This is a genomic window from bacterium (genome assembly GCA_024742285.1).
GTDB lineage: Bacteria > Myxococcota_A > UBA9160 > UBA9160 > UBA4427 > UBA4427.
Window position 1 is genome coordinate 57,672 of the sequence record JANSYR010000005.1, and the last position, 56,367, is coordinate 114,038.

Annotated in this window: 54 protein-coding genes (2 of these 54 running past the window's edge); 25 read left to right on the forward strand and 29 right to left on the reverse strand. The window is 68.7% G+C overall.

All coding sequences use genetic code 11. The features are described from left to right. Nucleotides 1–87: the 3' portion of a DOPA 4,5-dioxygenase family protein gene (locus tag NXI30_11140; protein ID MCR9094761.1), read on the forward strand. Its footprint begins 312 nt before the window's first position; only the last 87 of its 399 coding nucleotides appear in the window; the start codon falls outside the window, past its left edge; the stop codon is at nt 85–87. Between the two features lie 7 nt (nt 88–94). Here the strand turns inward: NXI30_11140 and NXI30_11145 are convergent, their stop codons facing one another. Then, nucleotides 95–682, reverse strand: coding sequence for a nitroreductase (locus tag NXI30_11145; GenBank protein MCR9094762.1), 588 nt, complete (start codon nt 680–682; stop codon nt 95–97). 184 nt (nt 683–866) lie between these two features. Between NXI30_11145 and nrtS the strand changes: the two genes are divergently transcribed. The 3 genes from nrtS (at nt 867) to bfr (ending at nt 3,381) form a co-directional block, all read left to right on the forward strand. Next, the gene (gene nrtS / locus NXI30_11150; protein ID MCR9094763.1) at nt 867–1,163 is read left to right on the forward strand and encodes a nitrate/nitrite transporter NrtS; all 297 of its coding nucleotides are present in this window, start codon (nt 867–869) and stop codon (nt 1,161–1,163) included. A 142-nt stretch (nt 1,164–1,305) separates the two neighbouring features. After that, nucleotides 1,306–2,775: an FAD-binding protein gene (locus NXI30_11155; GenBank protein MCR9094764.1), complete on the forward strand. Its 1,470-nt coding sequence runs from the start codon at nt 1,306–1,308 to the stop codon at nt 2,773–2,775. Nucleotides 2,776–2,904: 129 nt separating this feature from the next. Beyond that, nucleotides 2,905–3,381 carry a bacterioferritin gene (gene bfr, locus NXI30_11160; protein MCR9094765.1) on the forward strand — a complete coding sequence of 159 codons (477 nt, stop codon included), beginning with the start codon at nt 2,905–2,907 and terminating at the stop codon, nt 3,379–3,381. Between the two features lie 5 nt (nt 3,382–3,386). Here the strand turns inward: bfr and NXI30_11165 are convergent, their stop codons facing one another. Continuing rightward, complete coding sequence (locus tag NXI30_11165) at nt 3,387–4,202, reverse strand: enoyl-CoA hydratase/isomerase family protein (GenBank protein ID MCR9094766.1); 816 nt, start codon at nt 4,200–4,202, stop codon at nt 3,387–3,389. 100 nt (nt 4,203–4,302) lie between these two features. Between NXI30_11165 and NXI30_11170 the strand changes: the two genes are divergently transcribed. The 3 genes from NXI30_11170 to NXI30_11180 all read left to right on the forward strand — a co-directional run bounded on the left by NXI30_11170 (nt 4,303) and on the right by NXI30_11180 (nt 8,194). Further along, entirely contained in the window at nt 4,303–5,178 is an 876-nt protein-coding gene (locus NXI30_11170; protein ID MCR9094767.1) for a class I SAM-dependent methyltransferase, read from the forward strand. A 338-nt stretch (nt 5,179–5,516) separates the two neighbouring features. After that, nucleotides 5,517–6,734: a hypothetical protein gene (locus NXI30_11175; protein ID MCR9094768.1), complete on the forward strand. Its 1,218-nt coding sequence runs from the start codon at nt 5,517–5,519 to the stop codon at nt 6,732–6,734. Then, the gene (locus tag NXI30_11180; protein ID MCR9094769.1) at nt 6,731–8,194 is read left to right on the forward strand and encodes an APC family permease; all 1,464 of its coding nucleotides are present in this window, start codon (nt 6,731–6,733) and stop codon (nt 8,192–8,194) included. The genes NXI30_11175 and NXI30_11180 overlap by 4 nt, the downstream gene beginning before the upstream one ends. Here the strand turns inward: NXI30_11180 and NXI30_11185 are convergent. Beyond that, nucleotides 8,151–9,323: an amidohydrolase gene (locus NXI30_11185; GenBank protein ID MCR9094770.1), complete on the reverse strand. Its 1,173-nt coding sequence runs from the start codon at nt 9,321–9,323 to the stop codon at nt 8,151–8,153. The genes NXI30_11180 and NXI30_11185 overlap by 44 nt on opposite strands. Before the next feature lie 10 nt (nt 9,324–9,333). Then, a complete protein-coding gene (locus NXI30_11190; GenBank protein MCR9094771.1) occupies nt 9,334–10,647 on the reverse strand; it encodes a CoA transferase in 1,314 nt (437 codons plus the stop codon). Between the two features lie 124 nt (nt 10,648–10,771). Between NXI30_11190 and NXI30_11195 the strand changes: the two genes are divergently transcribed. Next, nucleotides 10,772–11,419 (forward strand): phospholipid scramblase family protein, encoded by a 648-nt coding sequence (locus NXI30_11195; GenBank protein ID MCR9094772.1) that lies wholly within the window; start codon nt 10,772–10,774, stop codon nt 11,417–11,419. Nucleotides 11,420–11,499: 80 nt separating this feature from the next. Here NXI30_11195 and NXI30_11200 read toward each other — a convergent pair whose 3' ends face one another. Genes NXI30_11200 through NXI30_11210 form a run of 3 tightly spaced genes read right to left on the reverse strand, consistent with a single transcriptional unit; the run spans nt 11,500 to nt 14,203 of the window. Continuing rightward, the gene (locus NXI30_11200; protein MCR9094773.1) at nt 11,500–12,651 is read right to left on the reverse strand and encodes a lipid-transfer protein; all 1,152 of its coding nucleotides are present in this window, start codon (nt 12,649–12,651) and stop codon (nt 11,500–11,502) included. Then, nucleotides 12,648–13,079 (reverse strand): OB-fold domain-containing protein, encoded by a 432-nt coding sequence (locus NXI30_11205; protein ID MCR9094774.1) that lies wholly within the window; start codon nt 13,077–13,079, stop codon nt 12,648–12,650. The genes NXI30_11200 and NXI30_11205 overlap by 4 nt, the downstream gene beginning before the upstream one ends. A gap of 2 nt (nt 13,080–13,081) precedes the next feature. After that, nucleotides 13,082–14,203 carry an amidohydrolase gene (locus NXI30_11210; protein ID MCR9094775.1) on the reverse strand — a complete coding sequence of 374 codons (1,122 nt, stop codon included), beginning with the start codon at nt 14,201–14,203 and terminating at the stop codon, nt 13,082–13,084. A gap of 174 nt (nt 14,204–14,377) precedes the next feature. On the opposite strand from NXI30_11210, the gene NXI30_11215 reads away from it, so the two are divergent. Both NXI30_11215 and NXI30_11220 read left to right on the forward strand, forming a co-directional pair. Next, on the forward strand, nt 14,378–14,857 hold the full coding sequence (locus NXI30_11215; GenBank protein MCR9094776.1) for a MarR family transcriptional regulator: 480 nt from the start codon (nt 14,378–14,380) through the stop codon (nt 14,855–14,857). A 42-nt stretch (nt 14,858–14,899) separates the two neighbouring features. Then, nucleotides 14,900–15,250: a hypothetical protein gene (locus NXI30_11220; GenBank protein MCR9094777.1), complete on the forward strand. Its 351-nt coding sequence runs from the start codon at nt 14,900–14,902 to the stop codon at nt 15,248–15,250. A 13-nt stretch (nt 15,251–15,263) separates the two neighbouring features. Here the strand turns inward: NXI30_11220 and NXI30_11225 are convergent, their stop codons facing one another. Then, the gene (locus NXI30_11225; protein MCR9094778.1) at nt 15,264–15,428 is read right to left on the reverse strand and encodes a hypothetical protein; all 165 of its coding nucleotides are present in this window, start codon (nt 15,426–15,428) and stop codon (nt 15,264–15,266) included. Between the two features lie 36 nt (nt 15,429–15,464). Next, nucleotides 15,465–17,384 carry an ABC transporter transmembrane domain-containing protein gene (locus NXI30_11230; protein ID MCR9094779.1) on the reverse strand — a complete coding sequence of 640 codons (1,920 nt, stop codon included), beginning with the start codon at nt 17,382–17,384 and terminating at the stop codon, nt 15,465–15,467. Between the two features lie 115 nt (nt 17,385–17,499). Between NXI30_11230 and NXI30_11235 the strand changes: the two genes are divergently transcribed. Genes NXI30_11235 through NXI30_11245 form a run of 3 tightly spaced genes read left to right on the forward strand, consistent with a single transcriptional unit; the run spans nt 17,500 to nt 20,196 of the window. Beyond that, complete coding sequence (locus NXI30_11235) at nt 17,500–18,288, forward strand: SDR family oxidoreductase (GenBank protein MCR9094780.1); 789 nt, start codon at nt 17,500–17,502, stop codon at nt 18,286–18,288. 55 nt (nt 18,289–18,343) lie between these two features. Next, nucleotides 18,344–19,123, forward strand: a complete 780-nt coding sequence (locus tag NXI30_11240; protein MCR9094781.1) for an enoyl-CoA hydratase-related protein — start codon at nt 18,344–18,346, stop codon at nt 19,121–19,123. Next, a complete protein-coding gene (locus NXI30_11245) occupies nt 19,120–20,196 on the forward strand; it encodes an ecdysteroid 22-kinase family protein (GenBank protein MCR9094782.1) in 1,077 nt (358 codons plus the stop codon). The genes NXI30_11240 and NXI30_11245 overlap by 4 nt, the downstream gene beginning before the upstream one ends. A gap of 27 nt (nt 20,197–20,223) precedes the next feature. On the opposite strand, the gene NXI30_11250 is transcribed toward NXI30_11245, so the two are convergent. The 3 genes from NXI30_11250 to NXI30_11260 all read right to left on the reverse strand — a co-directional run bounded on the left by NXI30_11250 (nt 20,224) and on the right by NXI30_11260 (nt 22,846). After that, entirely contained in the window at nt 20,224–21,261 is a 1,038-nt protein-coding gene (locus NXI30_11250; protein ID MCR9094783.1) for a TIGR03617 family F420-dependent LLM class oxidoreductase, read from the reverse strand. Between the two features lie 62 nt (nt 21,262–21,323). Continuing rightward, complete coding sequence (locus tag NXI30_11255) at nt 21,324–22,265, reverse strand: IS481 family transposase (GenBank protein ID MCR9094784.1); 942 nt, start codon at nt 22,263–22,265, stop codon at nt 21,324–21,326. A 92-nt stretch (nt 22,266–22,357) separates the two neighbouring features. Continuing rightward, the gene (locus tag NXI30_11260; GenBank protein MCR9094785.1) at nt 22,358–22,846 is read right to left on the reverse strand and encodes a nuclear transport factor 2 family protein; all 489 of its coding nucleotides are present in this window, start codon (nt 22,844–22,846) and stop codon (nt 22,358–22,360) included. 235 nt (nt 22,847–23,081) lie between these two features. Between NXI30_11260 and NXI30_11265 the strand changes: the two genes are divergently transcribed. Then, a complete protein-coding gene (locus tag NXI30_11265; GenBank protein MCR9094786.1) occupies nt 23,082–24,266 on the forward strand; it encodes an amidohydrolase in 1,185 nt (394 codons plus the stop codon). A 79-nt stretch (nt 24,267–24,345) separates the two neighbouring features. On the opposite strand, the gene NXI30_11270 is transcribed toward NXI30_11265, so the two are convergent. From NXI30_11270 to NXI30_11290, 5 genes are read right to left on the reverse strand one after another with little or no spacing between them, the layout of a single operon-like run. Beyond that, nucleotides 24,346–25,632, reverse strand: coding sequence for a sulfotransferase (locus tag NXI30_11270; GenBank protein ID MCR9094787.1), 1,287 nt, complete (start codon nt 25,630–25,632; stop codon nt 24,346–24,348). Nucleotides 25,633–25,635: 3 nt separating this feature from the next. Then, nucleotides 25,636–26,817, reverse strand: coding sequence for a hypothetical protein (locus NXI30_11275; protein ID MCR9094788.1), 1,182 nt, complete (start codon nt 26,815–26,817; stop codon nt 25,636–25,638). 29 nt (nt 26,818–26,846) lie between these two features. After that, nucleotides 26,847–27,635, reverse strand: coding sequence for an SDR family oxidoreductase (locus tag NXI30_11280; protein MCR9094789.1), 789 nt, complete (start codon nt 27,633–27,635; stop codon nt 26,847–26,849). A gap of 57 nt (nt 27,636–27,692) precedes the next feature. Continuing rightward, nucleotides 27,693–28,478, reverse strand: a complete 786-nt coding sequence (locus NXI30_11285; GenBank protein ID MCR9094790.1) for a hypothetical protein — start codon at nt 28,476–28,478, stop codon at nt 27,693–27,695. A gap of 6 nt (nt 28,479–28,484) precedes the next feature. Further along, a complete protein-coding gene (locus tag NXI30_11290; protein ID MCR9094791.1) occupies nt 28,485–29,756 on the reverse strand; it encodes a glycerophosphodiester phosphodiesterase in 1,272 nt (423 codons plus the stop codon). 146 nt (nt 29,757–29,902) lie between these two features. Between NXI30_11290 and NXI30_11295 the strand changes: the two genes are divergently transcribed. Then, nucleotides 29,903–30,952 (forward strand): LLM class F420-dependent oxidoreductase, encoded by a 1,050-nt coding sequence (locus NXI30_11295; protein ID MCR9094792.1) that lies wholly within the window; start codon nt 29,903–29,905, stop codon nt 30,950–30,952. Between the two features lie 395 nt (nt 30,953–31,347). Here NXI30_11295 and NXI30_11300 read toward each other — a convergent pair whose 3' ends face one another. The 9 genes from NXI30_11300 to NXI30_11340 form a co-directional block, all read right to left on the reverse strand. Continuing rightward, nucleotides 31,348–32,496, reverse strand: coding sequence for a hypothetical protein (locus NXI30_11300; GenBank protein MCR9094793.1), 1,149 nt, complete (start codon nt 32,494–32,496; stop codon nt 31,348–31,350). Nucleotides 32,497–32,503: 7 nt separating this feature from the next. Beyond that, on the reverse strand, nt 32,504–33,322 hold the full coding sequence (locus NXI30_11305) for a crotonase/enoyl-CoA hydratase family protein (protein MCR9094794.1): 819 nt from the start codon (nt 33,320–33,322) through the stop codon (nt 32,504–32,506). Between the two features lie 216 nt (nt 33,323–33,538). Beyond that, on the reverse strand, nt 33,539–33,919 hold the full coding sequence (locus NXI30_11310; GenBank protein ID MCR9094795.1) for a carboxymuconolactone decarboxylase family protein: 381 nt from the start codon (nt 33,917–33,919) through the stop codon (nt 33,539–33,541). A 21-nt stretch (nt 33,920–33,940) separates the two neighbouring features. Beyond that, the gene (locus NXI30_11315) at nt 33,941–34,354 is read right to left on the reverse strand and encodes a nuclear transport factor 2 family protein (protein ID MCR9094796.1); all 414 of its coding nucleotides are present in this window, start codon (nt 34,352–34,354) and stop codon (nt 33,941–33,943) included. Between the two features lie 31 nt (nt 34,355–34,385). Then, entirely contained in the window at nt 34,386–35,645 is a 1,260-nt protein-coding gene (locus NXI30_11320; GenBank protein MCR9094797.1) for a DegT/DnrJ/EryC1/StrS family aminotransferase, read from the reverse strand. A 76-nt stretch (nt 35,646–35,721) separates the two neighbouring features. Continuing rightward, nucleotides 35,722–35,898: a hypothetical protein gene (locus NXI30_11325; protein ID MCR9094798.1), complete on the reverse strand. Its 177-nt coding sequence runs from the start codon at nt 35,896–35,898 to the stop codon at nt 35,722–35,724. Between the two features lie 165 nt (nt 35,899–36,063). Further along, entirely contained in the window at nt 36,064–36,306 is a 243-nt protein-coding gene (locus NXI30_11330) for a hypothetical protein (GenBank protein ID MCR9094799.1), read from the reverse strand. Continuing rightward, nucleotides 36,306–36,764, reverse strand: a complete 459-nt coding sequence (locus NXI30_11335) for a hypothetical protein (protein MCR9094800.1) — start codon at nt 36,762–36,764, stop codon at nt 36,306–36,308. Before NXI30_11335 ends, NXI30_11330 begins: the two co-directional genes overlap by 1 nt. Nucleotides 36,765–36,879: 115 nt before the next feature. Next, nucleotides 36,880–37,920, reverse strand: a complete 1,041-nt coding sequence (locus tag NXI30_11340; protein MCR9094801.1) for an NAD-dependent epimerase/dehydratase family protein — start codon at nt 37,918–37,920, stop codon at nt 36,880–36,882. 170 nt (nt 37,921–38,090) lie between these two features. Between NXI30_11340 and NXI30_11345 the strand changes: the two genes are divergently transcribed. Further along, nucleotides 38,091–39,329, forward strand: coding sequence for a beta-lactamase family protein (locus NXI30_11345; GenBank protein ID MCR9094802.1), 1,239 nt, complete (start codon nt 38,091–38,093; stop codon nt 39,327–39,329). Between the two features lie 472 nt (nt 39,330–39,801). Here NXI30_11345 and NXI30_11350 read toward each other — a convergent pair whose 3' ends face one another. Continuing rightward, the gene (locus NXI30_11350) at nt 39,802–40,827 is read right to left on the reverse strand and encodes a glutamine synthetase beta-grasp domain-containing protein (protein ID MCR9094803.1); all 1,026 of its coding nucleotides are present in this window, start codon (nt 40,825–40,827) and stop codon (nt 39,802–39,804) included. A 568-nt stretch (nt 40,828–41,395) separates the two neighbouring features. Between NXI30_11350 and NXI30_11355 the strand changes: the two genes are divergently transcribed. From NXI30_11355 to NXI30_11390, 8 genes are all read left to right on the forward strand, one after another. Continuing rightward, nucleotides 41,396–42,703 carry an aromatic ring-hydroxylating dioxygenase subunit alpha gene (locus NXI30_11355; protein ID MCR9094804.1) on the forward strand — a complete coding sequence of 436 codons (1,308 nt, stop codon included), beginning with the start codon at nt 41,396–41,398 and terminating at the stop codon, nt 42,701–42,703. Then, nucleotides 42,696–43,031, forward strand: a complete 336-nt coding sequence (locus NXI30_11360; protein MCR9094805.1) for a Rieske 2Fe-2S domain-containing protein — start codon at nt 42,696–42,698, stop codon at nt 43,029–43,031. Before NXI30_11355 ends, NXI30_11360 begins: the two co-directional genes overlap by 8 nt. Before the next feature lie 50 nt (nt 43,032–43,081). Continuing rightward, nucleotides 43,082–44,818, forward strand: coding sequence for an amidohydrolase family protein (locus NXI30_11365; protein ID MCR9094806.1), 1,737 nt, complete (start codon nt 43,082–43,084; stop codon nt 44,816–44,818). A 46-nt stretch (nt 44,819–44,864) separates the two neighbouring features. Next, nucleotides 44,865–45,404: a VOC family protein gene (locus NXI30_11370; protein MCR9094807.1), complete on the forward strand. Its 540-nt coding sequence runs from the start codon at nt 44,865–44,867 to the stop codon at nt 45,402–45,404. A 139-nt stretch (nt 45,405–45,543) separates the two neighbouring features. Further along, nucleotides 45,544–47,100 (forward strand): UUP1 family membrane protein, encoded by a 1,557-nt coding sequence (locus NXI30_11375; GenBank protein MCR9094808.1) that lies wholly within the window; start codon nt 45,544–45,546, stop codon nt 47,098–47,100. An 11-nt stretch (nt 47,101–47,111) separates the two neighbouring features. After that, nucleotides 47,112–48,086, forward strand: coding sequence for an alpha-L-glutamate ligase-like protein (locus NXI30_11380; protein MCR9094809.1), 975 nt, complete (start codon nt 47,112–47,114; stop codon nt 48,084–48,086). After that, on the forward strand, nt 48,029–49,288 hold the full coding sequence (locus NXI30_11385) for a hypothetical protein (protein ID MCR9094810.1): 1,260 nt from the start codon (nt 48,029–48,031) through the stop codon (nt 49,286–49,288). Before NXI30_11380 ends, NXI30_11385 begins: the two co-directional genes overlap by 58 nt. A gap of 278 nt (nt 49,289–49,566) precedes the next feature. Further along, entirely contained in the window at nt 49,567–49,788 is a 222-nt protein-coding gene (locus NXI30_11390; GenBank protein ID MCR9094811.1) for a hypothetical protein, read from the forward strand. A gap of 75 nt (nt 49,789–49,863) precedes the next feature. On the opposite strand, the gene NXI30_11395 is transcribed toward NXI30_11390, so the two are convergent. After that, complete coding sequence (locus NXI30_11395; protein MCR9094812.1) at nt 49,864–53,169, reverse strand: carbamoyl-phosphate synthase large subunit; 3,306 nt, start codon at nt 53,167–53,169, stop codon at nt 49,864–49,866. Between the two features lies 1 nt (nt 53,170). Further along, complete coding sequence (locus NXI30_11400) at nt 53,171–55,591, reverse strand: CoA transferase (protein MCR9094813.1); 2,421 nt, start codon at nt 55,589–55,591, stop codon at nt 53,171–53,173. Nucleotides 55,592–55,729: 138 nt separating this feature from the next. On the opposite strand from NXI30_11400, the gene NXI30_11405 reads away from it, so the two are divergent. Beyond that, nucleotides 55,730–56,367: the 5' portion of a nitroreductase family protein gene (locus NXI30_11405; GenBank protein MCR9094814.1), read on the forward strand. 1 nt of this gene lie beyond the right edge of the window; 638 of the gene's 639 nt are visible here — the first part of the coding sequence; it begins with the start codon at nt 55,730–55,732; the stop codon is cut by the window's right edge — 2 of its three bases fall inside, at nt 56,366–56,367.

Here is a 56,367-nt window from a genome sequence, read left to right on the forward strand (position 1 = left end):
CTGGGATCGCCGATCCCGCTTCGACTGGAAGTGTTCGAGGCGCTCGCCGGCAAGGCTGCGCCCGCGGAAGGCGGCGAAGGGAAGTGAGGCGCCGTCAGGCGTCGATGTACTCGACGCGATCGTCGATCGACTGCCGGCGTCCCTTCGGCCAGATGCCGGCCTCGGCCGGATGGCCCAGGTAGAAGATGCCCAGGCAGCGATCCTTCTCTCCGAGGCCGAGGTAGGCGTTCATCTCGGGCTTGTAGAGGAAGGGCGGCGTCGACCAGAAGGCGCCGAGGCCGCGGGCGGTCGCGGTCAGGTGCATGTTCTGCACCGCGCAGGCGACGGCCTCGATCTCCTCGAGCTCCCGGATCTTCTCGATCTTCTGGCGCTCCATGCAGACGAGGATCACGACGGGCGCGCGCTTCGGCATCTCGCGCAGCTTGTCCGCCTTCCCCTCCTTCTGGTCCTCGGGCGGGATCGCCGTCAGGTAGAGGTTCGCGAGATCCTCCGCGAGCTGGCTCCGGGCCTCGCCGCGGTAGACGCGGAAACGCCAGGGCTGGGTCATGCCGTGGGTCGGCGCCCAGTTCGCGTTCTCGAGGATCGCCTGCAGGTCTTCTTGGGCGACCGGCGCGTCGCTCATCATCGGAGGCTTGATCGTACGGCGGGAGCGAATGATCTCGTCGAGGGCGGTCGGTTCCACGGTCGGCCTTTCCAGTCGGTCGCGTCGGGGGAAGAGTGCGGTCGGTACGCGGGACCGGAGTCTAGCGGGGAATCCGGCGGGGACGGCGCCGAAGCGTCGAAGGCGCGGTCCGATCGGTCTTGCGCCGCGGGCCCGATCGGGCACCGTTTCGCGGCGACCGAGGCGGACGGAGAGGGGCGCGGCGATGTCGACCGATGGCGACGAGAAGACGGCGGGGATCCCGGGCTGGCTCGAGGTCGCGTGCTCGCGTGCGGTGGTCCGACGCGCTCTCGTGTTCTTCTTCTTCGTGGGCGGCATCCTGATCGCGATCAACCACGGGGACGCGCTCGTCCGAGGCGACGTCGATGGAAATCGCGTCGTCAAGATGGTGCTCACGCCGCTCGTCCCGTACATGGTCTCCACGATCTCGAGCGTCGGAGCGATCCGGAACGGCGCGCGCGAACGTCTCCAGCACGACCGCCGCTTCCACGCCGACGACTGAGCCGAGGCCGTCGGGCACGTCGGAGGGGGGCGCCCGGGGGCGTCTCCAGGCGCCCCGCATGCGCCGCGAGCCGACCCCGGGAGCCCGTCCCTGGGTTAGACTCCGGGGCCCATCATCCGGACCCGAGAGCCGAGGGAGCCCCATGAGCAAGACGGAATACGACGTCATCGAAGCGGACGACGTCTCGAACTGGTCGACGGAAGCCGCCGCCGCCGATGTCGTGATCATCGGCCTCGGCTGCGCCGGTGTCTGCGCCGCGATCGAGGCACGCGAAGCCGGGGCGGACGTGCTGGTCTTCGAGCGCGCGAGTGGCGGCGGCGGGGTGACGTCCATGGCGGCGGGCCACGTCTATCTCGGTGGCGGCACGCGGGTCCAGAAGGCGGTCGGCGTCGAGGACACCGTCGAGGACATGTTCACCTACCTGATGATGAACACCCCGGAGCCCGACGAGGAGAAGATCCGGCTCTACTGCGAGGAGTCCGTCGATCACTTCGACTGGCTGGTCGATCGCGGCGTGCCCTTCAACGACACCATGTACAAGGGCAAGCACGTCATGCAGATGACGGACGAGTGCCTGATCTGGTCGGGAAACGAAGAGGTCTATCCGTTTCGCGAGAAGGCGAAGCCCGCGCCCCGCGGCCACAAGGTCGCGCAGGTGGGCGAGGGCGGCGGCGCCCTCATGATGGAGAAGCTGGTCGCGAAGGCGGGCGACCTCGGCGTGCGCTTCGTCTACGACGCGCACGTCCACCAGCTGGTTCGCGAGAACGGGAAGATCGCCGGCGTGACCTACCGCGTCTTCGGCGAGGACAAGGGCAGCGTCCGGGCGGACAAGGCCGTGATCCTCGCGGCGGGCCAGTTCACCGAGAACGACGAGATGCTCGAGGAATACCTGCCGGAGCTGCTCGTCGATGGCTACACGCGACAATTCACGCCGAACGACGACGGGGCCGGGCATCAGCTCGGCAAGGCCGCCGGCGGCGTCCTCAAGCACATGGACGGTGCCCTGGTGACCGCCGCGTTCTACCCGCCGGAGAGCCACATCAAGGGCATCCTGGTGAACCAGGAGGGCCAGCGGTACTGCGCCGAGGACTCCTACCACTCCCGCTCCAGTCTCATCACGACCCAGCAGACCGACCGCAAGGGCTGGTTGATCCTGGACGAGGCGACCTATCAGCCCGATCCGCCGGCGTGGGGCGCCTATCCGCTCGTCGATGCCTTCGAGTCGATCGAGGAAATGGAGCAGGCGCTCGGCATGCCCGAGGGCGCGCTCCAGAAGACGGTCGCGAGCTACAACGAGCATGCAGCGAAGGGCGAAGACCCTGACTTCCACAAGAAGGACAAGTGGCTTCAGCCCCTGGACCAGGCGCCCTATGCCGCGCTCGACGCGTCGGTCGGTGCGGCGACCTACATGAGCTTCACGCTCGGCGGACTCGACGTGACGATCGACGGCGAAGTCAGGACCGCGGACGGCGCGACCGTCCCCGGGCTCTTCGCGATCGGCGGATGCGCGTCGAACATCGCCCAGGACGGGACGGGGTACTCGAGCGGCACGTGCATCGGAGAAAGTACTTTCTTCGGAAGACGCGCCGGCAGAGCCGCCGCGTCTTCGTGAGCTGAAGGCTCTCTTCGGAAGACGTACCGGCAGAGCCGCCGCGCGGGGCTGAAATCGATTTTCGATTCCGGTTCGTTCGACTTTCGGTTCGAGATCTCTATGCTTCGCGCACCAAGGGGAGACGAATCCATGCAGGGCGATCCGGAAGTCATCGAAGCACTCAACGACGTGTTGACCGCCGAGCTCACGGCGATCAATCAGTACTTCATCCATCACAAGATGTGCGAGAACTGGGGCTACAAGGTCCTCTCGGCGAAGAAGTACGAGGAATCGATCGAAGAGATGAAGCACGCCGACAAGGTGATCGCGCGGATTCTCTTCTACGACGGCGTTCCCAACATGCAGCGGATGAACCCGGTCCGTGTCGGGGAGACGGCGATCGAGCAACACGAGCTCGATCTCGCCCTCGAGCTCGAGGCGATCAAGCGTCTGAACGACGGGATCGCCCTCTGTCGCGACAAGGGCGACAACGGAACCCGCGAGCTCCTCGACCACATCCTCCAGGAAGAGGAGGAGTCGGTCGACTGGCACGAAGCCCAGCTCCACCTCGTCAAGGAGATCGGCAAGGAGCGCTACCTCGCCGAGATGATCCACGACGAAGGCTAGGGGACTCAGTCCTCGAACGGGTCGACCAGAACGCGCGGGGGAATGACGCCCGCGTCGTACTGGGCCTGGATCTCGTCCATCATCGCCATCGCTTCGGGAGTGGCGGCGATCTTCTGGAAGTTCCGCTGCTCGTTGGCCAGCGCTTCGGTCAGCGGAAGGTCCTCCGACTCGGAGAGGACCTGCTTCGCCAGGGCGAGGGCGGCGGCGGGCCGCTCGGCGAGGCGCTTCGCCCAGGCGACGGCGACCTCGGTCGCGCGTCCTTCCGGGACGACGCGGTTGATCGCGCCGAGCGCATAGAGGCGAGACGCCGAGACCACCGCGCCGTCGAGGACGATCTCCGACGTCGCCGTGCGTCCGATCAGCTTCGACAGCCGGGCGATTCCGCCCAGTCCCGGGATCAGCCCGGCCAGGATCTCCATCTGGGTGAACCGCGCCTGAGGCTCGGCGACGCGCAGGTCACAGGCCCATCCGAGCTCGCAGCCTCCGCCACCGCAGTCCCCGGAGATCGCCGCGATCGAGACCAGCTCGCTCTTCGAGAGCAGATCCGAGGCGCGAAAGAACCCGGCGCCGCTCCCGCTCGTCGGTGCGCCGCGGAACATCGCCGTCAGGTCGGCGAGGGAAGCGTGGCCCAGCCAGTGCCCCGGGACGTCGGAGGCGAGCACGACGACCCGCGCGCCGGCGTCGCGCGCCTGCTCGAGCTGATCGGCCAGCTGGTCGACGCACGCGAAGGTGCAGGGATTGGGCGGCGGCCCGGTGACCGTGAGGAGGGCGACGCCGTCGGCCTCGAAGCTCGTCCGTACCCGCTCCTCCCTCGCGCTCATTGGGCGACTCCTCGTCTCGGATCGCCGGGACGGGCGACCTCCCCGGAATGATATGCTCGAGGCAGCCGGCGAGCACGCGGCGGACGGAGGAGACCCGAGCATGAGCGACGAGCAGACGCAGCGCGGTGGATTCGACATGCGATCCCTCGCCGGGGACCGCTACCCGCCGCCGGATTGGCACCTCGAGAAGATCCAGGAGGAGATGAGCTGCCCCGAGCCCAAGCATCGGATGATGCGCGTGATCAAGCGCATGGGTGAGCAGGTCGTCCCGGACTTCTCGGACATCGACTGGGACGTCGAGCTCGCCGCGTTCGGAGACATCGACTACCCGACCTACTACCGCCAGCCCTTCCACAGCGTGCCGGGCGGCTACCTCTCCGAAGCGGCGGCGGTCGGGGATCGCGGCGCGATGGAGGCGATCTACGAGGAGGCCCACCCGCGCAAGTCGCTCGGCGTGCGCGACGAGCTCGCGGCCCTGGTTCCGCAGGACGCTCGGCTGGTCGTCGATCTCGGCGGTGGGACCGGTGACCTCGGCGCGGCGATCGCGCGGCGCCTTCCGGACGCGGCGGTCCGCTCGATCGATGCCTCGCCCTTCATGGTGATCGCCGGGCGCGTCCAGAACGCGGACGTCGGCAACCTGCGCCTGGATCAGGGATTCGCGGAAGCGACCGGCCTCGAGGACGGGAGCGTCGACGCCGTCGTCATCACCCTCGTCTTCCACGAGTGCCCGGACAAGATCAAGCGCACGATCCTCGACGAAGTGAAGCGGATCCTCCGACCCGGCGGGACCCTCGTTCTCACGGACACGCCCCACGACGACCTCCACGACTACCGCGGTTTCTACGAGCCCTACAAGGAGCAGTGGCTGGTCTGGGACGAGACGGTCGTGCTCGGCGAGGCGGGCTTCGTCGGGATGGAGCGCCGCGACGTCGCACCGCCCCTCTGGAGCGTCGTCTGCACGAAGCCCGCTGATTGATCGCCTGCGGGCGCTCGGCGACGGGGGCGCGCGAGCGGTGGGCTGCTGCCGAGTCCAGCGCTATTCGGTGATGCAGTAGAAGACCGTGCCTACGCACGTGTCCCCCCTCGACGGTTTCGACGGCGACGCCGAGGCTCGCCACGCAGGGCGTGTCCTCGAGCGTGCGTTCGAGGGCGGTGGGATCGATCGCGGGGCCGGTTCGGCGGAGAGCAGGACGGGGCTCCTGGCAGCGAATCCGGGAGGGCATCGCGAATCCGAGGCCGCCAGCACGGAGCGCCCGGCTTCTCTATCGTGACCCCGCCCCGACGAGGTCGGGCGTCGCTGAGGAGATCGGATCGATGACGGACCGCGCGCGTGATCGACTCGTCTCGGGAGAGGCCTGGGACGACTTCTGCGAGACGCTCAAGGTGGCGGGTCGCGTGATCGAAGGTTTCGGCGACGAGCCCTCCGATCTCGAGCGCGCCGAGTGGTATCGCTTTCTCTCCCGCCTCACGCGCAACGGCTTCGAGCGCATGGTGGAGAACTGCGAGCCGGAGCGACCGCGGCTGCGGGACGCGCCGTGGCGCCAGAGCATCAACGTCCAGAGCCCCGATCAGGATCACCTGATGTGCGAGTTCGTCGACGGAAGCCACGAGTACCGGATCCGCGGCAACCGCGGGACGCTGCCGTACTTCGTGGTCGCGACCTGGGCGGCGCCTCAACCCGCCGACCTCGGTGCCCGCGACTGGGCGGGGGCCGGCGTCGCGTCGCTTCCCGAGTTCGACCCGACGAATCTCACGACGACGTCCTTCCTCTCGAGTCGGGAGCTCGAGTTCGACGCGAACGGGAACTTCGAGCTGATCCTCTCGCAGTCGCCGCCCGAGAAGAACGGGCTCGCGCTCCAGCCGGAGACGACGGGCCTGCTGATCCGGACCGTCTACAACGACCGCAGCACGGTCGTCCCCCCGACCTTCGAGATCGAACGTCTCGACCAGCCGGCACCGCGACCGATCCGGGCGGCCGAGATGAGCGAAGGCCTCGCGAAGACCGCGCAGATCGTGCTCGGCTACGCGGAACTCGTTCGCGCCTGGTGGTTCGACAACCTCTCCCAGCGTCCGAACACGATCGACTTCTCCGAGGCGACCTACCTGAGCAACGGCGGCGTGCTCGATCGGCTCCACGGCTTCGGCTGTTGGCGCAAGCCGAAGGAGACGGCGCTCGTCGTCCGCTTCACGCCCGCCGAGTGCGAGCACTGGATCCTCCAGGTCTGCAATCGATGGCAGGAGAACCTCGACGTCTACGAGGACGGCCAGGGCTACATCACGAAATTCAAGGCGGCGTTCGAGGAAGACGGGTCGATCCTCGCGGTGATGGCCGACCGCGACCCCGGGATCGGCGGCAACTGGATCGACACCTTCGACCACGAGGCAGGGGTGTTCAGTCTCCGGCTGATCCAGACCGAGGGCGCGCCCGCAGTCACGATCCAGGAGGTCCCGCTCGCGGCGCTCGAGGAGAAGGGGATCGCGGCCCTCGACGCCGTCGAACCGATCCTGAGCGGCGGGCCCTCGGCGACTTGAGCACGCAGGCTGCGCGAGCCGGGCAGTCCGGCGATCGAACGGGCCCGGAGCTCGCACGGGTCCTCGGTTTCCGGGACCTGCTCTTCATCGCGATGGGCCAGATCATCGGCGCCGGCGTCGTCGCCCTGACGGGCGTCGCCATCGGCATGACCGGTCCCGCCGTCGTGCTCGCCTATCCGGCGGCGGCGCTCTTCTCGATCGTGGTGGCGCTTCCGATCGTGATCGCCGGCGGCGCGCTCCCGACCGTCGGCGGATTCTACGTGTGGACCTCGCGACTGGGCGGGGCGTGGATGGGGTCCGGGGTCCTGATGCTGATCCTGCTGGCCAGCATCAGCCTGGGCCTCTACGGAACCTCTTTCGGCCTCTACTTGAATCCGATCCTGCCCATCCTCTCGGTGAACGGCTGGGGGATCGTGGTGCTCGTCGTGCTCTTCGGGGCGAACCTCCTGGGGCTCCGGATGGCCGCGGGGGTCCAGTCGGTGCTCGTTCTCGTGCTGCTCTCGGCGCTCGCGATCTATGCGGGCTTCGCTCTCCCCGAGGTCGATCCGGCGCGGCTCGATCCGATGATGCCCCACGGTGTCGGCGGGTTCCTTTCCGCGATCTTCCTGCTCAAGTTCGCGACCGGGGGCGCGCACCTCGTGGTCGGCCTCGGGGGGGAGGTCGAGAACGCCGAGCACACCCTGCCGCGTGTGATGGTCCTCGCGACGTTGATCGTCGCGGTCTTCTACGCTGGGATCGCGCTGGCGGCGGTCGGCGTCGTGCCCTGGCGCGAGATGGTCGACCAGCCGCTGACCGTGGCAGGCCGGGCCTTCCTTCCGGGCTGGGCGCTGACCTATTTCCTGGTCGGCGGCGCGGGCATCGCGATCGTGACGACCCTCAACGCCCAGTTCATCCAGCTCCCACGCAACTTCCTGGTCGCCGCCTGGGACGGCTTGCTCCCCGAGTCGCTCGGGCGGCTCAACCGGTTCGGTGCGCCCTGGGTGATCCTGTCGATCATGGCCGTGATCGGGCTCGTTCCCCTCGTCGCGGGTCTCGACATCAGCGCGATCGCGCGGGCGACGACGATCGCGGCGACCCTTCCCGCGCTCTTCGTCTACTGGGCCGTCCTGCGGATCCCGAAGGCCCACCCGGAGCGCTTCGCGCGCTCGATCCTGCGGCCCGGGCCGCTCGGGATGGGGGCGCTCTTCGTCTTCTCGGAGATCTCGGCGATCCTGGGCGTGATCCTGCTCGGGCGCGATCTGCCCGTGGGCGTGGTCCTGGGGCTCGCGGGAGGTGCCGTCCTCGCGTTCGCCTGGTACCCGATCCGTCGTCGATTGCTCGCGCGGAGAGGTGTCGATCTCGAGGCCCGGATGCGCGACCCGGCCATCCTGGTCGGCGAGGCCGACTCGCGCGACGTCGTCGGGCAGGACGGTCAGTTCAGACGCGGGCCTCCGGCCAGAGCCGAAGGAAGTTCTCGCTGAAGAACTTCGTCTGCGCTTCGGCGGAGACGCTCGCGACGGACCGCTCGAACTTCCCGATCGGATCGCGGCCGCCTTCGACGTGGGGATAGTCGCTCGAGAAGAGGTAGAGCTCTTCGTTCGAGTCGGCGATCAGCTGCGCCACGTCTTCGTGAGGGAAGGGCGTGAAGCCCATTTGCGCCGTGAGCTGCTCCGAGGGCTTGCGTTCGAAGCGAACGCTCTTGTCCACGCGCCCATAGATGCTCGTGACCGAGTCGAGTCGTCGCAGCATCTCGGGAACCCAGCCCGCACCGAGCTCGACGGCCGCGCCGCGCAGCGTAGGATGCCGTTCGAAGACCCCGTCGAGGAGCAGCACGGAGAGGAAGGCTTCCGGCGTCTGGTGCATGAGTGCGGCGTCCTTCGTCCGGACGTTCTCGCCGCCCCCGAAGAAGTCCTTGACCTTGCTGCGGCCGTTGTTGCTCCAGGCCTTGAGCGAATGGAGCGGGGAACCCCCGACGTGGAGTACGAAGGGGACGCCGGCTTCCGCGAGTCGCGCCCAGAAGGGCTCGAGGTCGACGTGGCCGGGAGAGATGTCGATCGGAGCGCGGTGGGGCACCCAGATCGCTTCGAGACCCGCCTCGATCGCGAAGTCGAGCTCCGCGATCGCGGCGGCGGGATCGTCGAGGGCGCAGACACCGACGCCCATCAGGCGATCGTCGTCCCCGCAGAACGCGGCCATGTGCCGATTGTGGGCCCGCGCGGCGCCGTATTTCCATCGGGTCGACTTCTTCGAGCTCGGGTGGAAGGGCGAGACGACGCTGTGGGTCGCGAAGACGAGCTGCTTCTTGAACCCGAGCAGATCCATCGCCTGGGTCCGCTGCGCGCCGTCGAAGGCGCCGAGTGCGTGGATCTCCTTCGACTTCGCGATCAGCTCGTCGCCGTAGGCGAGGTGCTCGGCGACGTGTTCGGCGCTGTGTCCGCCGTCCCGCAGGTAGGCGTCCACGTCCTCCTGCTTGTTCATCGACGCCGTGTAGTCGATCAGCGGCAGCTCGTCGCGGAGGTCCGGGTCCGCGTAGACGCGCAGGAAATCCGGCAGCTCCATGATGTGGCTGTCGGCATCGTAGTAGGGGCGGGCATCGGGGGCGTAGACCATGGGGTTCTCCTCACTCGTCGTAGCGACCGACCACGCCGGCCGCGCGCCAATTCGCCACCTGCTCGGCGCTCGCGCCGATCTCGCCGAGGACCTCGTCGGTATGGGCACCGAGGGGCGGGGAGGGCAGCCGCGCGCCGAGCGGCGTCGCGTCCATCTTGAGCGGCGTCGTCGCTGCGCGATAGCGGCCGAGGGCGTGGTGTTCGAACTCGCGGATATAGCCGTTCGCGACCGCCTGCTCGTCGTCGAAGATCTCGTGGGGGAAGTTCATCTGGGCGCAGGGGACGCCGTGCTCGCGCAGGTGGGAGAGCCACTCTTCGGTGTCGCGGGTGGCGAAGAGCGCTTCGGCTTCTTCCTGCAGGAGCTCGAGGGCCCTCCGGCCGCGAGCGTCGGACGGGTCGAACCCGTGCAGGCCGCGTGGATCGACCAGCCCGGTGGCCTTCCGGAAGCGCTCGTTCAGGCGCGGGGAGAGGCAGCCCACGGAGAGGAACCCGTCCCGGGTGCGGTAGTGCCGGAAGTAGATGTTCCCGGCCGGCCAGCCGCCGAAGTGATCGCGAAACTCGGTCTGTTGGGCGTCGAACCCGGCGCCGGTCGCCCGCAGCTCGGCCAGCCGCTCGGCGAACGCGTCCATGTGGTCCCCATCGAGGTCCTCAAAGCGGAAGATCATGTTGGAGATGAGGCCGAGCGCGGTGTGGAAGAGGGAGGTCTCGACGCGCTGGCCCGCCCCGGTGCGGTCGCGGTGGCGGACGGCGGTCACGACGGCGAGGGAGGAGAGCATGCCGGTCACGATGTCGGCGAGGGCGGGGCGAACGAAACGCGGCGTCGTGCCGCTCTCGTCCGGTGACGCCAGCAGGGCCGACAGGCCCGAGAGCCCCATGGCGACGACGTCGTAGCCGCCGTCCATCGCGAGCGGTCCCTGCGAGCCGTAGGGGGAGTTCTCCAGATAGACGAGGCGCGGGTTCACTTCCCGGAGGCGCGCGTAGTCGAGGCCGTAGCGCGCGACGTCCGACCCCTTCATGGAGACGAGGACGATGTCGGCCTCCGTGACGAGCCGGTCGATCACGTCGCGGCTCTCCGGGTGGGTGAGGTCGAGGCAAAGGCTCCGCTTGCCGCGGTTGCACATCGCGAAGTCGCGACCCTCGTGCTTCACGTGGGTCCGGTTCTGCAGACGGTAGGTGTCCCCACGTCGCGGCTCGACCTTGACCACGTCCGCGCCCATGTCCGCGAGGACCTTGCCGCAGTAGGGAATCGCCAGCGCTTGCGCGAACTCGATCACGCGGAGGTCGTGGAGAGCGCCCTGCGGCGCGTTCGTCGACTCGCAGCCCATCGCGGGATGCTACCGCGCCGGATTCGGCCCGCCGCCGGTGAATCCCGACTCGGCGTCGCGGTCGAACGGGTATGTTTGGTCCGGGGTCCGTGCGGCGTCTGCCGTGCCGGGCCGGGAGGGAGCCATGCTGCGCGACCTGGTCGAGAACGCGAACCAGTACTTCATCCGCCAGAAGAAGGAGTGGACGGAGATCCTGGTCGACTTCGAGACCCGCAATCAGTATCAGATCCTGTCGGAGGACCAGACGGAGGTCGGAACGATCTCGGAGATCTCGAGCGGGATCGGCGGCTTCATGAAGCGGAACTTCTTCGGCTCCCACCGCTCTCTCGACGTCCGCGTGCACGACGCCGATGGTTCCCCGGTCCTCCGTCTGGAACGGCCCTTCTTCTTTCTGTTCTCGTCGCTCGAGGTCCTCGCCGAGGGCGGGGCGCGACTCGGTCGCGTCGAGCGCCGCTTCGGAATCCTGTACAAGAAATACGACCTGCTCGACGAGCACGGCCACTGCTTCGCCCGGGTCGCGAGCCCGCTCTGGCGGCTGTGGACCTTCCCCGTGGACCACGAGCGGGAAGGCGGGAAGGCAGAGGTCTCGAAGAAGTGGGGCGGGGCGCTGCGTGAGATCTTCGCGGACGCGGACACGTTCCGGGTGGTGATCGAGAGCGGGACCTGGACGGGGCCCGAGCGCTGGGTCCTCTTCGCCGCGGCGATCTCGATCGACTTCGACTTCTTCGAGAACAACCAGGGCTCGGACGGATTGCTGTCCTTCGGCGACTAGTCCATCGGCGCTTCGCGCCTCTCGAAGCGCCCCTTGGAGGGCGCTCCTTGCGCTGAAGGCTCGGGGAGGTGGCTCGGGACTCAGGCCTTGCCGAGGACCATGCCGCCGCGGCCGCCGGCGACGAGGGCGTGCTCGGCGCCTTCGACCTGGTTGGCGGCTTCGCCGCGGATCTGGCGGACGCCTTCGAGGATGTTGTTGACGCCGTGGATGTAGGCCTCGCCGAGGAGGCCGCCGTGGGGGTTCACGGGGATCGTACCGCCGAGCTCGATGTGGCCGTTCTTGACGAAGTCGACGCTCTCGCCGGCCTTGCAGAAGCCGTAGCCCTCGAGCTGCATGAAGACGATCGGGCTGAAGTTCTCGTACATCGTGGCGACGTCCATGTCCGAAGGGCCGAGCCCCGTCATCTCCCAGAGCCGGCTCGCCGCGCGGTAGTTCTCCTCGTAGCGGGAGAGGTCGTCCTGGTAGTAGTTGAACATGACGTGGCCATGGATCAGCTGGGCGTCGACGATTCCGCGGATCGAGACCGCGGGCTTCGCCAGGTCCTTGGCGCGTTCGGGCGTCGTGATCACCAGCGCGACGCCGCCGTCGCTCTCCTGGCAGCAGTCGAGCAGGCGCAGGATCGGCTCGACGATCCAGCGCGAGCTCTGGTGGTCTTCCAGGGTGATCGGCCGCTCGTAGAACCAGGCGGCGGGGTTCGTCGCCGCGTGCTTGCGCGCGACGACGGGGTAGTGGCCGAAGTCCTCGTTGGTGAATCCGTATCGATCCATGTAGCGCTGGAACGTGAGCGAGTAGATCTTGGCCGGGGTGTCGAGGCCGAAGGGCAGGTACCAGTTCCAGCCGACGGTCGTCCCGGGATCCTGGGGCTGGCCGAACCGGTGGCCCGAGCGCTCGTTGAAGGCGCGCCACACGAGCATGTGCTTCGCCGCGCCGCTCGCGACTGCGGCGGCAGCCTGCATGATCGTCGTGTTCGCGCCGGCGCCGCCGAAGGGGGCCCGCGACCAGTAGTTGACTTCCTGGATCCCGAGGGCCCGCATCAGCAGGAGCTCGTCGCTCGAGTCGAGGGTGAACGTCGCCATCCCGTCGATGTCGGCCGGCTCGAGTCCGGCATCGCGAATCGCGGCGAGGCTGGCCTCGGCGGCGAGCTGGAGCTCGCTCCGGCCGGAGTTCTTCGAGAACTCGGTCTGGCCGATCCCGACGATCGCGGCCTGGTCGCGGAGGGTACGCTCCGTCATCCGCCGTCTCCGGTGGGGCGGAACTGCGGAAGGATCTGGGGGGCCTCGCGGTTCATACTCGGGAACTCGACCCAGGTGAGCTCGACCGGGAGGCCGAAGCGGACGTCGTCGAGCGTGCACTCGACGAGGTTCGCCACGAACCGCACGCCTTCTTCGAGGTCGAGGACGACGATGATCCGCGGCGCGGCGTCGGGCTCGGTCGGGTGATGGGAGACGAGCCAGCTGTAGACCGTGGCGCGCCCGCTCGCTTCCTGTGTGTCCCACTCGAGGGCGTTGCACTCGGCGCACATCGGCGCTGGGGGCTGCCGGAGCGCGCCGCAGGCGGTGCATTTCTGGAGCAGGAACCGCTTTTGCGCGACCCCGTCCCAGAAGAACTGGTCGACGCCGTCGGGCGTCGGCGCGATCACACTCGGGGTGGAGTCCGCCACGCCTAGAGGTTCCAGACCCGCGTCGCGTTGCCGTGGACGATCTTCGCGCGGTCCTCGGCGGGAATCCCGTCGAACATGTTGTTCACGATCTCCCGCGAGCGCGGCCAGCTCGTGACCGGGTGGGGATAGTCCGAGGACCACATAATGTTGTCGACGCCGAGACGCTCGGTCGCGAGGCGATAGGCGTTCGGCTCGTCGATGAAGGTCAGGAACACGTTCTGGTGGAAATAGTGGCTCGGCGGCTTCGAGATCGCCGGGAATTCGTAGCCCTGTCGCGCCTTCAGGTCGTCGACGATGTAGAGCCACCAATCGACCCAGCCGAGCCCGGGCTCGACGAAGACGACCTTGAGCTTCGGGAAACGCTCGAAGACGCCGCCCATGATGAACATGCCGAGGGGCTCGGCGGTCGTGAGGGCGACGGCGCCGACGAAGATGCCCTTCTGCGGGGTCGGGTCGCGCTGGGCGAGGCTCTCGAGCTGGGTGTTCAGCCCGATGTGGAGACAGACCGGGAGACCGGTCTCGCTGATGACCTGCCAGAGCGGGTCATAGCGGGTATCCCAGTAGTCGGGGAGGCCGAGCTCCGCCGGGTAGACCGGAAGCTGGAGGGACTTGCCGCCGGTTTCGGCGACCCACTTCACCTCGGCGACGGCGGCCTCGATGTCGTGGATCGGAATCTGGTACGACACGACCATGCGTTCGCGATCGATCTCGGCGAAGTCGTGCATCGTCGTGTTGAAGGCGCGGGTCGCCTCGCGGTTGCCCTCCTTCAGCAGGTAGAGGTAGCGGAAGGCGCTCACCTCGCAGTACATGACCGACTTCTCGATCCCGTCCGCGTCGAGATCCTCGAGGCGGGCCTTCGCGTCCGTGTGGCCCGGCCGCCCGGCGGCGGGGTAGTTGCGACCCTCGAGCGAGTCCATCCGCCGGACCTCGGCGTCGGGCAGGTCCTGCTGCTTCCGCCAGAGCGCGTTCGCCTCGGAGCTCATGGTCTTCGCCATGCCCATGCCGAACTCCATCAGCGCGGCGTCGTAGGCGCCGTGGTACTTCGAGGCGAGGTTCGCCTTGATGGCGTCGTGGGCGAGGTCGACGTGGTCGTCGGACGAGATCAGGCGTTCGGCTGCGGCCATCGGGAGGGCCCTCCAGCGGCGGATGCCCACGCGCGGTGGGCGGTCCGGATCGGGTTCGCCCCACCTTGATACCCGCCTGGCGGAAAATAGACAAGGGCCTTTCGTATTTTTCGCGGACGGTCTAGCCTTGGTGCCGCACGCCGGACGAGGGCCGGCGAGGCGGAGGAGAGACGTGTGAGCGGCGACGGCCCGCAGAAGACGACGCCGACGGCGAACGGACTGCTGCGCCACCTGATCGGTGCGGCGAACGCGATCCGGGGAGAGATCGGCGCCGAGATCGAGGGGCTGGGCCACGAGTATTCTCCCGCCGCCTCGCATCTGATCGTGAACCTCCCCTCCGAGGGGCTCGGGATGTCCGAGCTCGCGGATCGCCTCCGGCTCACGCCTCAGCGGACCGGGCAGCTGGTCCAGAATCTCGAGTCTTTCGGCTACGTGGAGCGGATCCCGGAGCCCGAGGACGGGCGGGCCCGTCGCGTCGTCTTCACCGACCGCGGCCGGGAGCTCCTCGCCGACATCGATCGGATCGACGAGCGATATACGAAGCTCGTGGCCGAACGGCTCGGCCCCGAGCGATTCGCGCGGCTCTGTGAGGACGCCGAGTTCCTGGACCGCGCATTCCGCGACGACGATGAGTTGATCGACCTGCGACGCTGATCACGAACGCCGACCGCCACGACGCGGCGGCGGGGAGTTCGAATGGTTCTGCTCAGCCTCGACATCGACGGAACGCTCGAGGTCGGGGACCCGCCCGGCTGGATCCCGCTCAGCTGGATCCATCGCGCGCAGGCCCTGGGCTACGTCGTCGGCTCGGCCTCCGATCGGACCAAGAGCGACCAGCGCCTGCTCTGGGAGCGCCACGGGATCGTCCTCGACTTCATCGACCACAAGCACAAGCTCGACGAAGTGAAGGCACGCTTCCCGCACACGACGCGCTGGATCCACATCGGCGACGGCGAGGCGGACTCGCTCTACGCGCGGATGCACGGCTTCGAGTTCCACTTCGTGGACGCCGTCCCGGAAGAGGGCTCGCCGGGCTGGATCTTCTAGCGCCAGGGGATCGCTAGCGACCGGGGCGCGCCGGCGGCGCCGCCGACATCGGCGGCGCGGGCTCCAGGTCCGAGCAGGACTCGAAGTAGCCGCAGCGCGGACAGCGGATCTTGCACTTGAGGCCGTCCATGGGCCCCGTGCAGTTCGGACAGACGTAGCGGCTCGCGTCTTCGCTCATGATCCCCCCTGTCGAGGCCGGAGCGTAGCTGCTCGATCAGGCCGCGTCGCCGCGCGCGGGGTCTCCCGGCGCACCGGTGAGCTGCATGCGCGCGAGATCCGCATAGAGCCCGCCCTCGGCAACGAGCGCTTCGTGGCGTCCGCTGGACACGACCCGCCCGCCGTCGACGACCAGGATGCGGTCGGCGCCGCGAACCGTCGCGAGCCGGTGGGCGATCACGATCGTCGTGCGGCCCTTCATCAATCGCTCGAGGGCCTGCTGGACGAGTCGCTCGCTCTGGGAGTCGAGGCTGCTCGTCGCTTCGTCGAGGAGCAGGATCGGCGCGTCCTTCAAGACCGCGCGGGCGATCGCGACGCGCTGACGCTGGCCTCCGGAGAGGGTCATGCCGTTCTCGCCGAGCATCGTGTCGTAGCCCCGCGGCAGGTCGCGCACGAACTCGTCGACGAGCGCGACGGCCGCCGCGGCCTCGACTTCCGCATCGGTGGCCTCCGGCCTGCCATAGCGGATGTTCTCCCTCAGGTTCTCCGTGAAGATCGCCGTTTCCTGGGGAACGATCGACATCCGTGCGCGGACGTCGCGCGGATCGGCGTCGCGCACGTCGACGCCGTCGACGCGGATCGCGCCGGCCTGGGGGTCGTAGAAGCGGAGCAGCAGGCGGAGGACGGTGCTCTTGCCGGCGCCGGAGGGGCCGACGATCGCGACGGTCTCGCCGGGATCGGCTCGGAAGCCGAGGCTCGAGAGGGCTGCGACTTCGGGCCGGGTCGGGTAGCGGAAGTCGACGCCCGCGAACTCGACGAGGCCGACCGGCGGCTCCGGGAGGGCGACGGGGTTCGCGGCGATCTCGATCTCGGGCTCGACCCCGAGCAGCTCGAAGAGCCGCTCGGCGGCACCTGCGGCGAGCTGCACGTCGCCCCAGACCTCGGCCACCGCGGCGAGGGCGACCGCGCTCATCAGCGCGTACATCACGAAGGAACTCAGGTCGCCGCCGGTCATCGAACCTTCCAGCACGTCGCGGGCGCCGATCCAGACGATCGCGATCACGAAGGCGAGGACGAGGGACATCACGAGGGCGGTCAGGCCGGCGCGCGCGATCATCCGCGCCCGGGCCGCGTCGAAGGCGACTTCGACGACGTTCCGGTAGCGGCTTCGATCGGCCGCCTCGTGGGTGAAGGCCTGGACCGTCTGGATGAACGAGAGCGCTTCGCTCGCGAACACGTTCGTGTCGGCGAGCGTGTCCTGACTGCGGCGACTGAGTCGCCGCACGAGCCGACCGAAGAGCAGGAGCGGCGCGAGAATCAGCGGGATCGCGATCAGCACGAGGCCGGCGAGGCGCGGGCTCGTCCAGAAGAGGAGGGCGGTCGCGCCCACGAGCATGAAGGCGTTGCGGAGGGCGATCGAGACCGTGGAACCGACGACGGTCTTGATCAGCGTCGTGTCCGTCGTGAGCCGCGCCTGGATCTCGCCCGTGTGGTTCTTCTCGAAGAACGCGGGGCTCTGGCCGACGATGTGGTCGAAGACCGCGGCGCGCAGGTCGGTCACGACGCGCTCGCCGATCCACGAGACCAGATAGAACCGGATCGAGCTGGTCAGGCCGGCCAGCAGACCCACGCCGATCAGGACGAGGAAGGTCCGGTCGATGGCGCCGGCATTTTCCTGTCCGAAGCCCGTGTCGATCACGGCGCTAAAAGCCATCGGGAAGGAGAGGGTGACCGCGGTCGACGCGACGAGTGCGATCAGCGCCAGGATCGCCGTGCCCTTGTAGCGCGCCACGAAGGGAAGCAGCCCGCGAAGGGGCTTCAGGTCCTTGCCCTTCGGGCGGCGGCGCGCCGTCTCGTCGTCCGACGCGGTCGCCGGGTCGACGGGGGCAGCGGCAGCGCCCTCGGTCTGGGCGATCTCCTCGACCGGGTCGGCGTCGACGGGCGGGATCGCGTCGGGTGTGGAGGCGGAGCTGCTCAAGTCGGGTCCAATCGGGGCGCGGGCGCGCGGGCGGAGTCTAACGCCTGCGTCGCTCCGGCGTCGGATCCCTGGGCTAGGCTCGAACGCTCGCGCGAAGCAGGGGGACGGGACCGAGATGGATCGAACGTTGAAGGGCAGGGTGGCGCTCGTGACCGGGGCCGGACCGGGGATCGGTCGTTCGACCGCGATCGCCTGCGCCCGGGACGGGGCGGACGTCGTCGTGGCCGCGCGGCGGCGGGAACCACTCGACGAGCTGGCGAAGGAGATCGCCGAGGAGACGGGCAGGCGAACGCTTGCGATCCCCTCCGACCTGACGGACCTCGAGGCGAGTGCAGCGCTCGTCGAGCGGACGATCGACGAATTCGGCCGCCTCGACGTGCTGGTGAACGTCGCGACGGCGAGCTTCTTCCGCGGGAAGCTCGTCGACAACGACTGGTCGACCTACTCGGACTCGGTCCAGATGAACGTGATCGGGACGATGAAGCTCTGCGCCGATGCCGCCCGGAAGATGGCCGAAGCGGGCGGCGGCTCGATCATCAACATCGGGACCCTCGCGACGACCGCGCTCCAGGCCCAGAACGGCGAGTACTCGTCGACGAAGCTCGCGATGGTCGGCTTGTCGAAGACCCTCGCGCGGGAGATGGGCGGGAAGAACGTTCGCGTCAACGTGGTCACGCCCGGGTACACGACCGGAGAAGGCCTCACGCGGCTCTTCGAAGAGATGGGCGCCCACGCCGGGGTCTCGGGAGACGAGATGAGCGCGCAGGTCGCGCGCGGCGTCGCGCTGAAGCGCCACGTCGATCCCGACGACATCGCCGAGGCGTGCGTCTACCTCGGCTCCGATCGGGCCCGCAACGTCACCGGGGTCGAGCTCCACGTGACCGCGGGCGCGATGATCGTCTGACCCCGGCCCACCTTCGTTCGGCGTCGTAGCGTCCGCTCGTCGCCCAGGAGTCTCCATGTCTGAGTCCGCCCACGTCACCATCGACGACCCCACCGAGGGGGTGCGTCGCTTCACGCTGAACCGACCCGAGAAGCGCAACGCGATGGACAATCGGCTGCGGCGTGAGCTGCTCGACGGGTTGCGCGCCGCGGACGAGGACGCCGCGATCAAGGTCTCGATCATCCGCGGGGCCGGGAAGTGCTTCTCGTCGGGCTACGACCTGGGCAGCGACCTCGGGAGCGACCAGCCCTACTGGACCTCCGAGGTCGGCATGAAGTGGGCGCGTCACGTGACCGCCGGCTGGACCTCGCTCTGGGATCTCTACAAGCCGGTGATCGCACAGGTCCACGGCTATGCGATGGCCGGGGGACTCGAGCTCGTCGGGGCCTGCGATCTCGCGTACGGAGCCGAGGATGCGAAGTTCTCGCATCCGGTCACGCGCTTCGCGTTGCCGGACTTCGACTGGTTCCCGACCCATCTCCCGCCGCGGGTCGCGATGGAGCTGCAGGTCGCCGGGCGCGTCTTCCTGGGGACCGAGGCGGCGCAGGCTGGAATCATCAACCAGGCATTCCCGGCCGAGGAGCTCGAGGCGAAGGTGCTCGAGATCGCGAGCCATATGGCGGCGACCCCGTCGGCGGTTCTCGCGGTCAACAAGCGCGCGGTCCACACGGCGATCGAGGCGCGCGGGGGGCGCTCGGTCATCCGAACCCTCGGTGATCTCCAGGCGGGGCCGCATCTCCAGTCCCTCGGCGGCGACGCGATCCTCGAGCAGGTGAAGAGCGGGAACAAACGATGAGCCACGTGCCCGCGCACAGTGGCGAGATCGATGCGGCGTGGCTGACCGATGCGCTCCAGCCGCGTCACCCGGGCGTCCGCGTGGCGTCGGTCGACCTCGCCGACAGCGCGGAGGTCACGAACTCGCACGCCTGGCTGGGTGTCCGCTACGCGCCGGATTCGAAGCCCGGCCCGACCTCGCTCTTCGGGAAGCTGCTGCCGAACGACCCGATGCGGCGGGTCGCGATCGCCCAGACCCGCATGGGGCTCCGCGAAGCGAAGTTCTACGACACCCTCGCGCCGAAGCTCTCGCTTCGCGTGCCCGAGGCCCACGTCGTCCGCTACGAGGAGGACGAGGGCGGCGCCTTCGTGATCCTCCTCGAAGACTTGAACGCGAGCGGGTGCACCGTGTCGAGCGGTCCCGAGAGCCCGACGCCGGACCAGGCCGCCCGGGCCCTCGAAGACCTGGCGGCGATGCACGTCCGCTTCGAGGATCCGGCCGTTCGCGAGAAGGAGGCGGGCTGGGTCACGCCGCCGGATCCGCCCAGCGACTACGGGGCCGTCCGGCTCCAGGAGGGCCTCGATCATCACCGCGACAAGCTGACCGACGCCTTCGCAGAGATGTCCGAGGTCTACATCGCGAAGCAGGACGCGCTTCATGCCGTCTGGGCGGCGGGGCCTCGAACCGTGATCCACGGCGATACCCACATCGGCAACGTCTTCTTCGACGGTGACACGGTCGGCTTCCTCGACTGGGGGATCATCACGCTCGCGAACCCGCTCCGGGACGTCAGCTACTTCCTCAACATGTGCCTGTCGGTCGAGGATCGCCGGGCCCGCGAAGGCGATCTGATCCGGCACTACCTGGGCGCGAGGAAGGCCCTCGGTGGACAGGAGATCGGCTTCGACGAAGCCTGGAAGACCCACCGCCTGCAGGCGAGCTATCTCGCCGTGGCCTCCTGTCAGATCGTGACGTTCCCGGAGGACGTCACGCCACGACGCAGGCAGTTCGCCGCGGCGTTCCTCGAACGGGCCAGCGCGGCCCTCGAGGATCTCGAGAGCCGCGCGGCGCTCCGGGAGTTCGCCGGGATCTGAGCTTCTGCACCGCGCGGGTGGCCGGGATCAGCCCGCGTCGCGCATTGCCTTCGTCACGTGCGACCACTTCTCGCGCATCGCCGGGTCGTCGAAATGGTCCGCCGCCGTGTAGGACGTGATCCGCACGTTCGGTGCGACGTCGCGGTAGGTCTCGACCAGCTTCGGCCCGAGATCGTTCCAGCTCGCCTCGACCACGTAGTGCGAGAGCACGTCGTCGGACATCAGGGCCTGCATGCCTGCAATGTCGCCCTTCCTCTGGAGGGCGCTCAGCTCCTGTCCCATGCCCTCGTAGCCGTGGTGCTCCATGATCGACTCGTAGCCCGGCGTCGAGCCGTAGAACGCGCACATCATGCGCGCGTGGTTGCGGGTCTTCTCGAGCTCTTCGTCCGTGTCGCCGACGGCGGTCATCACCGGGATCGAGAACGTGATCTCGTCGAGAGAGCGTCCGCTCCGCGCGCAGCCTTCCTCGATCGCGGTCCGCTGGGCCTCCTTCACGAACGACGGCGAGTGGAAGGGGTGGACGTGGATCCCGTCGGCGACCTCGCCCACGAGCCGGCTCATGTAGGGGCGGACGGCGGAGACGTAGATCGGCGGGGCGGGGACCTCGATCGGGCCCGGGCTCCACATGTCGGGCAGGAGCGAGAGGTTGTAGTACTCGCCCTCGTAGGAGAGCTTCTCTTCCTTGTTGAAGGCGCGGAAGATCGCCTTGACGCTTTCGACGTACTCCTTGAGGCGCGGTCCGGGGGGCGAGAACTCGGTGCTGTAGCGGCGCTCGATGTGTGCCTTGACCTGGGAGCCGAGGCCGAGGATGAAACGTCCGCCGGTCGACGCCGCGAGCTCCCAGGCGATCCCGGCGGTCACCATGGGGCTGCGCGGAAAGGCGACGGCGATGCCCGTGCCGATGATGAGGGACTCGGTCGAGAGGGCCGAGGCGGTGGCGGCGAGATAGGCGGAGCGACCGCCGTCGGTCCACCAGATCGCCCCGAAGCCCGCTTCCTCGACGTGTCGGGCGTGGGCGTAGCTGTCCTGGATCTTGCCCGGGTGGGCGATGATGTCGAGTTCCATCGGGTCGGATTCTCCTGCGACGCGGGTGGGTCGCGCCGATTCGGGTCGCCTAGCTGTGGGACCTACGCGGCTCGTTGACGGTATTCCCTGAGTCGCTGCATGGGCGTCTTCTTGCCGAGCGAGCGATGGGGTCGCTGGTGATTGTAGTGCTTGACCCAGGGTCGCAAGCTCTCGGCTCGCATCGCTGAGCTGCGGAACACGTAGCGGTAGGCCCACCGGCGCTTCATCGTCTGGATGAAGCGCTCGGCCTTCCCATTCGTACGCGGCGTATAGGGCCGTGTGAAGCTCTGTCGGATGCCCACGCTCTGGCAGAGCGCCGTGAAGGCGTTCGAGCTGTAGCACTTGGCGTTGTCGCTCAGAACGCGCCGAGGCTCGATCCCGAGACTTTGGAACCACCTGATCGCTCGCTGGAAGAACAGCGTCGCGTACCTCGCGTTCTCCGATGGATGGATCTCCGCATAGGCCAGGCGCGTGTGGTCGTCGACGCAGACGAAGACGACTTCGTAGCCGATGCCTCGGTTCTTCCGCTTTCGGTTTCCGTGGATGGCGTGGCCTACGCCCTGGATCTTCGCGTAGCGCTTCGCATCGATGTGCAGAAGCCCGCCCGGCACGTCGTGCTCGTAGCGCTTCGGCGGATCGAGCGCCTCCTGAAGCCGCCAGATCTTCCCGACGCCTTCCGCCTTCAAGCGCTTGGAGACGGTCGACACGGGGACACCGAGCTCCTGAGCGATCTCCCAGGCCGCTCGGCCGCGACGACGGAGCTTGACCATCCTCTGGACGAGCTTGGCGGGTGTCTTCGAGGGCTGTCGCTTCGCCGTAGACGGGCGGTCTTGGAGTCCCTCGTTTCCGTGTTCCTTGAAGCGGTTCAGCCACTTGTAGGCGGTCTGGCGGCTCACGCCTCCGGCGCGAGCCGCCTTGGCCACGGGCCAGTTCAGCTCGAGAACACGTCGGACGAGCAGACGACGGGACTTCGGGGTCAGCTTCGCGTTAGGATGCAACTGCACCTGAGATCTCCTTCTGTCGGAGTTGGAGTTGTGGTGAACCCCATTTCCGCAGTGGATTTCTCAGGTGTCAACAACCCGCTTGGGTCCCTCACCTAGCGCCCTTCCGGGTGCGCGGGCTCCATCGGGAAGTGGTTGAAGAGCACGTTGTAGGCGTGCCAGGTGTTCCAGTGTTCGGTCAGGTACTTGATGCGCCCTTCGTCGTCGAAGCGGAAGACGAAGCAGTAGACGTTCGTGTAGTCCCGTCCGCCGTGGGTCTTTGCGCGCATCGTGTGTTGCCGCACGACGTAGTCCCCGTCGGCGAGCACCACCTCGTCCTCGTTCCGGATCGTCGAGACGTCGTAGGCGTCCACGCCCCGGTTCGTCTTCTTCTCCGAAGGGCCGGAGGTGGCACCGGTCAGGATGCCGTGAATGGCGGCGCGCCCCTTGTGCTCCGTCTCGCCGCCTTCGCCCACGAAAGGCAGCCCGTTCCACCAGACCGCGTCCTCGGTGAAGAGCAGGGACTTGTCCTCGGGATTGGTCGTATCGAAGAGTCGGGCGACGACCCCCATGTTGCGCTCTTCTTCCGGCGTGTAGCGAGGCATGCCTGCATCCTCAGGATCTCGCGAGACAGGAGCGTCTCGGGAGGCCGATCGTACCGAATGTGTCGACGGCGACCGCGGGCGGCGACTGGCGCCTCGCGTCGGACCGGCTAGGACCGCTGCGCGTCGGTGAAGGCGATCCTTCGCGACCTCGACGTTGCCGGTTTGACGCGGCCTGGCGGATCGTCGAGAGTCGTGGGGCGGCGATCGTCTGATCCGCGACGCCAGGAGGCCGTTCATGATCTTCGACATCGATTCGCACTTCGAGCCCGGCAACGATTGGCTCGAGCCCTATCCGGCGCTCCGGGCGAAGCTCCCGAAATTCCATCCCGCGATCACCGCCGTCGAAGGGATCGCGGGCGACCTGCTTCGGATGGTGCCCGAGTCGGAGCGGCCGCCGATGGACGAGCTCGTGCCGCCGGGGCTCGCGATCCTCTTCGGCGAGGAGAAGGCGGGCGAGGCCGAACGTCGTGCGGAGTTCGAGGGCAAGAACCAGCGGGAGGTCGCGGACGCGGCGGCCCGCGTGAAGTGGATGGACGAGCAGGGCATCGACGTCCAGAACGTGATCTGTCTCGCGGGCTACGGCTTCGAACTCGCGATCGGGGACCAGGATCTGCCGCTCCTCCAGGAGATCACCGCCACCTGCAACGACTGGCTCGCGACGACCTGCGAGCAGGCGGGGGGGCGTCTGCTCCCCGTGACGGGACTCGTCTACCACGACCTCGACTGGGCGATCGCAGAGCTGACGAAGATGCGTGAGCGTGGCAGTCGGATCTTCCTGATTCCCGGCTACCCGGTCGGCGGCTATCCGCCGTGTCACCCCCACTGGGACCGGCTCTGGTCCGCGGCCACGGATCTCGGGATGACGCCGATGCTCCACGTCGGCCTCGAGCGGATGGACTTCGATCCCGGCTGGGCGAACCTGGGCACCGACACGACGAAGCTCCGCTACTTCTCTTCGAGCTTCGGGCACGTCGGCGCCCAGATGCTCGTGAACGCGTTCATCTTCAACGGGGTCTTCGAGCGACACCCGAAGCTGACGGTGCTCCTCGCGGAGCTCGGGACGGGCTGGCTGCCCTACATCTACCGCGACATCGACGGCCGGATCGAAGCGTCGAGCGATCTCTTCCTCGGCAAGTACGACCTGCCCCTCAAGCCGAGCGAGTACCTCGCGCGGAACGTGAAGGGGACGCCGCTCTCCTGGAGCCGGGACCAGCCGGTGCGCCAGACGATGGCGGACCTGCCCGACGAGATGCTCGTCTTCTCGTCGGACTTCCCCCACTTCGAGGGCTTCAGCGATCCCATGGGCTACTACCGCGAGCAGCTCGCGCCCCTCGACGAGCGCACGCGAGAGCGCTTCTTCGGCGGTACGATGCTCGACGTCTACGCGCGCATGGGCGACCCGATCACGCGCCCGGCCTGAACGTCGCCCGCAGGCGAAGGACAGCTCGCCGAGCGCCCGCAGGCGACGGACAGCTCGCCGAGCGCCCGCAGGCGACGGATCAGTCGTTCGGGACCTGGAACGCCTGCTGGTAGCGCGCGAAGCGCGGGCGCAGGGTCGCGGGCGGAGCGCCCAGGTCGTCGTGTGCGTACGCGTGCGCGCCATGCTTCTCTCGCGGATTCGCGTCGAGGGCCGACTGGAGCGCCGTCGCCGTCCCCTCCGTGAAGCGCCGGTCGAAGACGGCGTAGAGGCCGCGTGCGGTCTCGATCGGAGCGTGCAGGAAATCGCGGAAATGGCTGTGGTGGACCCGGTCCGCCGGCAGCGTGCCCTGCGCCGTCCAGTCGACGAGGCGTTCGAACGTCTTCTCGTACCGCCGAAGGTGGCTCGCCGCGATCGAGCCGGGATCGACGTGGTCGCTGTGGGCCCAGCGGAGGTTGGCGATCAGGCTCGTGAGGGAAGCGAGGAGAGTGAGCGGATCGCGATGGGTGACGGCGACCCGGGCATCGGGATAGGTCTCGAAGAGCGTCGGGAGCGCGTGGAGATGGACCGGCGACTTGAGCACCCAGTCGGTCGGGCCGTGCCCGCGTTGGAGGACCTGGAGGACGAGTCGGTGCATCCGATAGGCGTCGCGCATGTCCTCGGCCTCGAGGAAGCGTTCGAACGTGGGGACGTGGAAGCGGGCGGTCAGCTCCTCGGACTGGAACGCGAAGGTCTGGGCCGACAGGCATTCCTTCGGCTTTCGCCCCCCGTACTCGTGGGCCTGGAGGAGGCCGGACACGACGGTCTGTGGGCGGACGAGCTCACGGTCGGCGAGGGCGATCCGGGGATCGCGGGCGAAGCGTTCGGGATCCGGAGACGGAGGCGGGACCGGGCGAAGCAGCTCCCAGGCCTCGGGGACGCGGTGGCGCGGATCGGCGGCGAGCAGGGCGAAGAGGATCGTCGTGCCGGTTCGTGGCGCCCCTGCGACGAAGAGGGGCGCCCGGATGCGTTCCTCCTGGACCCCGGGATCGGCGCGCAGGGTGTCCATCAGCTGGAGCCGGACTTCGAGCACGCGCAGCAGGAAGCGCCGCGTCATCCAACGCCCGAGCACGTTCAGTCGGGCCTCGTTCGCCAGCGCCTCGAGGAAACGGTCGAGCCGGTCGAAGGCCGGACCGCTCGGAAAGTCCGGGTGGCCGAAGGCTTCGTCCGAGGCGGCGCCGGTCGCGAAGACCCGTCCCTGGCCGGCCGCGGCCTCGCCGACGAGACGCTCGCGCGTGAGCGGGAGCGCCGCCTCCTCGGCGATCGGCGCGATTTCGCCTGCGTTCGCCGCGCGGACCCAGTCCGGTCGTTCGGGCGGTGTCCAGGGCACGGCTCAGGTCCGGAAGCGCCAGGCGAGGTGGCGTTTGCGCGCGCGCACGTCCTCGCGTCGCGCGGCGGCGTCGACCGTCGGCGTGTCGGGCGGCAGGCTCTCGCGCACGTCCGCGAGCCGCACGACGCGACTCGAAGGCGTCGGGTCGCTCTCGGGCCAGAACCATCGGAAGGTCAGGAGCCCGTCCCGGTGGCCCGCGGTGTCGAGCCAGTTCGGGACGCCCGGATCTGCGTGGGCGAGGACGAAGCGGATCCGTCCGTCGCTGCTCGGGATCGCCTGGTGTTGGTTGATCGAGGTGATGCGATGGATCGGGTCGACCTGCTCGAACCAGCCCATCGTGGCGAGCTGGAGCCCCCAGTAGCGCGCGCGGGGCTCGTCGGTCTCGATCACGAGGGCTTCGCCGGGGGCGAGATCCCAGAAGAGGAACGCGTAGCGGGCGTCGGAGAGGCCCTTCGCGACCGTCTGCTGGGGCGCGAAGACGTTGTCCGTGGCCTTGGCGCGGTGGTCCTTCAGGTAATCGTTCCAGCCGAAGACGCTCGACTCGACCTGCTCGAGGGCGTGGTCCAGCTGATGGGCGAGGGTCTCGGCGCACGGCATGGGCGCCGGGACGTCGTCGAGGCACTCGATCGTGAACGTGGCGGGCTCGCGCTCCTGCCAGTCGACGTAGTACTCGCGGAGCGAGAGGGTCGTCACGCCTTCCGGGATCGGGAAGAAGTCGGGGTCGGAGCCGTCGCCGCCGACGAGGATCTCGAAGTCGTCGCCCGACTCGATGCCTCGCTCGACCGAGGTGATCGACGCCTTCGTGCCCCACTCCTTCATGTGCATGAAGCCCACGCGGAAGGTGATCACGAAGTGCTCGCAGCTGTTCATGCGACCGGCGATCCGGTAGCGCCGGGCCGGGTCGATCCGCGCGTGGTGGTATGCGTTGTCCTGGTTCGGGCCGCCCCACTGGGTGACGAGATCGTTGCTGCGGTGGAAGAAGGGCGTGTCGGGATCACCGTGCGGGATCGCCCAGCCGAGCCAGCAGGAGACCTGGTCGGCGAGATGGGCGATCCCCTCGGTCCGGTCGCGGGGATCGTTCGGGAAGTCGTCCTCGAGGATCCGCTCGCCGAGCGCCTCGATGCGCTGGCAGAAGCGCTTCCAGGCTTCGACTTCCGGGGATCGGGAGGGGTCGGGATCGGGCACGGAGACTCCAGGGGGCGTACGAGCGCCGGCTAGGCGCGCATGATCCCGCCGCCGTCGACCATGAAGGTCTGGCCGGTCATGTACTGGCTCGCGTCGGACAGGAGGAAGGCGACCACGGGCGCGATGTCGTCCTCGGGGTCGCCGTCCCGGCCGAGCGGGTGGTCCGCATACATCTCGGCGAAGGCCTTTGCTCGTTCGCTGTTCTCTTCCATGACCGGCATGCGGTGGGCAACGCTCGCGGGGCAGACGCAGTTCACGGTGATCCCGAAGCCGCCCCATTCCCGGGCGGCGGTCCGGGTCAACGAGCGGACGGCTTCCTTGGCGGCGGAGTAGGGGCCGTAGCCGGGGACGCCGGTGTTCCCCATCGACGAGCCGAAGGTCACGATCCGACCGCGGCCGGCCTCGCGCATGGTGGGGAGAACCGCCTGCATCAGGAAGAGCGTCCCCTTCGGCCCCGTCTCCAGGACGAGGTCGAAGTCGGATTCGGTCACGTCCTCGAGGTTCGTGACCGGGCGAAAAGACTGGGCGTTCGCGACCAGGCCGTCGATCGTTCCGAAGGCGTCGAGGGTCGCTTCGACGACGGCCGCGCTCGAGGTGGCCTCGCCCACGTTCGCCTGCATCGTCCGGTGGGGCACTCCGGCTTCGGAGAGCTCCTTCGCGACGGCGTCGAGGCGTTCGGGCTTGCGCCCGGTCACCATCAGCTGGCACCCGGCGCGGGCGAGGACGCGCACGATGCCGAGCCCGATGCCGCGGGTGCCGCCGGTCACGATGACCGTCTGGCCGGAGAGATTCGCCCTGACTTCCTGGTTCACGTCCATCGCGACACGATAGCGACCCGTCGGCGGGGGCCAGCCGACGTCTCGCGCGAGGGAGGATCAGTCGGGCGCGTCCGCGACGCGAGCCAGCGCCGTCGTCGTGATGCGGCGCTCGCGCCCCCGATCTCGAAGGACGATCCGGAGCATCCGATCCTCTGGCGTGCCGACCCAGGTGGCGTCGCTCTCGACCGGACCGACGGACGCCGAAGCCAGGTAGCGGAGGTCGAGCTCGCTCACGACCTGCGGGCGACCGAGGGCGGCCTCCGCGCAGGCGACTGCCCCGCACTCGACGGCGAGGGCGACGAGCGCGCCCTGCATCACGCCTTCCGGGTTCAGCAGCGCCGGGCCGAGGGGAACGCGGATCCGCCCCCGGCTCGCATCGACCGTGTCGACGCCCACCTCGTCGGCCAGAGGACGCGTGAGCGGATGACTCGGGAGAGGCGTAGGCGTCGCGAGGCTCGCCGGGTCGGGGGCGTCCGAGGGATCCCGAGCGATGCGCGAAAAGGTGGTCTCACCGTAGGCCCAGGGGAGCCCCTCGGCCTCGAGGGTGACGGCCGTCGTCACGAGGCGTCGCCCGCTGCGCAGGCGTTCGCCGCGGGCCTCGATCCGCGAAGGCACGCCGGGGCGGGCGATGCGAAGGGAGAGGTCGCTGGTGAACGTCGCGTCGACGCCGGCGACCGCGCGGGTGCAGACGCCGCCGAGGATGTCGACCGCCGAAGCGACGACGGTCGCCCGGAGTGCGCCGGCGGCGCAGACTTGCGGATAGGGCGTGATGGACAGGGATTGCGCGGCCAGGTCGAGGTCGCCGAAGCCATAGCGAGTGAAGAAGGGCTGCGACTCGCTCATCACGGGTCAGTCGAGGCCCATGCAGTTCGCGTAGTAGGTCACCGCGGCGGGCCAGTCCGAGAAGATCGCACTCACGCCGACCTCGGTATGGAGCGCGTGGATCACGCGATAGACGTCGCCGTCGTTGCGGAGCGCGGGGAGCACCGGTCCCAGATAGAAATCGCGCTCCCGGCCTTCGATCGTGCCGTCGCGGATGCGCCCCGACCGCTCGAGCGTCCAGGCGACGAGCTCGAGGCCGGCGGCGCGCGCGCGCTTCGCGAAGTCGCTGGCGACGAGTCGTCCCGCCTCGTCCAGCGCGAGCAGCATCGCCGTCGGTGGCGCAAGGGTCCGGAAGCCCTGGGCGTGGAGCGCGGCGAGGGCCTCGTCGTCGAGGGCCACGTGCTCGTCCGTGGCTCCGACGAGCCAGACCGCCTGCGCTCCGAATTCGGGGGCGGTCCGGATCCAGTGACGGATCACCTCGGGGTCGAAGCTCTGCATGCGAACTCGCGATGCGGGCACGTTCGCGGCGCGGTAATCCTCGACGAGCCGATCGGCGAAATCCGTGAGGGTGTAGTCGCCCTCGAAGGGCATGTCCGCCTTCGGGTGCTTCAACTCCGGCGTCATGTCGAGTCCGAGCGCGTCGGCGAGGGCGATGCTCTCCGCGTGGGAGAGGACGCCTTCGCCCGTCGTGTAGAGATCGGTTCTCATGGCCGGGGTCGCCGCGGCGAAGTCTTCCGGGCGGGTCGCGCGCCAGTCGGCGGCGTCCATCTTCGCTTCGAGCGTCCGGAGCTCCGCGAAGGTGTAGTCGTGGGTGCAGCAGGTCGCCCGGGCCGGGTCTTCGCCGATCGCAGGCTCGAAGGGGACGCGACAGCGATCCGCGAGGGGCGTCGCCAGGAGGTTCGTCGTCGTTGCGAGGTCACATTGGGAATGGCGACAGACGAGGACCCGGTCCTTCGTGAAAGTCACGTCGCATTCCAGCTTGCCGGCGCCGAGCACCGCTGCGGCGCGATAGGAGGCGCGAGTGTGTTCGGGGAATTGGAGCGGAGCTCCGCGGTGGCCGATCGAGAAACGGCTCGGACGAAAGGGGCCGCTCCGACAGGCCTCGAGCTGGTCCCGGAGCGGGCCCGGCTCGAGCAGGTCGAGCAGGTAGAAGGGGCGGGGGCCGAGCTGGACGGCCCCCTGGCTCGCTTCGACGCGACGCGTCCCGGACGTGGCGCAACCGGAGAGGAGGGCCGCGAGCGCGGCGGTGAGCGCGAGACCGCGGAGACACCGCGTGATTCTCGCACGAGGACGCGTCACCAATCGATTCTCCTTCGATCTGCCGGCGACCCGACGAGGGGGAGGACGGCGTTCCCGAGCCGTCGGGATTCCGTATGCTCGGGCTTCGCGAATCTAGCGCGTCCGGAGTCCCCGGACGGCTCGAGCCGCAGGCAAGGGAACCCCTCATGAAGCTCGGTTGCGCCATCGAATACGCGGGACGGACCGTCGAAGTCCCGGTCGAGAAGATCAAGTGGCTCGAGTCGCTCGGCTATGACTCGGTGTGGACGGCGGAGGCCTACGGCTCCGACGCGATCACGCCCCTCGCCTACATCGCCGCGCATACCGAACGCATCCGGCTCGGGACGGGCGTGATCCAGGTGGGCGCGCGGACGCCGACGATGACGGCGATGCAGCTGGCGACGGTCGATCAGATGGCCGGCGGCGGTCGCGTGATCGGGGGGCTCGGGCTCTCGGGACCGCAGATCGTCGAGGGCTGGTACGGCACGCCCTGGGGCAAACCGAAGGATCGGCTGCGCGACTACGTGACGATCATCAACAAGATCTATGCGCGGGAGGGCTACCTCGAGCACGACGGGCCGGAGATCCGGTTGCCCTACGACGGCCCTGGATCGTCGGGGCTGGGCAAGCCGCTCAAGTCGATGCTCCACTTCCCGCAGAAGCCGAAGATCTGGCTCGGGACCGGCGCGCCGGCGATGGTCAAGATGACGGCGGAGATCGCCGACGGATGGCTCGCTTTCGGCATGCGCCGGGGCAACGTCGACACGTTCAAGGCCTGCTTCGAAGAAGGCTTCGCCCGCGCGGGCAACGGCAAGGGCTACGACGACTTCGAGATCCAGGGCGGCATCTCGGTCACGATCACCGACGACATCAAGGGCGCCGTCCAGGCCAACAAGCCCTTCATCGCGCTCTACGTGGGCGGCATGGGGCACCCGACGCTCAACTTCCACCACAAGCGGATGCACCGTGAAGGGTGGGGCGAGGCCGCCGACCGGATCCTCGAGCTCTTCCAGGCGGGCAAGCGCGAAGAGGCGATCGAAGCGGTACCCGACGAGTACGTCGACGAAGGCGCGCTGATCGGCAACGTCGACCGGATCAAGTCGCGCTGGCGCGACCTCTGGGAAGACATGCCCTACACGGGCGTCACGGTTCGTACCCAGCAGGACGAGGCGTACGAGCTGATGGCGGATCTCGTCGGCGCGCGGGACCAGGCCTAGCGCCGCGCGCCCCGACGGAGCGGGGCGCGGGCACGTGCCCGCCCGCACGTTTCGGGGGCGGGACGCCCGGTCGCGTTCTGATCCACGATTCTGCGGGACCTCGGCGGCCTTCGGGATCACCCATGGAACGGAGACGCCACGCGGCCCTTCCGGGTGTCGCGTGGTTCGCCGGAGACCCCACACGCCCTGCGGCGCTGCCGCATGTGGGGGCTCGGCGCGCTCGGACGGAATCGGTTTCGGGGAGCGGATCGCGCTCGTGGAAGCTCGCATGCGGTTGCGGCTGGTCCCGCTTCCCGCTGGCCCCTCGGCCGGTGATCCGATCCCGTCGGGCGCGTTCTCTCCGGTCGGATGGCCTGGGTCCGGCCGGAGGGCGGAGGTCTTCGTCCGTGCGGCGATCAAGTCCCGCCGGCGCGCAGGCTCGCCAGGGGGACCACCTCGCAGCGGGGTTGCTGGATGTCGCCTTCGGGGAGGAGGAATCGCCAGTAGAGCGTGCCGGCCGGGTGCCCTTCGGTGTCGATCCAGTTGGGCACGCCCGGATCCTCGTGGGCGACGACGAACCGGAACCGACCTTCATCGTCGGCCTGCATCTGTTTCCGGTTCAGCGAGCACGACCGATAGCGGTAGTCCGGGGCCTGCTGGAAACGATTCCAGAACATCACGTTCGCGTAGACGCACTCGGGCCAGCGCCCCTCGACGACGAGGGCGTCGTCCGGGCCCAGGACCACGAGACCGGCGCAGTAGGCGTTGTCGACCGCGCCCGCGCCACCCCCCTCGCTCGGGATCCATTTCATCGGTTTCGGAAGCGTGTTCGGGACGAGCGAGAACCATTCGGGCTGCTGGCTCGGATCCGGATTCGCCGGGCGTGCGAGCGTCTGCCCATGGACGAAGTTCATGGCGGCGGCGAGCTTGTCCGCGAGTCGCTCGGGGCCGAGGGGACGCGGGAATCCGGGTTCGTCGAGACACTCGATCTCGAGCTCGACCCGCTTCGCGGGATCCGCCATTCCGCAGCGCTCGTCCTCCCAGTAGTGGCGGGAGATCACGCAGTTCGGCTTGCCCGGCTGCATGTGGAGCGCGCCGGGGGTCTCGGTCGGGAGGAGGTCGATCTCGAAGCTTCCGTCCTCGGCGATGGGGAACTCCGTGTGGTTGAGGGCGGAGATCACGCCATCGTTCCAGTCGCCTTCTGCCTTGCCCGTGTAGACCGTGAAGCTGAGGTACACCTCGTCCTGCATGCGACCACGGATGCGGTAGCGCCGGCTCGGATCGAGCGGCGCACAGTGGGCTGGATTGTCCGCTCCTTCTCCACCCCACTTGAGCACCGGACTCGCGAGTGGCGCGAAGCGAGGTCGCGACGCATCGTTGTCGACCCAGACGTCGAGGGCCGCCTTCACGAGGTGGAGCAGCATGTGCTCCCCCTCGGCGACGTCGGAGGCCGAGGCGACTCGGCGCTCCTCCGAGAGGAAGTCGCGGTCGACTTCCTCGATCAGCGAGAGGAAGGCGCGGAGCGCCTCCCGGCTGGCCACGCTCTGTTCGGAGGACTGCGACATGGGCCGTTCAGTCGTTCGGCAGGTCGTAGCTCGGCGTGCGCTTCTCGAAGTTCGCCTTCACCGATTCGATCTGATTGGGCGAGCCGACGAGCTGACCCTGGAGATGCGCTTCGAGCTCGAGGCCGGTCCGGTCGTCCGCGCGCCAGGTCTCTTCGAGCAGCCGCTTGCCGCGACGGATCGCGTCCGGCGACTTGGTGGCGATCTCGGCGGCGAGCTCGAGGGCATCGTCGAGGGGGCGTTCGGAGACGTGGGTCGCGAGGCCGAGCTCCTTGGCGGCAGGGCCGTCGAGGATCCGGCCGGTCCAGGTCAACTCCTTGGCCACGTCGAGGGACACGACTTCGCGCAGGGTCTGCGAGATGCCCACGTCGGGAATCAGTCCCCACTTGATCTCGAGGATCGAGAAGCGCACGTCCGGGGCGACGAAGCGGATGTCCGCCCCGAGCGCGATCTGGGCCCCGGCGCCGTAGGCCACGCCGTGGATCGCGCCGATCACCGGCATCGGCAGTCGCTTCCAGATGATCGCCGCACGCTGGAACGCATTCTCCGGACGTCCCCCTCCGTCACTCTTCAGGCTGCCGCCCGCACCGGGCGCGTCCGCGTCACGGCTGACCATCCCCTGCATCGACTCCATGTCGAGGCCAGCGGAGAAGGCGCGGCCGTTGCCCGAGAGCACGACGGCGCGGACCTCGCGGTTGTCTTCGAGGGAAGCCCCCGCCTCGTAGATCGCCTTCCACATGGCCGGGTTGACTGCGTTCATCTTCTCGGGGCGATTCAGGCGGACGTCGGCGACGTGGTCCTTGATGTCGATCGTGACGAGGTCGGACATGGGCGTTCCTTTCGGCGGGCCGAGCGGGCGGGCGGGGCCCGCGCATTATAGGCAGGCCGTCCCGGGCGGAATCGAACCCTGGGTCGGGCCCTGGCGGGCGGGCTCGCGGCCGGAGGCGGGTCAGGCCGCGGCCTGCTCCGTGGGTCAGGCTTTGGCCTGCGCCGTGGGTCAGGCTTCGGCCTGCGCCGTGGGTCAGGCTTTGGCCTGCGCCGTGGGTCAGGCCTCGGCCTGCTCCTTGGCGACCTCGGCGATCTTCTCCTCGACGATGCCGATCAGCGCCGCGGCGCGGGGGTAGCCGGAGTACTGCGCGATCATGAGGAGCAGCTCGCGGACGTCTTCCGGTCTGAGCTCGCCGTTCTTCAGCGCCGCCTTCACCTGGATCCCGAAGGTCATCGCCTCGCCCTTCTCGGCGATGATACCGAGCAGCAGGATCCGGCGATCACGGATCGACATCACGTCCCGCGCCCACTGCTCGGCGAAGACCTGCTCGAGCATGATGTCGGTGAAGACATTGCCCTCCGGCGGCGTGACGACGTCTCCCGCGTACACCTTCTTGATCATCTCGAGTCCGCGTTCGCGGCGGGTCTTCTCGGCCATCTCGATCTCTCTCCTGTCGATTCAGTCTGCGTCGGGTTGCTCGATGGCCATGTCCGCCATCTCCCAGAAGCCTCGTAGATTCGTGAGCTTGCCGGCTTCGTTCACGCGATACGTGAAGATTCCGGAGACCCGCGCGGTCACCCCGTTCGGGAACTTCGTGGTCAACGTGAGGTGATGCGCCGACTCCATCCCCGCGGTTCGGGAGTCGCGCGCCTCGATCGTCAGGTCGTTCGGGCCGATGTTGGCGTCGAAGAAGGCACTCAGCTCCTCCTTGCCGTGCACGCCCTTGCCGGTCGGGTTCGTCGGGGCGACGCCGATCGGGTCCTCGACGACGACGTCGTCGGCCATGAGGTCGAGCCAGGCGAGCTTGTCTCCCGCCTGGGCGGCCTTCCAGGAGCCGCGGGCGGCGATCATCGCGGGATGGTCTTCGGTCATCGTTCGTTCCTCGCTACGGAAGTCCGCTTCGTCAGGCGATCCGCTCTTCGACGGTGATCTCGCCGCCGGCCTCGATGAAGTCCTCGATCACCTGGTACAGGTACTCGCAGTCCTCGCGGGTCATCGTCGGGTGACAGGGGAGCATGATGCCGTGCTCCATGATCTGATCGCAGTTGCCGAGGCCGTCGGGGTGGACGCGGTACTCGTGGTTCTTCAGCTGCGGATGGCGGGTGATGTTCCCCGAGAAGATGACCCGGCTCATGATCCCGGAGTCCTCGAGCTGGCGCTGGAGCTTGCGGCGGCTCCAGCCGGTCTCGGGACGGAGCTGGATCGGGTAGCAGAGCCAGGTCGTCTCGGTGTCCGGGAGGACCGTCGGGAGGACGAACTTGTCCTCGTGCTGGCGCAGGTACTCGGTGTGCCACTGGAAGCGCTCCTCGCGGAGCTTCCAGAGCGTGTCGATCTTGTCCATCTGGCCCAGGCCGAACGCGGCGCCGCATTCGTTCGGAATGAACCCGTACGCGTTCTCCTCGAAGATGAAGAGCCCGTCGTACTCGACGCCGTCGAGGTCCTCGAGGAACCGGCCGTCGCTGTTCTCCATCTGCGTGCCGAACATGTACTTCTCGGAGGAGCGCCCCCAGGCCCGGAGGTGGAGCGCGCGGTCGAGATACTTGTCGTCGTCGAAGAAGACCATCCCGCCGTTCCCGAGCGCGGTGATGATGTGGAAGATCGAGAAGCTCGTGATCGAGATGTCCGCGCGGGTCGCCGTCTTGCGGCCGCGGAGGGACCCGCCGAGGGTGTCCGCGGAATCGTGGATCACGAAGAGGTCGTGCTCGTCGGCGTATTTTCGGACGAGGTCCCAGTCGCAGATCCCGCCGACCAGATCCGGGATCAGGATCGCCCGGGTCGCGTCGGTCACCACGTCGGGGATCTGGTCGACGCGGACCTGGTAGTCCGAGAGACCGACGTCGAGGAAGACCGGCGTACAGCCGGCGTGGTAGATCGCGGCGACGTCGGACGAGAAGGTGAGGGCGGGCGTGATCACCTCGCTGCCGAGCGGCAGGTTCGCGAGCCGCATCGCGATCATCAGCGCGGAGGAGCCCGAGTTCACCATCACGCCGTGCTGCATGCCCATGTACTCGGCGACCCGCGCCTCGAATTCCATGACCTTGGCGCCCGGGACCAGGCCCATCGGATCCGAGAGCTGCGCGTTCACCCGGTCGATCTCGTTCTGGTCGAAGAGGGCGCCGCCGTAGCGGACGACGCGGGGCTCGATTCGGGACGGTGCGGACATGGCGGCTCCTCGAGTGATCGGACCCGCGCGAGATCGCACGGGCCCGATCACTCTAGGTCACTGGAGCGGCCCGCGGCTATCCGGTTTCGAGGGCGGGGTGCGCCTCCGGCAGCGCGCAGACCGCGCCCTCCGAGAAGCCCTGATCCGCGACGTCGAAGCCGCGGTTGAAGCGCGCGCGGAAGTTCTCGAGGGCGATCACGCCGGTCAGCTCGACCAGCTGCTCCTCGGAGAAGTGCTCGAGCAGCGTTTCCACCTGCGCGTCCGTGGCCGTCGCCGGCGTCCGGGTGAGCGCCGCGGTGTAGTCGAGGACGAGCTTCTCGAGCGGATCGAACGCCTCGCTCTCCGCGTGGCGGACGAGGGCGCGCAGCTGCTCTTCGGTGATGCCTTGTTCTCTGCCGACGGCAGAGTTGATGTCCAGTCAGAACACGCACCCGATCATGGACGCCGCCTTCAGGCACGCCAGGGTCTTCAGCCGGTCGGGGACGCTCCGCGCGCGGTCGAGGCTGACCTGGAGGAGTCCCGCTCCCCACATCGTCGGGCTGCTCTTCGCCATGATCCGTAGCGGGTCCGGCACGGCACCGGCCTCCTTCGCTGCGGCGGCAAAGACGCGCTTCGTCATGAAGCTCGCCTCTTGGTCTCCTACGCCTTCGATCCTCGCCATCACGTGTCTCCTCTTCGTCTCGGTCGGTCGAGTCCGTCGTCTTCGCGCGCCCATCGCCAGGCGATCCAGGGGATCGCCACGCCCGGGAAGTAGACGCCGGGCAGGTCGAGGAGCCAGTGGTCGTGGCCGAGGGCGCCGCGGAGAGTGTCGTAGGCATGCAGTGCGGCGTGCGCGGCGAGGAAGATCGCCGCGACGGACACCAGGGGAACCCGAGCGCGCGGTCGCCGATCGGCCCAGACCAGTGCGATCCCCGTCGCGAGGAACGCGCAGCCGATGTCGCGTACGAAGTGGGGGTTGAAGGGGCCGGTATCGGGGACCGCTGCCGGGAGATCGGTGTACCAGTGCATGGGACCGACCAGCATCCAGAGCGCGTTTCCGATCGAGAGGACACCGGTCGCGAGTACGATCCAGGCGAGCGCATCGCGCTTCGTTTCGTGCCGGGCGTCGAGAGCGTCCATCGGGTCCTCCGGGTTCGGCCCACAGGGGCGGGCACAGGGGGAAAGGTTCCCGATCCGGCGACGAATCGCGTGACCCGGGTTCAGGGCGGCCGAGCGCGCCGACCGGAGCGCTCGCCTACTGCCGTCCGCGGCCGTGATGCGTGAAACGGAGCGCCCGGTCCGCGTCGATGTGCCCCTCCGCGGCGAGCCAGCGGACCGTGTCCATCAGGGTCTCGATCGGATCCCGGAACTTCACCCCGAGCTCGCGCTCGGCCAGGCTGGCGTCGAACGCGACCCATTGGGTCGCGAGGCGCGTGGCCTCCCGGGACAGGACGGGATCGATGTCGACGAAGGGGCGGAGTCGGTCGCCCAGGCGCCCGAAGAAGCGGACGGCGCGACCGGGGATCTTCGCCCGCGGAAGCCGGATGCCGGCGGCGCGGTCGAGGAGCTCCGCGTACTCCTCCCAGGGGAGGAAGCGAGCGGTGGCGATGAAGCGGCCCGGCTGCGGCGGCGTTCGTTCGATGAGCGCCAGGTGGAGGGCCGCGAGGTCGCGCACGTCGACGGTCTGGAAGCCCGAGCTGGTGATCATCACGCTCGCCTGCATCATCTGAGCGAGACCGTGCATCGCTTCCGAGAGCCCGGGATCGTCCGGACCGATCACCCCCGGCGGATACACGATCGAGATCGGCGCGCCCTGTTCCTGCAGGCCGCGCAGGTGGTTCTCCGGCGCGGTCTTCGAGCGAGCGTAGGTGTCGCCGCCCTTCACGATCGGGGTGTCTTCGTCGGCGACCTCGAGCCCGGTCGTGTCGAAGAGCGCCGTCGTCGAGAGGTGGACGATCCGCTGGAGGCCGTCTTCCAGGGCGCGGTCGATCAGGAGCCGAACGGAGCGGAGATTGTCGCGTGCGACCTGTCGGGCCTCGGCGCGGGAGACCGCGAGGGCGACCGGGGCGGCGGTGTGGACGAGACCGTCGCATTCGCGGAGCGCATCGACCGTCGCGGGACCGGACGTGATCTTGCCGACGACGAGATCCTCGAGGACCCGTGGCGTGTCGGCCCAGAGCCGTCGCGCCTTCTCCTCGTCGCGGACGAGGAGCTTCACGTCGTGCCCCGCCGCGAGGAGGGCGCGAACCGTGTGGGAACCGATGAAGCCGGTCCCGCCGGTGACGAGAATGCGCATCTTCCTTCTCCCTACGAGAGCGTATCGTCCCGCGAAGCCGGCGACACCGCGGCGTGTCGAGCGCGCCGAGAGGGGCGCGGCGCCCCCGCTGTGCTGGGGTCTTTCTACATCGCCTGCGGGGGCTATCGTCGGAGGCCCGGCGCGCGCGCGCCGGACCACCGGGGGGTGACATGTCGATATCCGGATCCGTGGCCGCGGCCTTCTGGCCCGTGGCGAAGGCCTTCGAACGTCAGATCGACAGCAGCGGCGGGGGCGCCGCGGTCTGCGTCTACTACGAGGGGCGGAAGGTCGTCGACCTGTGGGGCGGCGTGCGCGACGAGCACGGCCGGCCCTGGCGCGAAGAGACCATGTCGATGTCGTTCTCCACGTCGAAGGGGATCACGTCGACTCTCCTCAATCAGCTCGTCGATCGCGGCGAGCTCGACTACGACGATCCGATCGCCCGCTACTGGCCGGAGTTCGGCGCGAACGGCAAGGGCACGATCAGCGTCCGGGACCTGATGACCCACCGCGCCGGCCTCTCCCGGATCCGGCCCCTGATCGATCGCGGAGATCGGATCCTCGACTGGGAGTACATGACCGACGCCCTCGCGGCGGCGGAAGCGAAGCCCACGACCCACAGCGCCTATCACGCCTTGACCTATGGCTGGCTGACCGGCGAGCTGATCCAGCGCATCACCGGCCGGGAGCTGGGCGACGTGATCCGCGACGAGCTCGAAGCGCCGCTCGATCTCGACGGGATCTACATCGGTGCGACGCCGGACGCGAAGGCGCGGGCCGCGCAGCTCTCGGGTCGGCCGGGCGCGTCGCGCTCGGGGCTCATGGATCGGATCTTCTCCGATCGGACGGCGACGGCGCTGACGCGACTGAATCGTCTGGTCGGGTCGCGCCTCGACGTGAAGCACCTGCTCGACGCCCTCGTTCCGCCGGACGGCGCCGAGGCGCTCTTCGACGGGGATCGGATCCTCGACGTGCCGGTGCCCGCGGCGAACGGTCTCTTCACGGCGCGCTCGCTCGCGCGCATCTACGCGGCGATCGCGGAGGAGGGGAGCCTCGACGGGACGCGCCTGTTCTCGCCCGCCGCCGTGCGCCGAATGAGCCAGGTCCAGGTGAAGACCGCCGACCGCGTCCTGCCCATCCGCATGTACTGGCGGCTCGGCTACCACACGGCCTTCACCTTCAAGGGCGGCCTGCGAACCGCCTTCGGCCACTTCGGCTTCGGCGGTTCCGGGGCCTGGGCGGATCCCTCGCGGCGCCTGTCGGTCGCGATGATCAACAACAGGGTGGGCGGCACGCCCTTCGGCGACATCCGGATCGCGGCGATCGGGTCATCGGTCCTCAAGGCGACGAAGCGGATCGCACGGGACGGCGCGAGCGCGACCGTCCTCCGCCCCGAGCTCGTGGCGTAGCGCAGGATCCGTCTGTCTCAGGCTGCCGTGCTTCGGTCTGGGGAGAGAGGGCACCGTGCTCGGACAAGTCCGCGCGCAGGGGCACCTCGCTCGGTCGTCTGCACAGCGCGCGCGGACAACTGCGCGCGGCACCCTCTCTCCCCAGCCCTGCGGACGGTGGGGGAGTCAGAACTTCTCAGCAGACGCGTGACGGGTTGGAGAACGGTCGCGCTCGCGTCGAAATCCGGGAAGCGACCTCGTCCCGGGAGCGCGGCGGGCGCGTGCGCCGCGCGCAGTTTGGCAGGCGCCGACGGGCCGTCAGCCGAGCCCCGACGTCCGGCAAGCCGCCATGTTTGAGCACGGTGTACGTGCCCGCCGCGCTTTGGCACGGCCGCCACAACCCAGCCACGAAAAGCGAAAGGGCGCCCGGACCGCAGTCCGGACGCCCTTCTGTTCGAACGTCGTGCCGGCGAGGCCGGCCCGTAGGTCGACCCTACGCCTTGATGTTCGCCGAGGCCGCCTTCGCGGTCTTCACGATGATCGAGGCGACCTTGTAGGGGTCGGCGTTGGACGCCGGGCGGCGATCCTCGAGCCAGCCCTTCCAGCCGTTCTCGACCGTCGCGATCGGGATGCGGATGGACGCACCGCGATCGGAGACGCCGTAGCTGAACTGGTCGATCGACTGCGTCTCGTGCTGTCCGGTGAGGCGCTGGTCGTTGTCCGCGCCGTAGACCGCGATGTGGTCCGCGACGACGGGCTCGAAGGCCTTGCAGACCTGGTCGTAGACGGCCTGGTCACCGCAGGTGCGGAGCAGCGTGTTCGAGAAGTTGGCGTGCATGCCGGAGCCGTTCCAATCGCCCTTGACCGGCTTCGGCTCCCACTCGATCGCCATGCCGTACTTCTCGGCGGTCCGCTCGAGCAGGTAGCGCGAGACCCAGGTCTCGTCGCCGGCCTTGGCGGCGCCCTTCGCGAACACCTGGTACTCCCACTGTCCGCACATCACCTCGGCGTTGATGCCCTCGACGTTGATTCCGGCGTCGAGGCAGAGGTCGAGGTGCTCTTCGACGATCTCGCGGCCGACCGCGTTCTCCGCGCCGACCGAGCAGTAGTACTGGCCCTGGGGGTTCGGGAAGCCGCCGGGCGGGAAGCCGATCGGGGCACGGTTCTCGGGGTCCCAGATGCAGTACTCCTGCTCGAAGCCGAACCAGAAGTCGTCATCCGCGTCGTCGATCGTCGCTCGGCCGTTCGACTCGTGCGGCGTGCCGTCGGGGTTGAGCACCTCGGTCATGACGAGGAAGCCGTTCTTGCGACCCGGGTCCGGGTAGCAGGCGACCGGCTTGAGGAGGCAGTCGGAGGATCCGCCCTCGGCCTGCTCGGTCGAGGAGCCATCGAACGACCACATGGGGCAGTCTTCGAGGTTGCCCGAGAAGTCCTCGACGACCTTCGTCTTGCTTCGCAGGCTCTGGGTCGGCTTGTAACCATCAAGCCAGATGTATTCGAGCTTGGCCTTGGTACCCATTCGGGGGGACCTCCATTCGTTGGGTCTGGTGAATCGTCTTCTGCTCGCCGCGGCGGGCGTCGTCGATTCGGGTTGGTTGCTGGGAGCGCTCTCGATTGCGTTCACAGGTCTTCGCGGAGACGCCCCCAGGGCCGCGACCGACTCGGATGAGCCGATACGCGCACGCTTCCGGGTCTCCCCTCGCCATCTCCACATGCGCCCGCGGGTCGGCAGCGACGCCGACGTACTCGGGGGCTTGCGGGTCAGCTCGGATCGAGCTCCACGGTTCTCAGGAGAAGCAACGACTGTGCCAAAGCCGGACCGGGGACTCAATGTCTCATCGCAGTCGAAATCCGGCCGAGAGTCGCCTGAGCGCCGTCTCAGCGCTGCGTGATCCGGCCCGGGGCCGAGCCTCGGCCGAGGCGCTGCCCGCTGAGTGGGCAGAAGTCGGCACGACTGCCCTCGAACCGGGCAACGGCGCGTCGGTCGCCCGGATCGATTGACGGTCGGATCGGTTCCTTCCTAGGATCGTTCTCGCGGCCCGGCGTTCCCAACGACGGGCCTTCCCCTTCGCCCTGGAGACCCGACGATGGCTGCCTCGACCCCGCTCGCCACCCCGATGGAGCGCGCTCCCGATCCCGGGATCGAGTACGCCCCGATCCCGAAATCCCGCTACACGAGCGACGCGTTCGCGGCGCTCGAGTGGGAGCACATGTGGACGAAGACCTGGGTCTGCGCGGGGCGCGTTTCGGATCTCGACCGGCCCGGCGACTACTTCACCTTCGAGCTGGGCCCGGAATCGATCCTCGTGATCAAGCAGCCCGATGGCAGCGTCCGCGCCCGATACAACGTGTGCATGCACCGCGGCAACCGCCTGCGCGAGCCCGGACGGGGCCACGCCGAGAAGTTCTCCTGCCTCTTCCACGGGTGGGAGTACGGGATCGACGGCGGGCTGCTCGGTGCCCAGGATCCCGAGTGTTTTCCGCAGGGCGTTCCGAGCGACAAGCTCTCCCTGCGCCCGGTCCTCTGCGACACCTGGGCGGGCTTCGTATTCGTGAACCTCGACCCGCAGGCGGAGCCGCTCCACACCTACCTGGGCGTGATCCCCGAGCATCTCGATCCCTACCACTTCGAAGACTGGAAGCTCTCCTTCGACGCGACGATCGAGATCGAGTGCAACTGGAAGACGAGCGTCGACGCGTTCAACGAGGCCTACCACCTGGCCGCGACGCATACCTGGACCCTCGCGTTCAGCGACGACACGCGGACGCTCTACGACTGCTACGACAAGCACACGCGCATGATCTTCCCCGAGGTCCAGGCGAGTCTGCGGCATCCCGGCGCGAACACGGTCACTCCGGAGATCAAGGAGATGTTCCTCTCGCGGGTCGGGATCACCGACTTCGAGGGCTCCGCGGACGAGGCGCGTACGGCCTTCGCCGAGCAGCAGAAGAAGATCGCGCCGTCCCTCGGCGCGAACCTCGACGACCTGAACGAGGCGCAGCTCTGCGACGACTTCCACTACACGGTCTTTCCGAACATGACCTTCAATACCCATGCGCTCTTCACGTGGGTGTTCACGCATCGGCCGCATCCGACGGATCCGAACAAGATGTACTTCGACTTCTGGAACCTGATGAACGCACCGGGCGTCGACATGCCGCGACCGGAGAAGCAGTTCTTCTCGACCGCCAACGGAGACACCCTCGCGGGTGTCTGCGACGGAGGGGACCTGGTCGACGAGGACCTCTACAACCTGCCGCGGATCCAGGCCGGGATGAACTCGCGGGCGTTCGAGGACCTCCACCTGGGCGAGCAGGAGGTCCGCATCCTCCACCACCACCGAACCCTCGACGAGTACATCGAGCGTGGGCGGGCGGCGGACGGCGGTGTCTGACCCGGACGCGTCCGAGAGGCTCCACTGGGTGGACGTGCCGATCGCGTTGCCACCCGAGGGACAGGCGGCGTCGTTCTCGGTGGGCGATCTGGCGCTGCTGCTCTGCAACGCCGACGGCACGCCCTACGTGCTGCACGACGAGTGTCCGCATGTGCGGGTCTCGATGGCCGGGGCGCTCATCCGGGGTACGATTCTCGAGTGTCCGCTGCACGGCGGGCGGATGGACGTTCGGGACGGCTCGCCGCAGGGGATGCCGATCCGACGCCCTGGAACCTGTTATGCGGTCCGCGGGGAGGGGGAGGCCCTCCAGGTCGCGGTGCCCGCTTGATCGTCGCGCGCGACGGGCGCGAGGCGGCGCTGCGCAATGAGGAGAGAGCCATGCTCGATTTGATCGTTCGAGGCGGGACCATCGTCGACGGCACGGGCAGCAAGCCCTTCGTGGGCGACGTGGCGATCGCGGACGGACGCGTGGTCGCAGTCGGCGAGGTCGCGGGCCCCGCGCGCGAGGAGATCGACGCGACCGGCAAGGTCGTGACGCCCGGCTTCGTCGACATCCACACCCACTACGACGGCCAGGCGACCTGGGACTCGCTCCTCACGCCCACGGCCTGGCACGGAGTGACCACCCTCGTGATGGGCAACTGCGGCGTCGGCTTCGCGCCGGTCGCGCCCGGCCAGCAGGAGTTCCTGATCGGCTTGATGGAAGGCGTCGAGGACATTCCCGGCACGGCGCTCCACGAAGGCATCGACTGGAGCTGGGAGAGCTTCCCGGAATACCTCGACGCCCTCGAGGGCCGCCAATACGCCATGGACATCGGTACGCAGGTGCCCCACGGAGCCGTGCGCGCCTACGTCATGGGCGAGCGGGGCGCGAAGAACGAGCCCGCGACGCCCGAGGACATCGAAGGGCAGGCGGCGATCGTCAAGGAAGCGGTCGCCGCGGGGGCCCTGGGCTTCTCGATGTCGCGCACGATCGTCCACCGGGCGGTCGACGGCGAGGTGGTTCCGGGTACCCACGGCGCCGAGGACGAGATCTTCGGGATCGCCCGCGTGCTCGGCGAGCTCGGCGAGGGGATCGTGGAGCTCGCCCCCGCCGGCATCCAGGGCGAGGACATGTCCGCGCCGGACAAGGAGATGGACTGGATGGGGCGGCTCTCGAAGGAGATCCGGCGCCCGGTTTCGTTCGCCCTGGTCCAGCACGACGTCGCGCCGAAGGATTGGAAGCGGCTCCTCGACCTGGTGGACGCGGCGAACGCCGACGGCGCGGATCTCCGCCCGCAGGTTTCGGCACGGCCGAACACGCTGCTGATCGGACACCAGTCCTTCCATCCCTTCAGCTTCCGCCCGACCTATATGGCGATGGGCGAGCTGTCGCTCGAAGAGAAGGTCGCCGAGCTGCGGAAGCCCGAGGTGCGGGCGCAGATCCTCGGCGAGGAGTCGCACTACGCGATCCCGCAGATCAAGGTCGTGACGGAGATGATCGAGAACGGGATCGACAAGATCTTCCGCCTCGGCGATCCGCCGAACTACGAGCCGCCGCCGGAAGAGAGCCTGAAGGCGATCGCCGCACGCGAGGGGGTCGACCCCTTCGAGCTCCTGTACGACTGGCTGCTCGAGCTGGACGGCAAGCAGTTGCTGATGCTCACGCTGCTCAACTACAGCGACTACGATCTCGAGTGCGTGCGCGAGATGCTCGAGCATCCCCGGACCGCCTTCGGGCTGGGGGACGGCGGCGCCCACTGTGGGGCGATCTGCGACGCCTCGATGACGACGTCGCTGCTCTCGCACTGGGTGAAGAACCGGACCCGGGGACCGAAGCTGCCGATCGAGCAGGCCGTCAAGAAGATGACCGCGGACACCGCGGCCCTCTATGGGCTCCTCGACCGCGGAACCCTCGAGCCGGGCAAGAAGGGCGACCTCAACGTGATCGATCTCGACGCGCTCGAGAACGCGCTGCCGGAAATCGCGACCGACCTTCCGGCGGGCGCCGCGCGCTTCGTCCAGAAGGCCCGCGGCTACGACGCGACGGTCGTGTCCGGAGAGGTGACGTTCAGGAAGGGCGAACACACGGGCGCGCTGCCCGGTCGCCTCGTCCGGGGTGCCCAGAGCGCCTGAAGCGGACTCGGAATCGAGTCGACGACTTCGAGAGAGGAGAGCCACGATGAAGGTCAGTTGGTCGCATTGCGTACTCAAGGTGCGGGACATCGAGGCGATGATCTCGTTCTACTCGGACACGCTCGGGTTCGTCGTGGCCGATCGAGGTCCTCTCCCGGGCCCCGAGAATCCGGAGATCGTCTTCCTGAGCGGGAGCTCGAGTGATCATCACCAGATCGCCCTGGTCGCCTCGCGGGGCGACGAAGACGCTACGAGCCTCGACCACAACGCCTTCCGGGTAGAGTCGATCGGCGACGTCAAGACGATGATCGAGCGCGTGACCAAGGATCCGAGGGTGAAGGCCGCGCTGCCGCTCACCCACGGCAACGCCGTCTCCGTCTACTTCGCGGATCCCGAAGGCAACGGGATCGAGGTCTTCTGCGACACGCCCTGGCACGTGAAGCAGCCGGCCGGGCAGGTCTGGGATCCGTCGATGTCCGACGAGGAGGTGCTCGCGGACGTCCGGTCGAAGTTCGAGGACGATTCGGAGTTCTGCCCGATCGAGGAATACCAGGCCCGGAAGGCGAAGGAGTTCGGCGAGCGCTGAAGGGACGTCGGCTGCGCGCGATTCCCTCGGCAGCCGGATTCCGGTACGTTCCCACCGACCCAGGGTGAGGCCAAGGGGCGCCGTCGCACGGACCGGGATCCGACCGCGGCCGCACGGGCCCGATTCAGGAGCGGGCCTCTTGCGGATTCGGATCCTCGGAACAGGGCTCGCGCTCTGTATGGTCGGGCTCGGCGTCTTCGCCTGGAAAGTGCTCGTCCTCGAGCTGCCGATCCTGCCGGCCGAGCCGCAGGGACTCTGGCAGGTGGGGTTGCGCGTGAGCGCCGTGCCCGGCGCGGATGCGTTCAGCCTGGACGCCGCGATGCCGTCCCCCGACGCCCGCCAGTTCATCTTCGGCGAACGTTTCTCGTCCGGGCGTCTCCGGCTCGGCGTTCGGGACGAGGCGACCGGTCGCCGAGCGCTATGGCGTGGGACGGGCCGTCGAGGCATCGACGTCGATCTCCTGTTCCGGGTCCAGCTCGCGGCGAGCGACGGCGAGCTTCCGGTGCGCAACGGGTCGAAGCCGGTCCCCGAGGAGATCCGTCGTGTCTTCACGGCGCCCTCGAGTACGATTCCTTCGACGTCGAGCGAGATCGGCGAGGTCCTTTCGGGGATCGAGCTGCCTCGAGCGGACGACGTCGGCGGACGCGTGCGCTCCATCTATGCGTTCGTGGTTCACGAGACGCGGACCGGCCGGACGGACGATCCGATCCTGACGCTGCGCGATCGCGAGGGGAACGACGTCGGCCGTGAGCGGCTTCTCGTCGCGATGCTCCGACGAGCGGAGATTCCGGCGCGGCTCGTGCGCGGGCTCGAGCTCGACGAGCCGCGAGCGGCCGAGCGGGTCTGGGCCGAGGTCTGGGTCGACGGCTGGGTGGCGCTCTCCGCGACGCGTCGGTTCGTCGGGTCGGCGCCACTCGACTATCTGGCGCTCTCGACGGCGGATCGCCCCCTCGTGAGCGGGAACGCGCTCCGCTCGATCGACTACGAGTTCGCGGCGATCCGAGAGCGGCTGAGCCCCCAGGAGCTGGCGACGCTCATGATGCCCTCCGAGGGCGTCTTCGAGAAGATCTCGCTGCATCGGCTCCCGGTCGGACTCCAGGCTGGGCTACGGCTCCTGCTGCTGATGCCGCTGGGTGCCTTGATCCTGACGCTGCTCCGGAACGTCGTCGGCCTGCCTTCGTACGGAACGTTCATGCCGATGCTGATCGCGCTCGCACTGCGCGGGACCGGACTCGGAATCGGGCTTGCACTCATCCTGCTGGTGTTGCTGATCGGCGTCGCGGGTCGCCTCCTCGTCACGAAGCTTCGCCTCCTGCTGGTTCCGCGCCTCTCGTTCCTGCTCTGCGTCGTCGTCGCGAGCGTGACGGCGATGGCCTTGATCGGGTTCGACTACGACGATCGGAATTTCTACGCGGGTCTGGTCTTTCCGATCGTGATCTTGACGATGCTGATCGAGCGTTTCTCGATCACGCTGTCCGAGGAGGGCTTCCAGCCGGCCGCGGTTCGTGCCGGTTCGTCGGTGCTTCTCGCGATCATGCTCTATCCGCTGTTCTCGAGCGCGATCGTCGAGCACGTGATGTTCTCGTTCCCCGAGTGGATCCTGGTGGTGATGGGCGTCCTGGTCTGGCTCGGCGGCTATACCGGGTATCGCGTAACGGACGTCATTCGCTTTCGCAGTCTGGCTTCCCGCGAATGATCGTTCAGCGATTGAGACAAGCGGGCGTGCTCGGGATGAACCAGCGAAACTTCGACTACGTTCAGGGGTTCAACGATCGTCGTCTCTACCCGGTCGTCGACGACAAGGTGCGGACGAAGGAGATGTGCGCGGAGGCAGGCGTTCCGACGCCCGAGACCCTCGCCGTCGTGACGCAGCTCCACGAGATCCGTTCGCTCGAGACCCGCCTGGAGCGCGAAGACGCTTTCGTGATCAAGCCGGCGCGCGGGTCGCAGGGCAATGGCATCCTCGTGGCGACCGATCGCTGCGACGACCACTGGCAGCGCGCGAGTGGTCGCCCGATCACGCGCGAGGACCTCCACTTTCGCGTCTGCGAGATCCTCTCCGGGCTCTACTCGCTGTCGGGGCAGCCCGATCACGCGCTGGTCGAAGAATGCCTGCACGTGCATCCCTCTCTCTCCCAGGTCGTACACGGCGGCGTTCCCGACCTTCGCGTGATCGTTTTCCGGAGGCACCCCGTCATGGTCATGCTTCGCCTGCCGACCCGGGCGGCGGACGGTCGCGCGAATCTCCACCAGGGCGCGATCGGCGTAGGCTTGTCGCTGATCGACGGTCGACCCCTGGGAGCGGTGTGTGAATCGAGCCCGATCGAGATCCATCCGGACACCAACGCCCGCCTCGCCGACATCGAAGTCCCCGATTTCGCCGGCCTGCTGCGGATCGCGACCGTCGCTGGCACGTTCAGCGAGCTAGGCTACGTCGGCGTCGATCTCGTCCTCGATGCCGAGCGCGGCCCGGTAATCCTCGAGCTGAACGCGCGGCCAGGCCTCGCGATCCAGCTCGCGAACGGAGCCGGCCTCGCGCGCAGGCTGTCCTGGCTCGACGAGGCGATCGACGAGTCGGCGCCGCTCGAGGATCGAATCGATTTGGCGAGAAGGGCGGAAATCGAATGCCGCGGCCGAACGCGTACGAGCTTCTCTCCGGCGTGCTCCTCGCATGTGCGGTGATGAGCGGAGTGGCGCACGCCCAGACGTACGACGTGGAGTACGCGGCGAAGATCCTGCCCGACACGGGGATCGCGCGAGTGACGATCACCGTGGCGCAGCGCGATGCACAACTCATCGAAGTCTCCTCCGCCCTCGAAGGAGACCATTGGTTCGATTTCGCCGCAGACGGCGAGCTCGAGACTCCGGAAGCAGGCGGCTTTCGGTGGCTCGTCCCGCCGCGCGGCGGCGTCCTCGAGTACTCCGCGCGCATCGACCGCGTGCGGGGCGAGGAGGGGTACGACTCCCGCTGCATGCCGGATTGGATGCTGACGCGCGCGGAAGACCTCTTCCCGCCGATGGCGGCGAGGTTCGCGTCCGGTGCACGAGCGAATTCGACGATGCTCCTCGACGTCCCTCCGCGATGGGATCTGGTCTCCGCGTTCGAATCCGAAGGGGTGAACTTCGTCGTCGAGCAAGCGGGACGAAGTCTCGACCAGCCGAAGGGGTGGCTCCTGGCGGGTCGGATCGAGCGACTCTCGGAGACGATCGCGGGAAGTGTCGTCACCATCGGAGCGCCCAGGCGCCACGCCGCGCGTCTTCGTGACACGATGACCGTGCTGCGCTTCACGCTTCCGACGCTGGCCGAGGCAGCGGGCAGGATGCCCGCGCGAATCGCGATCGTGGTCGGCGACGACCCGATGTGGCGCGGTGGCCTCGCCGGGCCGGATTCGCTGTTCCTGCACGCCGATCGGCCTTTCATCGACTCCGACGGGACGAGCCCGCTGATCCACGAGCTCGTTCACGTCATCACGCATGCGCGAAACGCGCCCGGCTACGACTGGCTCGTCGAGGGGCTGGCCGAGTACTACGCGCTCCAGGTGCTGAGACGGAGCGGCGCGGTCAGCGAACGGACGCACGCGGAGAGCCTCGAACGTCTCCGCGAGCGAGGAGAGTCCGTGCGACGATTCGTCGGGGAATCGTCCGGAGCGGAGACGGCGCGCGCCGTCTGGCTGATGCATCGGCTAGACGAGACGATCCGCACCGAGACGCAGGGCGAGTTCGATCTCGATTCGGTCCTCGCGGCGTTGGTGGAGGACGTGACCGTGCTCGACCGCGAGCGCCTTCTGGAGGCGATCGAGCGGACCACGGGCGTCGGTGCGTCCGCGCGTACGATCCTCGATTCAGCGCCGGACTCGGAGCCCCGGTTCGCCGTCGCGCCGTAGGGCGGAGGCGCGCTCCTGCGGCACTGTCTCGGCGAAAGTCCGAGCCCGACCGAGTCGATGGTCGACGCCGGCCCTGCCGGAGTCAGTGGATTCTCGCGGAGGGTGGCGGAGCTCGGGACTCGCCGGAGGCGTTCGAACCGAGGCGAGGTCGCTCCGCGTCCGGTCGTCGGCTGGCCGACCCTTCAGAAAGGACTAAGGTCACTGCGACCAGCACGACGGAGCGCGCGGGTTCGCCGCGGAAGTCGGTGCACGGTCTCATGGAGGACGAGAGAGTGAAGATGGGTAGATTGACCGGGCTGGCGCTACTTGGAATCGTGATCGCGATCTTCCTTGCCGGATGCGACGACAAGAGCGGATTCGAGCAGGCGGGCGAAGAGATCGACGAGGCGATCGAGGATACGCGCAACGGCGGCGAGACCCTTGGGAACAAGATCGACGACGCCATCGACGACGTACGCGAGGGAGCCGAGGACGCCAAGCGCGAACTCCAGGGAAACTGAACCGGGGCGCGCTCGAGGGCGCTCGTCGCGTAGCTCCAGGCGTCGTCGGTTGCGTCGGTTGCGTCGGTATCGGTCCTACCAGGTGTCGACGAAGCTTCGCCGGCCCTTCGGGATCGGACCGAAGGCGTCGAGGCCACGCAGGATGCGGTCGCGGGTCTCCGCCGGGTCGATCACGGCGTCGAACTCGAGCGCGGCCGCCGCATTCAACGCCTTGCCCTTGTCGTACATGACCCCGACGAGCTTCTCGAAGAGCGCGTTCCGTTCTTCGTCCGTCGCGCAGGCGTCGAGATCCTTCTTGAAGCCCAGATTGACGGCCCCCTCGAGGCCCATTCCGCCGATCTCGCCGGTCGGCCAGGCGACCGTGTCGAAAGGCGCGGTGAAGCCGCCGCCGGCCATGGCCTGGGCGCCGAGGCCGTAGCCCTTGCGCGTGATCACGCAGAAGAGCGGGACCGAGACGTTCGCGCCGACCGTGAAGAGCCGTGAGACCTTGCGGACCTGCTGACGCGCCTCGATGTCCGGGCCGACCATGAAGCCGGGGGTGTCGCAGAGCGAGACGACCGGCAGGCCGAAGGCGTCGCAGAGCTGGAGGAAGCGCGCGGCCTTCTCGCCGCCCTCGTCGTCGATCGCGCCGCCGAGGTACATCGGGTCGTTGGCGACGAGCCCGACCGGTCGGCCCTCGATCCGGACCAGCGCCGTGACCATGCCCGGCGCCCAGGCGCGGCGGAGCTCGAGCACGCTGTCCAGATCGCAGAGGCCGGCAATCAGCTCGCGCACGTCGTAGATCCGGCGGCGGTTCTCGGGAATCACGTGGCGCAGGATCCGTGGGTCGGGTGCCTCCCAGCCTTCGGTCTCGCCCTGGAAGTAGGCGAGGTACTTCTTCGCGACGACGGCCGCCTCCTCTTCGTCCTCGACCAGGATGTCGATCACGCCGTTCGGTGCCTGGACGGAGGTCGGGCCGATCTCCTTCGGCGAATAGACGCCGAGGCCGCCGCCCTCGATCATGGCCGGGCCCCCCATGCCGAGACACGCATCGCGGGTCGCGATGATCACGTCGGCGCAGCCCGCGAAGGCGGCGCTCCCGGCGAAGCAGTAGCCCGACACGACGGCGACCCGCGGCACCTTGCCCGAGAGCTTCGCGAAGGCGGAGAAGCTGGTGATGTTCAGCCCCGCGACGAAGACGTCGCTCGCGTCGGTGTCGTTCGGCCGCCCGCCGCCGCCCTCCGGATAGAAGATCACGGGCATCCGGCCGTGCTCGGCGATCTCGAGGATCCGGTCGATCTTCTTGTGGTGGAAGAAGCCCTGGGTCCCGGCGAGGACCGTCGCGTCGACGACCAGCAGGGCGCAGCGGGCCGCGTCGGCGTCGAAGAGGTCGCCATTGACGCGGCCGGTGCCGGTGATGATCGCGTCGGCCGGGGTCTTCGCCTGGAGCTCTCCGACCGGCCGGATCTTCTTCATGGCGGCGATCGCGAGGGCGCCGTATTCCGAGAAGCTGCCCTCGTCGCAGACGGCGGCGAGGTTCTCGCGGGCCGTGCGCTGGCCGCGGGACCTTCGCCGCTCGACGGCCTCGGGGCGGGCGGCGTCCTGGAGGAGGGCGCCGCGGGCGCGGACGGCTTCGAGGTCGGGTCGGATCCGGTCGAGATCGAGCGCGGCGCGTACGCCATCGTCGCTCCCGGTGTCCGCGGACGCGGCGAGGGCGAGCAGGACCTGATCTTCCGCGACGACGTCGCCGACCTCGGCGAAGCACGCCGCGACGGTCCCGCCCGTGCTCGCTTCGATCACGTGTTCCATCTTCATCGACTCGAGGACCGCGAGGGGCGCGCCCGCGGCGACGAGATCTCCGACCGCGACGTTCCACTCGAGGACGGTTCCGATCAGCGGTGCACGAACGGCGATCTGCTCGTCCGGGAGATCCGGCTCGGCGACCGTCGTCGGTCGGTCGGGGACCGGCTCACTCGTGTCCCCTCCTCGATCCGCGCGCTCGGCGCGGGCGGCCGCCCGTCGCGCGGCCTCGTCGGCGAGCTCGCGCGCGTGGGCGTCGACGAAGCGGGTCGTCGCCGCGCCCGACAGCGTCTCCGGGCGTTCGACCAGGGCCGCGAGCCAGTCGAGGTTCGTCGCGGGGCCGGTGATCCGGAACTCGTCGAGGGCGCGCCGGAGGCGCGCCGCGAGGCGGAACTCGTCGTGGTCCGAGCGTACGATCAGCTTGGCGAGGAGGGAATCGAAGGCCGGGTGGGGCGCGAGGCCTTCGCGCAGCGCGGCGTCGACCCGGATCCCGGGGCCGCTGGCCGGGCGCCAGGTCGTGATCGTCCCGCTGCTCGGGTGGGCCTCCCCTTCGCCGTCGAGGGTCTCCGCGAGAATACGGAGCTGGACCGCGCGACCGCGGCATGGCGGCGCGGTGTCGAGTCCGAGCTCGGCGAGCGTGCGACCTTCGGCGAGGGCCAGCTGGACGTCGACGAGGTCGACGCCGGTGATCTCCTCGGTGACCGTGTGTTCGACCTGGAGTCGTGCGTTCGCCTCCATGAAGAACGCTTCGCCGCCGGCGTCGACCAGGAACTCGAAGGTCCCTACGCCGACGAAGCCGGCCGCCTTGGCGAGGGCGCGGGCCTCTTCGATGAGTCGATCGCGGAGGGGCGCGGCGAGGCCCGGTGCCGGGGCGAGCTCGACGAGCTTCTGGTGGCGGCGCTGGAGGGAACAGTCGCGCTCCCAGAGGTGACCGATCGCGCCGCTCTCGTCGGCCACGATCTGGATCTCGATGTGTCGCGCATCTTCGACGACGCGCTCGGCGTAGAGCGTGCCCACGCCGAAGGCCCGCTCGGCTTCGGAGGCGCAGCGTTCGAAGTGCCCCGCGACGTCGTCTCCCTGCTCGATCCGGCGCATGCCGCGGCCACCGCCACCGGAGACGGCCTTCAACAGGATCGCGACCCCGTCCGGCTGGGCAGCGAGGAAGGCCTCGACGGCTTCGACGCTCGCAGGGGCCTCGACGCCGGGGACGACGGGAACGTTCTGTCGCGTCGCGAGTGCGCGCGCGGCGTCCTTGTCGCCGAAGAGGGCGAGGGCCTCCGGCGAGGGCCCGACGAAGGTGAGCCCCGCGTCCGCGCAGGCCCGGGCGAGGTCCGCGCTCTCCGAGAGGAAGCCGTAGCCCGGATGGAGCGCGTCGCAGCCCTCGGCCTTCGCCACGCGGATCAGGTCGGCGGCGTCGAGATAGGCGGCCGCGCCCCGTCCGGCGAGGGGGACGATCGCGTCGGCGCCGTAGCCTTCGGCGAGGGCGGCGTCTTCTGGCGCGTGGACTGCGACGGACTCGACGCCACGCTCTCGGGCGGTGCGGGCGATGCGCAGGGCGATCTCGCCGCGGTTCGCGATCAGCAGGCGTCGGATCGGGGGCATGTTATTCGATGGCTCCGGCGATCACGAGCTCGGTGATCGCGTCGTCGTCGAGACCGAGGATCTCTCCGAGGATGGACTGGTTGTGTTCGCCGAGGCCCGGGCACGGGGAGAGGACGCCGGGGGTGGCGGAGAGGTGCATGCGCGGCGCCTCGTAGGGGAGCAGGCCGTGGCTTCCGTACTCGATCGGCACAAAGTGCTCTCGTGCGGCGAGCTGGGGGTCGGCGAAGGCGCCGGGGCTGTCGATCACGCGGTGCGCCGGGACCCCCTCCGATTGGAGCGCGGTCTCCACCTCCCCCAGATCGCGGTCGCGGGTCCAGGACTCGATCTCCTGGTCGAGGGCGGCGCGGTGCTCGAGTCGGGCTTCGGGCGTCGCGAAACGCGGGTCGCTCTCCCAGCTCCGCCCGGCGATCTTCGCGAGCGCCTGCCATGCGTCGTCGTCCGGTGCCGCGATCGCGAGCCACCGCTCGTCGCCGTCCGCGGCATAGACGCCCGACGGTGCATGGTGCGGCGAGGCATTGCCACGGGCCTCGAGGATCCGACCGTTCACCGTGTAGTCGAGAATCGCCGAGCCCAGGAAGTGCATCGAGCACTCCGCCTGGGAGAGATCGATGTGCTGGCCCAGGCCCGTGCGCTTGCGGTGCTCGAGGGCCGCGAGAATCGCCGGGGTCGCGAAGCGGGGCGAGACATAGTCGGTGTAGGCCATGAAGGGCGCCGAGGGGTTGCGGTCGGGCCAGCCGGTCACGAATCCGAAGCCGGCGAGCGCCGAGCCCATCGTTCCGTAGCCGGCCAGCAGGCGTTGGGGGCCGGTTCCGCCGCAAAGGGAGCTCGAGAGCATGACGAGATCCGGCCGCCGTTCTCGAAGGCGCGCCCAGTCGAGCCCGAAGCCCTCCATCGCTTTCGGCGAGAAGTTCTCGACGACGACGTCCGCCCAGTCGATCAGGCGCTTCGCGACGTCGATCCCCTCCGGCGTCTTCAGGTTCAAGCCGATCGACTGCTTCCCGAGATTCACGTTGGAGAAGTTCGCGGTGTTCTCCGGGCCGGGGACGTCGTCGACGTAGGGGCCGTTGCTCCGGAGGGCATCCGGCGCGCTCGAGGCTTCGACCTTGATGACCGTCGCGCCGAAGTCGGCGAGCAGGCGCGTGATCGCGGGGCCCGCGTAGACCCAGGTGAAGTCGAGGACCTTGAGGCCTTCGAGGGGAGGGCGGCGCGCGCCGTCTCCGATGGACTCCGAGGGTTCCGTCGGCGTCCACGCGCCGTTCCAGCCGCCGAGGGCGGGGGCCGGACGATCGATCGTGAGGGGCGTCTCGCTGAAGCGGGCGAAGGGGCCCGGCAGACGCACGGGGCGATCGGCGCCGGGCTGCTCGACCGTCCGCCAGAAGTCCCGGGCTGCGAGCTGCTCGGATTCGACGAGGTCCTGCACGTTCGAGAGAGGGACGATCAGCAGCCTGCGTTCGAAGGCGGCGGCGAAGAGCTCGGCCTTCGTCTTCGTTCGCGTGAAGCGCTCGATCGCCTCCATCACCGCTTCGTGGGCCTCGACCGTCGTGTGACCGCCGAGGAACTTCGCGCCGTAGGCGACCCAGTCCTCGGCGCGGAGCACGTCGTTCGACATTCCCTCTTCGTCCATCCAATCGAAGAAGCGCTGGGTCGAGTACCCGATCGGGACACCGAAGAGCAGGGTGAGGTTGACGTAGCCGTCCTTGCAGGGATAGATGAAGCGCAGGCGATAGCCGGCGACGGCGACGCCGCCCCCGGACCGCGACATCTGCGTCCCTCGCCAGCCGTGGGCCAGGACCCCGGACTGACCGGACTGCATCATCGAGATCTGTGCCGACACATCGACGTGTTGGCCGCGTCCGGATCCTTCGCGCTCGGCGAGAGCGATCAGGATGCCGCTCGCGGCATCGCCGCCGGCGTGGAGGAACGCCTGGGGAACGCTGCAGGTGAGCGGTGCGCGATCGGCGTCACCCGTCATCCACATCGCGTGGGACGCGGCGGTGACCGTGAGGTCCGTCGCCGCCCAGTCGCGCTTGGGGCCCGTCTCGCCGAAGGGCGAGACCGTCGCCACGACGAGGCGTGGATGGCGCTTCCGCAGCGCCTCCGGTGCGAAGCCCGCCACGCGAAGGTCGGGGAAGCTTCGATCGTCGATCCACACGTCGGCGGCCGCTGCGAGGTCGGTCAGGCGATCGCGGCCGGCCTCACTCGCCAGGTCGATCTCGACGGAGGCCTTGCCGCGATGGGTCGCCCAGAACTCGAGGCTGCGCTCGGGGTCGGGCGTGTCGCCGGCGAAGGGACCGAGGCCGCGGGACGCGGCGCCTCCGGGCGGCTCGACGAGCACGACCTCGGCGCCGAGGTCCGAGAGGATGCGGCCGGCGACGCTGGCGCCGCCGTCGGTCAGGTCGAGCACACGCAAATGGGAGAGCATCGGTCCTCCGGGCCTGCGTCCGGCCGGGTCGCGGCCCGCTCAGTATGGTGCAGATCGGGATCGAATTGGTCACCATCGAGCGTCCGTGCGGCGACGCTGCGTCCTCGTTCGGGTGGCCCGAATCCCGAGAGGAATCCCATGCTCGACCTCGATCCCGATACCCTGCTGACGACGACCCGCGCGGTCCGGAAACGTCTGGACTTCGACCGTCCGGTTCCGCGCGAGCTGATCCAGGAATGCCTGGAGATCGCCTTCCAGGCGCCCAACGGCGGGAACATGAACAACTGGCGCTGGATCGTCGTCGACGACCCGGAGCTCGTCGCGAAGGTCGCGGCGATCTACAACGGCGGGCTCGACGACTACATCGCGACCCTCGACCAGAGCGGCGGCTATCCCGGTGCCGTCGTGCCGCGGGCGGACCTGATCAGCACGTCGGTCGACCATCTTCGGGAGAACTTCCACCGCCTCCCCGCGGTGCTCTTGCCGGTCTTCGCGGGACGGATGGAGGAGGCGAACCTCTTCTTCCAGGCAAGCGGCTGGGGCTCGATCATCCAGTCGGTCTGGAGCTTCATGCTCGCCCTTCGGGCGCGGGGGCTCGGCAGCGCCTGGACGACCGGGCACCTCTGGCGGGAGGCGGACCTCGCGAAGCTGCTCGACATCCCCGGTCACTTCACGCAGGTCGGGCTCTTTCCGATTGCCTATACGATCGGCACCGATTTCAAACCGGCGTTTCGAAAGAACTCGGCGGAGGTCATCGGCTGGAACGGATTCGGCTG

Excerpts from the sequence above, each read along its gene's own strand:
- NXI30_11240 (MCR9094781.1), top strand. The coding sequence starts at position 18,344 with ATGTCTGAGTCCGCCCACGTCACCATCGACGACCCCACCGAGGGGGTG.
- NXI30_11385 (MCR9094810.1), top strand. The coding sequence starts at position 48,029 with ATGCCGCGGCCGAACGCGTACGAGCTTCTCTCCGGCGTGCTCCTCGCA.
- NXI30_11200 (MCR9094773.1), bottom strand. The coding sequence starts at position 12,651 with ATGACGGAGCGTACCCTCCGCGACCAGGCCGCGATCGTCGGGATCGGC.
- NXI30_11165 (MCR9094766.1), bottom strand. The coding sequence starts at position 4,202 with ATGAGCGCGAGGGAGGAGCGGGTACGGACGAGCTTCGAGGCCGACGGC.
- NXI30_11345 (MCR9094802.1), top strand. The coding sequence starts at position 38,091 with ATGTCGATATCCGGATCCGTGGCCGCGGCCTTCTGGCCCGTGGCGAAG.
- NXI30_11355 (MCR9094804.1), top strand. The coding sequence starts at position 41,396 with ATGGCTGCCTCGACCCCGCTCGCCACCCCGATGGAGCGCGCTCCCGAT.
- NXI30_11390 (MCR9094811.1), top strand. The coding sequence starts at position 49,567 with ATGGGTAGATTGACCGGGCTGGCGCTACTTGGAATCGTGATCGCGATC.
- NXI30_11370 (MCR9094807.1), top strand. The coding sequence starts at position 44,865 with ATGAAGGTCAGTTGGTCGCATTGCGTACTCAAGGTGCGGGACATCGAG.
- NXI30_11235 (MCR9094780.1), top strand. The coding sequence starts at position 17,500 with ATGGATCGAACGTTGAAGGGCAGGGTGGCGCTCGTGACCGGGGCCGGA.
- NXI30_11395 (MCR9094812.1), bottom strand. The coding sequence starts at position 53,169 with ATGCCCCCGATCCGACGCCTGCTGATCGCGAACCGCGGCGAGATCGCC.
- bfr (MCR9094765.1), top strand. The coding sequence starts at position 2,905 with ATGCAGGGCGATCCGGAAGTCATCGAAGCACTCAACGACGTGTTGACC.
- NXI30_11350 (MCR9094803.1), bottom strand. The coding sequence starts at position 40,827 with ATGGGTACCAAGGCCAAGCTCGAATACATCTGGCTTGATGGTTACAAG.
- NXI30_11250 (MCR9094783.1), bottom strand. The coding sequence starts at position 21,261 with ATGGAACTCGACATCATCGCCCACCCGGGCAAGATCCAGGACAGCTAC.
- NXI30_11295 (MCR9094792.1), top strand. The coding sequence starts at position 29,903 with ATGAAGCTCGGTTGCGCCATCGAATACGCGGGACGGACCGTCGAAGTC.
- NXI30_11300 (MCR9094793.1), bottom strand. The coding sequence starts at position 32,496 with ATGTCGCAGTCCTCCGAACAGAGCGTGGCCAGCCGGGAGGCGCTCCGC.
- NXI30_11220 (MCR9094777.1), top strand. The coding sequence starts at position 14,900 with ATGGTTCTGCTCAGCCTCGACATCGACGGAACGCTCGAGGTCGGGGAC.
- NXI30_11265 (MCR9094786.1), top strand. The coding sequence starts at position 23,082 with ATGATCTTCGACATCGATTCGCACTTCGAGCCCGGCAACGATTGGCTC.
- NXI30_11330 (MCR9094799.1), bottom strand. The coding sequence starts at position 36,306 with ATGGCGAGGATCGAAGGCGTAGGAGACCAAGAGGCGAGCTTCATGACG.
- NXI30_11155 (MCR9094764.1), top strand. The coding sequence starts at position 1,306 with ATGAGCAAGACGGAATACGACGTCATCGAAGCGGACGACGTCTCGAAC.
- NXI30_11195 (MCR9094772.1), top strand. The coding sequence starts at position 10,772 with ATGCTGCGCGACCTGGTCGAGAACGCGAACCAGTACTTCATCCGCCAG.
- NXI30_11400 (MCR9094813.1), bottom strand. The coding sequence starts at position 55,591 with ATGCTCTCCCATTTGCGTGTGCTCGACCTGACCGACGGCGGCGCCAGC.
- NXI30_11170 (MCR9094767.1), top strand. The coding sequence starts at position 4,303 with ATGAGCGACGAGCAGACGCAGCGCGGTGGATTCGACATGCGATCCCTC.
- NXI30_11320 (MCR9094797.1), bottom strand. The coding sequence starts at position 35,645 with ATGTCCGCACCGTCCCGAATCGAGCCCCGCGTCGTCCGCTACGGCGGC.
- NXI30_11245 (MCR9094782.1), top strand. The coding sequence starts at position 19,120 with ATGAGCCACGTGCCCGCGCACAGTGGCGAGATCGATGCGGCGTGGCTG.
- NXI30_11365 (MCR9094806.1), top strand. The coding sequence starts at position 43,082 with ATGCTCGATTTGATCGTTCGAGGCGGGACCATCGTCGACGGCACGGGC.
- NXI30_11175 (MCR9094768.1), top strand. The coding sequence starts at position 5,517 with ATGACGGACCGCGCGCGTGATCGACTCGTCTCGGGAGAGGCCTGGGAC.
- NXI30_11260 (MCR9094785.1), bottom strand. The coding sequence starts at position 22,846 with ATGCCTCGCTACACGCCGGAAGAAGAGCGCAACATGGGGGTCGTCGCC.
- NXI30_11190 (MCR9094771.1), bottom strand. The coding sequence starts at position 10,647 with ATGGGCTGCGAGTCGACGAACGCGCCGCAGGGCGCTCTCCACGACCTC.
- nrtS (MCR9094763.1), top strand. The coding sequence starts at position 867 with ATGTCGACCGATGGCGACGAGAAGACGGCGGGGATCCCGGGCTGGCTC.
- NXI30_11210 (MCR9094775.1), bottom strand. The coding sequence starts at position 14,203 with ATGGCCGCAGCCGAACGCCTGATCTCGTCCGACGACCACGTCGACCTC.
- NXI30_11310 (MCR9094795.1), bottom strand. The coding sequence starts at position 33,919 with ATGGCCGAGAAGACCCGCCGCGAACGCGGACTCGAGATGATCAAGAAG.
- NXI30_11280 (MCR9094789.1), bottom strand. The coding sequence starts at position 27,635 with ATGGACGTGAACCAGGAAGTCAGGGCGAATCTCTCCGGCCAGACGGTC.
- NXI30_11335 (MCR9094800.1), bottom strand. The coding sequence starts at position 36,764 with ATGGACGCTCTCGACGCCCGGCACGAAACGAAGCGCGATGCGCTCGCC.
- NXI30_11315 (MCR9094796.1), bottom strand. The coding sequence starts at position 34,354 with ATGACCGAAGACCATCCCGCGATGATCGCCGCCCGCGGCTCCTGGAAG.
- NXI30_11305 (MCR9094794.1), bottom strand. The coding sequence starts at position 33,322 with ATGTCCGACCTCGTCACGATCGACATCAAGGACCACGTCGCCGACGTC.
- NXI30_11185 (MCR9094770.1), bottom strand. The coding sequence starts at position 9,323 with ATGGTCTACGCCCCCGATGCCCGCCCCTACTACGATGCCGACAGCCAC.
- NXI30_11340 (MCR9094801.1), bottom strand. The coding sequence starts at position 37,920 with ATGCGCATTCTCGTCACCGGCGGGACCGGCTTCATCGGTTCCCACACG.
- NXI30_11285 (MCR9094790.1), bottom strand. The coding sequence starts at position 28,478 with ATGAGCGAGTCGCAGCCCTTCTTCACTCGCTATGGCTTCGGCGACCTC.
- NXI30_11225 (MCR9094778.1), bottom strand. The coding sequence starts at position 15,428 with ATGAGCGAAGACGCGAGCCGCTACGTCTGTCCGAACTGCACGGGGCCC.